43 protein-coding genes and 3 pseudogenes (2 of these 46 cut by a window edge) are annotated in these 57,671 nt (G+C 59.5%); 24 read left to right on the plus strand and 22 right to left on the minus strand.

Going from position 1 to position 57,671, the window contains the following annotated elements; genetic code table 11:
• From CYG48_RS17690 to CYG48_RS17730, 8 genes are all read left to right on the plus strand, one after another.
• Nucleotides 1–118 carry the final stretch of an amino acid ABC transporter substrate-binding protein gene (locus tag CYG48_RS17690; RefSeq protein ID WP_118851903.1) on the plus strand. The gene continues 1,085 nt to the left of window position 1, outside the view, so only the last 118 of its 1,203 coding nucleotides appear in the window; its start codon lies off the left edge, out of view; its stop codon occupies nucleotides 116–118.
• A 223-nt stretch (nucleotides 119–341) separates the two neighbouring features.
• Entirely contained in the window at nucleotides 342–1,208 is an 867-nt protein-coding gene (locus CYG48_RS17695; RefSeq protein ID WP_118851904.1) for a branched-chain amino acid ABC transporter permease, read from the plus strand.
• The gene (locus tag CYG48_RS17700) at nucleotides 1,205–2,146 is read left to right on the plus strand and encodes a branched-chain amino acid ABC transporter permease (protein WP_118851905.1); all 942 of its coding nucleotides are present in this window, start codon (nucleotides 1,205–1,207) and stop codon (nucleotides 2,144–2,146) included. The genes CYG48_RS17695 and CYG48_RS17700 overlap by 4 nt, the downstream gene beginning before the upstream one ends.
• Entirely contained in the window at nucleotides 2,143–2,871 is a 729-nt protein-coding gene (locus tag CYG48_RS17705) for an ABC transporter ATP-binding protein (RefSeq protein WP_118851906.1), read from the plus strand. Before CYG48_RS17700 ends, CYG48_RS17705 begins: the two co-directional genes overlap by 4 nt.
• Nucleotides 2,864–4,144: an ABC transporter ATP-binding protein gene (locus CYG48_RS17710; RefSeq protein ID WP_118851907.1), complete on the plus strand. Its 1,281-nt coding sequence runs from the start codon at nucleotides 2,864–2,866 to the stop codon at nucleotides 4,142–4,144. The genes CYG48_RS17705 and CYG48_RS17710 overlap by 8 nt, the downstream gene beginning before the upstream one ends.
• Before the next feature lie 12 nt (nucleotides 4,145–4,156).
• Complete coding sequence (locus tag CYG48_RS17715) at nucleotides 4,157–5,632, plus strand: aldehyde dehydrogenase family protein (protein WP_118851908.1); 1,476 nt, start codon at nucleotides 4,157–4,159, stop codon at nucleotides 5,630–5,632.
• Between the two features lie 24 nt (nucleotides 5,633–5,656).
• Nucleotides 5,657–7,207 (plus strand): flotillin family protein, encoded by a 1,551-nt coding sequence (locus CYG48_RS17720; protein ID WP_118851909.1) that lies wholly within the window; start codon nucleotides 5,657–5,659, stop codon nucleotides 7,205–7,207.
• Between the two features lie 437 nt (nucleotides 7,208–7,644).
• On the plus strand, nucleotides 7,645–9,210 hold the full coding sequence (locus CYG48_RS17730) for a D-aminopeptidase (protein WP_245450582.1): 1,566 nt from the start codon (nucleotides 7,645–7,647) through the stop codon (nucleotides 9,208–9,210).
• 82 nt (nucleotides 9,211–9,292) lie between these two features.
• Here CYG48_RS17730 and CYG48_RS17735 read toward each other — a convergent pair whose 3' ends face one another.
• The 5 genes from CYG48_RS17735 to CYG48_RS17755 are packed head-to-tail and all read right to left on the minus strand — an operon-like array spanning nucleotide 9,293 to nucleotide 15,244.
• Nucleotides 9,293–10,807: an ABC transporter substrate-binding protein gene (locus tag CYG48_RS17735; protein WP_118851911.1), complete on the minus strand. Its 1,515-nt coding sequence runs from the start codon at nucleotides 10,805–10,807 to the stop codon at nucleotides 9,293–9,295.
• Between the two features lie 32 nt (nucleotides 10,808–10,839).
• Complete coding sequence (locus CYG48_RS17740) at nucleotides 10,840–12,516, minus strand: dipeptide ABC transporter ATP-binding protein (RefSeq protein ID WP_118851912.1); 1,677 nt, start codon at nucleotides 12,514–12,516, stop codon at nucleotides 10,840–10,842.
• A complete protein-coding gene (locus tag CYG48_RS17745; RefSeq protein ID WP_118851913.1) occupies nucleotides 12,513–13,367 on the minus strand; it encodes an ABC transporter permease in 855 nt (284 codons plus the stop codon). The genes CYG48_RS17740 and CYG48_RS17745 overlap by 4 nt, the downstream gene beginning before the upstream one ends.
• Nucleotides 13,364–14,302 carry an ABC transporter permease gene (locus CYG48_RS17750; RefSeq protein ID WP_118851914.1) on the minus strand — a complete coding sequence of 313 codons (939 nt, stop codon included), beginning with the start codon at nucleotides 14,300–14,302 and terminating at the stop codon, nucleotides 13,364–13,366. The genes CYG48_RS17745 and CYG48_RS17750 overlap by 4 nt, the downstream gene beginning before the upstream one ends.
• A 51-nt stretch (nucleotides 14,303–14,353) precedes the next feature.
• Nucleotides 14,354–15,244, minus strand: a complete 891-nt coding sequence (locus tag CYG48_RS17755; protein ID WP_118851915.1) for a proline iminopeptidase-family hydrolase — start codon at nucleotides 15,242–15,244, stop codon at nucleotides 14,354–14,356.
• 125 nt (nucleotides 15,245–15,369) lie between these two features.
• Between CYG48_RS17755 and CYG48_RS17760 the strand changes: the two genes are divergently transcribed.
• Both CYG48_RS17760 and CYG48_RS17765 read left to right on the plus strand, forming a co-directional pair.
• The gene (locus CYG48_RS17760) at nucleotides 15,370–16,149 is read left to right on the plus strand and encodes a helix-turn-helix transcriptional regulator (protein ID WP_118851916.1); all 780 of its coding nucleotides are present in this window, start codon (nucleotides 15,370–15,372) and stop codon (nucleotides 16,147–16,149) included.
• Between the two features lie 28 nt (nucleotides 16,150–16,177).
• Entirely contained in the window at nucleotides 16,178–17,122 is a 945-nt protein-coding gene (locus CYG48_RS17765) for a proline iminopeptidase-family hydrolase (protein WP_445304361.1), read from the plus strand.
• Nucleotides 17,123–17,217: 95 nt separating this feature from the next.
• On the opposite strand, the gene CYG48_RS17770 is transcribed toward CYG48_RS17765, so the two are convergent.
• Both CYG48_RS17770 and CYG48_RS22925 read right to left on the minus strand, forming a co-directional pair.
• Nucleotides 17,218–19,005, minus strand: a complete 1,788-nt coding sequence (locus tag CYG48_RS17770; RefSeq protein WP_245450583.1) for a putative bifunctional diguanylate cyclase/phosphodiesterase — start codon at nucleotides 19,003–19,005, stop codon at nucleotides 17,218–17,220.
• A 264-nt stretch (nucleotides 19,006–19,269) separates the two neighbouring features.
• Nucleotides 19,270–19,653 (minus strand): annotated as a pseudogene (locus CYG48_RS22925) (LysR family substrate-binding domain-containing protein).
• 15 nt (nucleotides 19,654–19,668) lie between these two features.
• Here CYG48_RS22925 and CYG48_RS17785 point away from each other — a divergent pair.
• Nucleotides 19,669–19,989, plus strand: a complete 321-nt coding sequence (locus tag CYG48_RS17785; RefSeq protein ID WP_256371660.1) for an IclR family transcriptional regulator — start codon at nucleotides 19,669–19,671, stop codon at nucleotides 19,987–19,989.
• A 199-nt stretch (nucleotides 19,990–20,188) separates the two neighbouring features.
• Here the strand turns inward: CYG48_RS17785 and CYG48_RS17790 are convergent.
• The 5 genes and pseudogenes from CYG48_RS17790 to CYG48_RS17810 form a co-directional block, all read right to left on the minus strand.
• Nucleotides 20,189–21,113, minus strand: a pseudogene (locus CYG48_RS17790) (IS3 family transposase).
• A gap of 286 nt (nucleotides 21,114–21,399) precedes the next feature.
• Nucleotides 21,400–22,173 carry a response regulator transcription factor gene (locus CYG48_RS17795; RefSeq protein WP_118851921.1) on the minus strand — a complete coding sequence of 258 codons (774 nt, stop codon included), beginning with the start codon at nucleotides 22,171–22,173 and terminating at the stop codon, nucleotides 21,400–21,402.
• Between the two features lie 171 nt (nucleotides 22,174–22,344).
• Nucleotides 22,345–23,646, minus strand: coding sequence for a glycosyltransferase family 4 protein (locus tag CYG48_RS17800; protein ID WP_199925337.1), 1,302 nt, complete (start codon nucleotides 23,644–23,646; stop codon nucleotides 22,345–22,347).
• 349 nt (nucleotides 23,647–23,995) lie between these two features.
• Nucleotides 23,996–25,453 carry an oligosaccharide flippase family protein gene (locus CYG48_RS17805; protein WP_118851923.1) on the minus strand — a complete coding sequence of 486 codons (1,458 nt, stop codon included), beginning with the start codon at nucleotides 25,451–25,453 and terminating at the stop codon, nucleotides 23,996–23,998.
• A gap of 43 nt (nucleotides 25,454–25,496) precedes the next feature.
• Nucleotides 25,497–32,051, minus strand: a complete 6,555-nt coding sequence (locus CYG48_RS17810; RefSeq protein ID WP_245450586.1) for a type I polyketide synthase — start codon at nucleotides 32,049–32,051, stop codon at nucleotides 25,497–25,499.
• Nucleotides 32,052–32,339: 288 nt separating this feature from the next.
• Between CYG48_RS17810 and CYG48_RS17815 the strand changes: the two genes are divergently transcribed.
• Both CYG48_RS17815 and CYG48_RS17820 read left to right on the plus strand, forming a co-directional pair.
• Complete coding sequence (locus CYG48_RS17815) at nucleotides 32,340–36,950, plus strand: MupA/Atu3671 family FMN-dependent luciferase-like monooxygenase (protein ID WP_118851924.1); 4,611 nt, start codon at nucleotides 32,340–32,342, stop codon at nucleotides 36,948–36,950.
• The gene (locus CYG48_RS17820) at nucleotides 36,947–37,606 is read left to right on the plus strand and encodes a 4'-phosphopantetheinyl transferase family protein (RefSeq protein WP_118851925.1); all 660 of its coding nucleotides are present in this window, start codon (nucleotides 36,947–36,949) and stop codon (nucleotides 37,604–37,606) included. Before CYG48_RS17815 ends, CYG48_RS17820 begins: the two co-directional genes overlap by 4 nt.
• 4 nt (nucleotides 37,607–37,610) lie before the next feature.
• Here the strand turns inward: CYG48_RS17820 and CYG48_RS17825 are convergent, their stop codons facing one another.
• Nucleotides 37,611–38,414, minus strand: a complete 804-nt coding sequence (locus tag CYG48_RS17825; protein WP_118851926.1) for a WecB/TagA/CpsF family glycosyltransferase — start codon at nucleotides 38,412–38,414, stop codon at nucleotides 37,611–37,613.
• Between the two features lie 280 nt (nucleotides 38,415–38,694).
• Between CYG48_RS17825 and CYG48_RS17830 the strand changes: the two genes are divergently transcribed.
• Nucleotides 38,695–39,894: a glycosyltransferase family 2 protein gene (locus tag CYG48_RS17830; protein ID WP_118851927.1), complete on the plus strand. Its 1,200-nt coding sequence runs from the start codon at nucleotides 38,695–38,697 to the stop codon at nucleotides 39,892–39,894.
• A 10-nt stretch (nucleotides 39,895–39,904) separates the two neighbouring features.
• Here CYG48_RS17830 and CYG48_RS17835 read toward each other — a convergent pair whose 3' ends face one another.
• Entirely contained in the window at nucleotides 39,905–41,461 is a 1,557-nt protein-coding gene (locus CYG48_RS17835) for a GMC oxidoreductase (protein ID WP_118851928.1), read from the minus strand.
• Nucleotides 41,462–41,729: 268 nt separating this feature from the next.
• Here CYG48_RS17835 and CYG48_RS17840 point away from each other — a divergent pair, with 268 nt between their 5' ends.
• On the plus strand, nucleotides 41,730–43,169 hold the full coding sequence (locus CYG48_RS17840; protein WP_118851929.1) for an exopolysaccharide biosynthesis polyprenyl glycosylphosphotransferase: 1,440 nt from the start codon (nucleotides 41,730–41,732) through the stop codon (nucleotides 43,167–43,169).
• Here CYG48_RS17840 and CYG48_RS17845 read toward each other — a convergent pair.
• The 6 genes from CYG48_RS17845 to epsE form a co-directional block, all read right to left on the minus strand.
• Complete coding sequence (locus tag CYG48_RS17845; protein ID WP_118851930.1) at nucleotides 43,163–44,428, minus strand: type III PLP-dependent enzyme; 1,266 nt, start codon at nucleotides 44,426–44,428, stop codon at nucleotides 43,163–43,165. The genes CYG48_RS17840 and CYG48_RS17845 overlap by 7 nt on opposite strands.
• Nucleotides 44,428–44,661, minus strand: coding sequence for a phosphopantetheine-binding protein (locus CYG48_RS17850; protein ID WP_118851931.1), 234 nt, complete (start codon nucleotides 44,659–44,661; stop codon nucleotides 44,428–44,430). Before CYG48_RS17850 ends, CYG48_RS17845 begins: the two co-directional genes overlap by 1 nt.
• Entirely contained in the window at nucleotides 44,658–46,286 is a 1,629-nt protein-coding gene (locus CYG48_RS17855; protein WP_118851932.1) for an AMP-binding protein, read from the minus strand. Before CYG48_RS17855 ends, CYG48_RS17850 begins: the two co-directional genes overlap by 4 nt.
• A gap of 32 nt (nucleotides 46,287–46,318) precedes the next feature.
• Nucleotides 46,319–46,741, minus strand: coding sequence for a serine acetyltransferase (locus CYG48_RS17860; protein ID WP_340162653.1), 423 nt, complete (start codon nucleotides 46,739–46,741; stop codon nucleotides 46,319–46,321).
• Between the two features lie 194 nt (nucleotides 46,742–46,935).
• Entirely contained in the window at nucleotides 46,936–47,982 is a 1,047-nt protein-coding gene (locus CYG48_RS17865; protein WP_245450587.1) for a glycosyltransferase family 61 protein, read from the minus strand.
• A 120-nt stretch (nucleotides 47,983–48,102) separates the two neighbouring features.
• Nucleotides 48,103–49,359: an exopolysaccharide biosynthesis GT4 family glycosyltransferase EpsE gene (gene epsE / locus CYG48_RS17870; RefSeq protein ID WP_118852830.1), complete on the minus strand. Its 1,257-nt coding sequence runs from the start codon at nucleotides 49,357–49,359 to the stop codon at nucleotides 48,103–48,105.
• A gap of 297 nt (nucleotides 49,360–49,656) precedes the next feature.
• Between epsE and CYG48_RS17875 the strand changes: the two genes are divergently transcribed.
• The 4 genes from CYG48_RS17875 (at nucleotide 49,657) to CYG48_RS17890 (ending at nucleotide 54,263) form a co-directional block, all read left to right on the plus strand.
• Nucleotides 49,657–50,898 (plus strand): polysaccharide biosynthesis/export family protein, encoded by a 1,242-nt coding sequence (locus tag CYG48_RS17875; protein WP_199925338.1) that lies wholly within the window; start codon nucleotides 49,657–49,659, stop codon nucleotides 50,896–50,898.
• Nucleotides 50,899–50,951: 53 nt separating this feature from the next.
• A complete protein-coding gene (locus CYG48_RS17880) occupies nucleotides 50,952–52,424 on the plus strand; it encodes a GumC family protein (RefSeq protein WP_118851936.1) in 1,473 nt (490 codons plus the stop codon).
• Between the two features lie 61 nt (nucleotides 52,425–52,485).
• On the plus strand, nucleotides 52,486–53,268 hold the full coding sequence (locus CYG48_RS17885; RefSeq protein ID WP_118851937.1) for a hypothetical protein: 783 nt from the start codon (nucleotides 52,486–52,488) through the stop codon (nucleotides 53,266–53,268).
• Nucleotides 53,265–54,263: a glycosyltransferase family 2 protein gene (locus CYG48_RS17890; protein ID WP_118851938.1), complete on the plus strand. Its 999-nt coding sequence runs from the start codon at nucleotides 53,265–53,267 to the stop codon at nucleotides 54,261–54,263. The genes CYG48_RS17885 and CYG48_RS17890 overlap by 4 nt, the downstream gene beginning before the upstream one ends.
• A gap of 19 nt (nucleotides 54,264–54,282) precedes the next feature.
• Here CYG48_RS17890 and CYG48_RS17895 read toward each other — a convergent pair whose 3' ends face one another.
• Nucleotides 54,283–55,182: a zinc-binding dehydrogenase gene (locus tag CYG48_RS17895; protein ID WP_445304362.1), complete on the minus strand. Its 900-nt coding sequence runs from the start codon at nucleotides 55,180–55,182 to the stop codon at nucleotides 54,283–54,285.
• 17 nt (nucleotides 55,183–55,199) lie between these two features.
• On the opposite strand from CYG48_RS17895, the gene CYG48_RS22835 reads away from it, so the two are divergent.
• From CYG48_RS22835 to CYG48_RS17915, 5 genes and pseudogenes are all read left to right on the plus strand, one after another.
• Nucleotides 55,200–55,496 (plus strand): ATP-binding cassette domain-containing protein, encoded by a 297-nt coding sequence (locus tag CYG48_RS22835; RefSeq protein WP_199925339.1) that lies wholly within the window; start codon nucleotides 55,200–55,202, stop codon nucleotides 55,494–55,496.
• A 45-nt stretch (nucleotides 55,497–55,541) separates the two neighbouring features.
• Nucleotides 55,542–55,688: pseudogene (locus CYG48_RS22840) on the plus strand (ATP-binding cassette domain-containing protein); the annotation flags it as partial.
• A gap of 144 nt (nucleotides 55,689–55,832) precedes the next feature.
• Complete coding sequence (locus CYG48_RS22790) at nucleotides 55,833–55,964, plus strand: ABC transporter ATP-binding protein (protein WP_256371661.1); 132 nt, start codon at nucleotides 55,833–55,835, stop codon at nucleotides 55,962–55,964.
• A gap of 130 nt (nucleotides 55,965–56,094) precedes the next feature.
• The gene (locus CYG48_RS17910) at nucleotides 56,095–56,499 is read left to right on the plus strand and encodes an ATP-binding cassette domain-containing protein (protein ID WP_118851941.1); all 405 of its coding nucleotides are present in this window, start codon (nucleotides 56,095–56,097) and stop codon (nucleotides 56,497–56,499) included.
• Nucleotides 56,500–56,566: 67 nt separating this feature from the next.
• Nucleotides 56,567–56,764, plus strand: coding sequence for a hypothetical protein (locus tag CYG48_RS17915; RefSeq protein WP_118851942.1), 198 nt, complete (start codon nucleotides 56,567–56,569; stop codon nucleotides 56,762–56,764).
• Between the two features lie 26 nt (nucleotides 56,765–56,790).
• Here the strand turns inward: CYG48_RS17915 and CYG48_RS17920 are convergent, their stop codons facing one another.
• On the minus strand, nucleotides 56,791–57,671 hold the 3' portion of the coding sequence (locus tag CYG48_RS17920; protein WP_245450589.1) for a glycosyltransferase. Its footprint extends 553 nt past the window's final position; the window shows 881 of its 1,434 coding nt (coding positions 554–1,434); the start codon falls outside the window, past its right edge; the stop codon is at nucleotides 56,791–56,793.

Here is a 57,671-nt window from a genome sequence, read left to right on the forward strand (position 1 = left end):
CAACAACAACGCTGCGTTCTGGACCGTCGGCCAGTGGCAGGATGGCGTGTTCAAGGGTGTTGCCTCCACCGGGCGCGATGGCGCGGTGGAAGTGAAGAAGAAGGGCGCCTGGCAGTAAGCCAGAGCGTAAAATTCCTCTGGGTTCCACGTTGGATGCGTGAAACGTAGCCTCCTCATCCGCCTGCCGGCACTTTCTTCCCAGTGGGGAGAAATGACCATGCTGTAACTTCCGACCACCCTCTCCCTTCGGGAGAGAGGGCGAAGCGGAAGCCGGATGAGGGGGCTGCACCACCGTCTGACAGCACCGAAAACCCGAGGATCTGAGACTGCCGGGGAAAAGAATGGATGTCTTGATAACAGGGCTGCTGCTGGGTGGAACCTACGCGTTGATCGCGATGGGGCTCAACCTGCAATATGGCATGGCCCGCATCATGAACCTCGCCAATGGCGAAATGCTCGTCACCGGTGGGTTCGTCGCCTTCTGGTTCTGGACCGGCAGCCAGATCAGCCCATTGCTGACGGTGTTTCTCGTGGCACCGGCGGCGTTCGCGCTCAACTGGCTGATCTACGTGATCTTCCTGGGTCCCCTCGTGAAACGAGCCAGATCCCGCGGCCAGCTGGAAGTCGACGCGATCCTGACCACGTTCGGCCTTTCGTTTGTCGCGGTCGGACTGATGCTCGCGTTTTTCGGTGGCGACTATTTCAGTTATTCTTATCTTTCGACGCCCATCCATATTTTCGGCGATACCTACGGCGCCAACCGTGTCGCGGCCTTCCTCTCGGCGGTCTTGATCTGCGGAGCGCTGTGGCTGTGGCTCGCCCGAAGCCGCGCCGGCATGACGATCCGCGCCATTTCTGTCGCACCGGACAGCGCGCGCCTCGTCGGCATCGACGTGCGGCGCACGGCAGCCCTCGCCTTTGCACTCGGTGGGGCGGTCACCGCCACCGGTGGGGCGCTGATCTCCACCTTTCTCACACTTGATGCCTCGACCGGCGTGATCTTCACCTTGAAGGCGCTCGTGATCGTCATCATGGGCGGCGTCGGTGATGTCCGCGGCACCATCGTCGCGGCACTATTGCTCGGCCTGCTCGAAACCTTCGTCGCCCGGATGATCGATCCCGGCCTGACACTGGCCGCCGCCTACCTGCTGTTCGTCGTCATCCTGCTGTTTCGCCCGCAGGGCCTGTTCGGGAGGCCTACGACATGACGGCCTTGTCACCCCGCGACTGGGGCAATCTCGCTCTCTGCGCCATCGCCCTTATCATCGCCGCCTGCCTGCCGTTGAGCTCGGGCGCGTACAATCTGACGATCGGCGTAACGATCGCCATGTACACGGTGCTTGCCACCAGCTGGGCGCTGTTTTCCGGTCCGACGCATTATATCTCGCTGGCGACAGCCGCCTTTTTCGGTGTCGGCGCCTACGTCACCGGCATCGGAATCCAGCACCTGCCCTACTGGACCCTGTTGCCGATCGCCGGTGTCATCGGCGCGGTCATGGCAGCGCTCGTCGGTCTCGCGACGCTCCGGCTTTCCGGCGTCTACTTCGTCATTTTCACACTGGGACTCGCGGAATTTGTTCGGCAAGCCATCACCTGGATCCAGAACATTTCCGGCACCAAGGGCATCTATGTTCTGACACAGATAACCGAGGCGCACATCTACTGGCAGTTGCTCGGCCTTGCGGCGCTCGTATGGCTGCTGGGTTGGTTGATCGGCCGCTCGCGCCTGGGCTTTGCGCTGCGCATCATCGGTGACGATGAACAGGTGGCGCGCGATTCTGGCATCAACACCGCACGGGCAAAGATCCTGCTGTTCATGGTGCCGGGCGCGGTGGCGGCAATCACCGGCGCTATCCTTGCGCCGCGTTACGTCTATCTGGAGCCGGCACTTGCATTCACCCCGATGTTGTCCTTCCAGGTGGTGATCATGGCGCTGCTCGGTGGCACCGGTCGGCTGTGGGGGCCGCTGGTGGGCGTCATCCCCTTCACCTTCCTGTGGGAGGGAATTTCAGCCTCCTTCCCCAACCAGACGACGCTGCTGCTCGGAGTCTGCTTCCTCGTCATTGTCTACCTGCTGCCAAAGGGTTTTGTCGGCCTGATCGACGCCGCCAGGCGACGGATGCGGAACTCGGAGGGCTTCGCATGACGGCGTTGCTTTCGCTGCGTGGTGTGACGAAGCGTTTCGGCGGCCTCGTCGCCGTCAACCGCATGGATTTCGACGTCACCGAACATCAGATCCTCGGCCTGATCGGCCCGAACGGCTCCGGCAAATCAACAACACTGAACCTGATTTCCGGCGCCTTTCCGCTATCGGCCGGTTCGATCAGCCTGCGTGGACAGCCGATCACCCATCTTCAGGCGCAGGATATCGCCCGTCGCGGCATTGCCCGCACCTTCCAGCTGGTGCGGTTGTTGCCATCCATGACGGTCATGGAAAACGTCAAGGCTGGCGCTGTCTTCGGCCACCGCCGCCACTGGGGTCACGAGGCCGAAGCCGTGGCAGAGGCAATGCTGGAAAAGGTCGGCATGGGTGGTCGTGGCCACATGACGGTGGGCCAGCTTACCTACATCGATACCAAGCGTGTCGAGCTTGCCCGCGTGCTGGCGGGAGAACCGCGCGTCGTGCTGCTCGACGAATGGCTGGCGGGCCTTAACCCGACCGAACTGGAAGAAGGCATTCACCTGATCCGCAGCCTGCGCGACGAAGGCCGCACCGTCATTCTGGTTGAGCACGTGATGGATGCGATCCGCTCGCTGTGTGACCGTTGCGTGGTGATGGCAGCCGGCACCAAGATTGCAGAGGGTACGCCGACCGAGGTGCTGTCAGATCCAGCCGTTATCCGCGCTTATCTGGGGGACGACGATGCTTGAGGTACAAGGTCTTTCGGTGTCCTACGGCCAACATCGCGCGCTTGAAAACGCGTCACTGAAGATTGGCCGCGGCGAAATCGTCGTCATCCTGGGGGCCAACGGCGCTGGTAAATCCACCCTGCTCAAGGCCATATCCGGCATCTGTGAGGGGCGCGCCAGCGGCACCATCACCATGCAGGGCAAGGACATTCTTGGACTGACGCCGAATCGCATTGTCGATGAAGGTATCGCGCTGGTGCCGGAAGGACGCGGTGTCTTCGGCGATCTCACCGTGGCGGAAAACCTGCGGCTGGGTGCACATGCACCCCGCGCCCGCGACGAAGAAAGCGGCAACCTGGAACGTGTTCTCAGGCTGTTTCCGAAGCTCCACGAGCGTCGCCGGCAGGTGGTGCGGACCATGTCAGGCGGCGAACAGCAGATGGTCGCAATTGGCCGGGCGATGATGTCCAATCCGGTGCTGCTGACCCTCGATGAACCTTCGCTCGGCCTTTCTCCCCTGCTCTGCAAGGAGTTGTTCCAGGCGCTGAAGACTGTGCGGGATACCGGCATCGGCATATTGTTGGTGGAGCAGAACGCCAGGCAGAGCCTCGCTATTGCCGATCGCGGCTACCTCCTGGAAAACAGCCGTATCATCCACGAGGGCAAGGCTGAAGATCTACGCAAGGACCCGGCGGTGCAGGCGGCCTATCTCGGTGGCGGCGGTCGCACCGGCGCATCCAGCCACCGTTCGGCAGCGCAACCCGCGATATCCGCTCCGGTACCGGCGTCGAGCTACACGCCGCCGCGCATAACGGGCTCTTCGCCTGACGATATCGCTGCTGCAGCGCTGGCCGGCTTGTCGGCTGCCGCTCCCGTTCGCCAGGAGGCAGCTCCTCCCTCGGCCTCCGTTACGCTGGGCCCGCCAATCCCCGCAAGCCGGGAGACGGGATACCCCGAAGTCGCAAGAAACTTCAGGCAGGTGGATGAGGCGCCGATCAGACCAGCCCCGTCCTCGCCGCCCGCACCTGCTATGCGCGGCAAAGCCGACGCCTTGTTGAACGGCCTTTCGATCGGCGAGCTCGTTAGCGAGGCGAGCCAATCCAGCCGCGAGCGCTACGGCAACACCCTGCCCGCCGCTCCACCTCGTTCACTAGTTTTCACGGCACCTACCATGCCGAACATTCCTTCCACTGGTCCGGGCAACAGCCAGGATCGCCTGCAATCCATCCTGAAAGAGATCGAGGAGGCGGCGATCCGCGCCCGGACAGCACCTCGCGATCCGCGCCGAAGCTGAGGAGATTAGCCCATGCTTGACGTCGTCAAACCCACGCCCGTGGTCAAGGGGCTCTACATCGGCGGGCAGTGGGTTCCTGCCGCTCGCACCTTCGAGGATCTCAACCCCTCGGACAACACGGTCTATGCCCGCATCCCGGATGGATCGGCCGCCGACATGCGCCGCGCCATTGATGCGGCACAGGCGGCATTCGGTGAATGGTCGGCCCGCGCCTTCCACGAGCGCGCTCATATGCTGCTGAAGATCGCCGACGTATGGGAAAGGCGCAAGGACGACTTCTGTGCGGCTGCCATGGCAGAAGGCGGCGGCTGGAAGGGCAAAGGCCTGTTTGAGGCAGGTTACGTGGCAGAGGTGTTCCGCTCCGCTTCCGCTCTCTGCTACCAGTCGATCGGCGAGGTGCTGCCCTCCGAGCACCACAAGTTCATGATGGCGACGCGCTTTCCGCTCGGCGTCGTCGGTGTCATCAGTCCGTGGAACATGCCAGGCATCCTCACGTCGCGCGGGTTTGCGGCAGCACTCGCCGTCGGCAATACGGTAGTGCTGAAACCATCGGAGGACACGCCTTATTCCGGCGGCCTCTACTTCGCCGAAATCCTCGAGGAAGCAGGCATCCCGCCCGGCGTGTTCAACGTCGTCACCTGCTCGCGCGAGAGCGTTGGCGCCGTGGGCGATGAAATGATCTCCAACCCGCGGATCAAAGCCATCAGCTTTACTGGCTCGACCGCCGTCGGCCGCCAGATCGCTGCCAAATGCGGCGCCTATCTCAAGAAGGTCTGCGTCGAACTCGGCGGCAAGGACTCGATGATCCTGCTGGAAGATGCCGATCTCGACGCCGCTGCCCGCGCCGCCAATTTCGGCTCGTTCATGCACCAGGGGCAGGTGTGCATGTCCACCGAGAAGCTGCTGGTGCACGAGAAGGTCTTTGACCCCTTCATGGACAAATTCCTCGCTCGTGCCCGCAAACTGAAGACGGGCCACACCAACGACCCCTCCAACATCATCGGCCCGTTGGTCAACAACCGTCAGGCGCTACGCGTCAAGGCGCTGATCGACGACGCCGTAGCCAAGGGCGCGCGGGTGGAACTCGGCGGCCGCGCCTGGGACAATTTCGTTGAGCCGACGGTGCTGACCAATGTCAACAGCTCCATGAACATCTGGCACGATGAGACCTTTGGACCGGTCGTGGTTGTCTGCCCGTTCCGCGATGAAAACGAGGCAGTGGCGTTGAACAACGATACCGAATACGGGCTCACCGCCGCCGTCTGGTCACGAGACGAGGCTCGCGCCCTGCGTGTTGCCGAACGGCTGGAAACCGGCATCTGCCACGTGAACTGCCAGAATATCAATGATGAACCGCATGTTCCGTTCGGCGGCACCAAGGCGAGCGGCGTTGGCCGTTATGGCGGCCGCTGGTCGCTGGATGCCTTTACCGAACTACGCTGGATCACGCTCGATCGCGGCGGCCGCCACTTCCCGCCGCAGTTCTGATCGACAAGGGATAAGGAAAAGACCATGGGCATTCTGGGCTGGATCATTCTCCTCCTCGCCATCGCGGCAGCCATCATCGTACTGGCGGCATGGTTCTACGAACGCGCCACCAACGAGGTAAGCCTCATCCGCACCGGGATCGGCGGACGCAAGGTAGTGATCGATGGCGGCACGCTGGCAATTCCCTATTTCCACGAGGTCAGCCGCGTGAACATGCAGACGATCCGCATGGATGTCGCCCGCACCGGCGACCACGCGCTGATCACCAAGGATCGCATGCGCATCGATGTCGGTGCGGAGTTCTACATCTCCGTTGTGCCCGAAGAGGCAGCCGTCGTGCGCGCCTCGCAGACACTCGGGCGCCGCACCTTTCAGCCGGACCAGCTTAAATCACTGATCGACGGCATGATGGTCGATGCGTTGCGCGCCGTCGCCGCGCAGATGACCATGGACGAACTGCATGAAAACCGCGGCGAGTTTGTTCGCCAGGTGCACGATTCGCTCGCCGGCACGCTGTCGAAATACGGCTTGCAGCTTGATAGCGTTTCGTTGACCTCGCTCGACCAGACACCGTTTTCGGCGCTCGACGAGAACAACGCCTTCAACGCCGTGGGCATGCGCAAGCTGGCCGAAGTCATCGCCAAGTCCAAGAAGGAACGCGCCGAGATCGAGGGTGAAAGCCAAGTCAGCGTCCGCCGTGCGGAGGTGGACTCCAACCGTCGTAAGCTGGAGATCGAGCTTGAACAGCGCCGGGCCGAGATCCAGCAGACACAGGAGATCGAGCTCTTGCTCGCACAACAGCTGGCGGAGGTCGCCCGCCGCAAGGCTGAGGCCGAGGCCGCCGCAGCCGAAGCGCGCATCGAAATGGAGCGGACGATCCAGACCGCGGCGCTGGCACGTGAACAGGTGATACGCGAGGCGGAGATCCTGCAGGCGCGTGCGCTTGAAATTGCCGAGCAGGACCGGGCAATCCAGATCGCTGCCAAGAGCCGCGAGGAAAGCCAGGCAAAGGCTGAGGCCACCGAGGCCAGGGCGGCCATCATCAAGGCCGAGGAGGAACTTTCGACGCTGAGGCAACTCGCAGAAGCGGAACGCCGCAAGCAGCTGGCGCTGCTGGCCGCCCAGCAGGAGGCGGAAGCCCAGGCAACTCGCGTAAAGATTACGTCGGAGAGCGATCAGTTTGCAGCCAAGACCCGTGGCCTCGTCAAGCGCGAGGAGGCCGAAACGCTACGGATTCTCAAACACGCTGAAGCAGACGGCGAGGCCGCGCGCATAAAGGCGGAAAATAGCCGCTCACCGGAACTCGCAGCCATGGAGCTTGAAAAGGCGCGGCTCGCGGCCCTTCCCGCAATCATTGGCGAAATGGTCAAGCCGGCAGAGAAGATCAAAGGCATTTCGATCAACCACATCACTGGGCTTGGTCGCGCCGCGGACGGTGGGGAGCGTCCAGCCTCACCAGTCGATCACACCGTCAACGCCATTCTCGACATGGCCGTAACGCTGCCGACCATGAAGAAACTCGGCGATGCAGTCGGGCTCAACCTCGAAAAATTTATCCCCGAGGATCCTCGATGATCGGGGGTAGTACGGGAACTGAGCAAGGCCGGCAGCAGGTCCGGCAGCCCCGCAAGCCGACTCCGGTTTCCGTCTGGAGCGAAGCTCAAAGCGAGTGAATGAACGCGCGTAGCTTCTCCTCTGTGAAGACGATGATCTTGTGGTCGACGAGAAGACCGTCGACCACCGCGTCATTGGTGAGGGGATGACGATTCCTGGGCAGACAAAAACCTGCGCGAGCATCCCGTTGACGATATACTTCAGGTGCGCCTGGGCGCGCACGCCAGCGAGTGCCCCATCCCCGGAAACCCTGATGATGAAGCAAGGTTTGTGCTTAAATCCCGAACTCAGGGCCGGACGTGACGCCCAGTCGATTGGGTTCTTCAGCGGGTTTCGCTTGACCAAGGTGCCTGTTAGAGGTTGAAACGCAACATCCTCCCCAGCACAAGAAAATCCTCATGACGACATCGATCGATATCAAAAGCGTGATGCGTGAAGCATACCAGCTTGCTGAAAAGACACACGGTCCGGGCGGCGCAATCGGCATCGTCAAAGACGGCGAAATCGTCCTCCAACATACTTGGGGATACGCTGACCTCAAAAAGCATCTGCCGGTGACGGCGCAAACCCGCTTTCCGATTTGCTCAATCAGCAAACAGTTCACCTGTGGCGTCCTGCTGGATCTCGGCGAACAACTGGAGCACTTCGACGCGGCGCTGCAAACATACCTGCCGAACCTCGAGACGACACGGCCGAGCATCCGCCATCTCTGCAACAACCAGTCTGGCCTCAGAGACTACTGGGCATTGACGGTGCTGCATGGCGCCGATGCCGAGGACGTGTTCCGAAGGGAGGACGCCAAGCCGCTCTTTGCGCGCATGCGCACCACGCAATTTGCTCCGGCAAGCCGATATTCCTACTCAAACGGCAACTTCCGCATCCTCTCCGACGTGATCGAGGATCATACGGGACGTTCTCTCGGAAAGCTTTACCGCGAGCGAATCTTTGACGTCGCAGGAATGGAAACGGCCGAACTTCTTCCGGATACAACCACGCCCGCTGACGGCGTCGTCGGCCACGAAGGGAACGACACGACCGGCTTCTTCCCCGCGACGAACAGGATCTACTGGACCGGAGACGCCGGCATATCCGCGTCGCTGGACGACATGCTCGCGTGGGAGCGTTTCATCGATCGGACGCGTGAGGACGAGACCGGACTCTACCGACGGCTTTCAAGCCCACAGGTCTTTTCGGACGGCAACGAGGCACCCTACGGCAACGGTCTTGCCCATGACATGGTGGGGGAGACGCCGACGACTGGACATGGCGGGGCCTTGCGTGGCTTCCGCTGCCACCGGATCCATGCTGCGTCCGAGCGATTGTCCGTCGTCGTTCTGTTTAACCACGAAGGCGATGCCCAGGCAGCAGCGCGGCACCTCATGAAGGCTGCGCTTGGGCTTCCGCGGGAGACGCCGGGTGAAGCGCCAGCCGATCCCGCCTGGAAAGGACGTTATCTCGACCCTGGCACCGGCCTGTTGATGACGCTCGCCCCCGGCCACAGCGGCCTTAAGGCAACATTTGCGGGATCGCCGGAGCGCCTAACGATTGGGGACGATAACACCGCCCGCTCACCCGCCATGACGTTAGCCCGACGCGGCGACGAGATGGAGTTCGAGCGCTGGCGGGAGAACCTGCGCGGCACCGCGAAAAAGGTTTCAGGTGAGCCCGTGCGGGACATTGCTGGGCGGTACCACGCCCGCGAGCTTGATGCATTTCTCGAGATCGTGGAAACGAACGGGGTGTTCTACGGCTTCTTCGAAGGCTTCCTTGGCAAAGGCGAAATGACACCTCTTTATCCCGCGGCCCAAGATATCTGGACACTGCCCTGCCGACGTTCGATGGATGCGCCAGCACCGGGAGACTGGACGGTCCAGGTCCACAGGAGCGGCAACGGACCCGTCAGTGGATTGACGATCGGTTGCTGGCTCGCCCGAAACATCGGATATCGTCCCGTAGGACGCTGAAGAGCACCAGAGCCATCAAAGGCCCGTCCGACATCGCCGGACGGGCCTTTCTACGTTAACCAGTCGGAAGGAAGGCTGACAATCAGTTCTTTACGGTGTCTTCCAAGAAGAAGCGGCCGAGAGGATTCTGGTGGAAGTTCTCGATGTTCTTTCGGGTGACGTTGATGAAGGGGCTGTAGTAAAGGTCGATCCAGTGGACGTCATCCTTGGACATCTTCTGGATGTCGACGTACATCTGCTCGCGTTTTGCCGGATCCATTTCAAGACGGGCAGCAGCAACAAGTTCCTTGACCTTCTCGTTGTTGTAACGGGTCATGTAGTTCATGTTGGTGTCATGGCCTACGACGAAGGTCGTTTTCTGGTCGGGGTCGAGAATGTCATTCGTCCAGTACATGACCGACAGGTCATAATCACCGGCGACGAGCGTATCCCAGGTCTGGCTGGGATCCATCTTCTGCAGGTTGACCGTGATTCCAGCCGCCTGCAACTGCTGCTGGAGAAGGACCGCGATCTGTTCGTCAACCTCGTTGCCGGCGTTCACGATGTAGTTGAGCGTAAGGCCACTGACGCCTGCAGCGGCCAGAAGCTCCTTTGCCTTCTCAGGGTCATGAGGCCGCTGAAGGTTGTCAGCATAGTGATAAAGAGCGCCTTTTGGTACGAAGGAATAGGCTACTTCTCCGAAACCAAAGGTGACGGTGTCAACGATCGCCTTCTTGTTGATCGCATAGTCGATCGCCTCACGGACTTCCTTCTTCGCCAGATCGCCATGCTCGTGGTTGATGAGCAGGTGGTCTTCGCGTGTGGAGGTGTTGAGATGGACGGTCAGGTTTGCGTCCTTCTGAAGTTCCGCAACGCGCGAGAACGGCACGAAGATCGCAGCGTCCAGCTGACCCGCCTGCACGTTCAACATGCGGGTATTGTCGTCGGGTACAGAGATCCATTCGACGCCATCGAGGGAGACGCGTTCTGCCTCCCAGAAATTCGGGTTCTTCTCGAGGATGACACGGTCACCGCGGCGCCATTCCTTCACAATGAAGGCACCGGAGGCTACAGGCATCTCAGCGTAGGCGTCCTCACCCACCGATTCCATCCCCGCCTTCGAGATGATCGAGGCGCCAGGCATGGCGAGCGTGGACAGGAACGGGGCCGAGGGACCAGTGAGCGTGATCACGAGGGTCTTGGGGTCCGTCGCTTCAGCCGTCTTGATCACGCTGTAGGAGTCGCTCCAGAGCGAACCTTCGTTGTCGCGGATACGCAGCAGGCTGAACGCAGCATCTTCAGCTGTGATCGCGCTGCCATCCGAGAACTTGGCCTCGCGCATCTTGAAGGTATAGGTCAGACCGTCGTCCGAGATTGTCCAGCTCTCCGCGAGGCCAGGCTGCAGCTTGGTGCCGGTCTTGTCGACGCGCACGAGGACATCATAGACGTTCGAGAACACCCAGAAATCGATGTTCTGCGCAGTCTTGATCGGATCGAATGTGGAGGAGTCTTCGCGACGGCCGATCGTAAGGACGCCAGCCGCCTCGGCGAGCCCCGCCCCGACGGAAAGCGACGTCATGACGGTCACGAGGCCGATTTTCATCCATTTTTTCAACATCTGATATTCCCCTTCGTTGATCTTGTCTGTGGTCAGGCGGCAGTCGGCGCCGCAATCTTTGGCGCCAGGAGCTTTTTGTCCGGATCGATATCCGGCACGGCATGGATAAGGGCCGCCGTGTAAGCCTTTTGCGGGCGAGCGAAGACGTCGGCTGATCGCCCCTCCTCCACGACTTCACCGTGATACATGACCACAACCCGCTCACAGAGGTTGCGAACGATCGCCAGATCGTGCGCGATGAAGAGCAGCGTTAGGTTCATCCGTTCCTTCAGTTCGGCAAAGAGATCGACGATCTGCTTCTGGATGGTCACATCGAGCGCGGCGACGCACTCGTCGGCTATGATTAGGCGCGGGTTGACCGCAAGTGCCCTCGCAATGCCGACGCGCTGGCACTGCCCGCCGCTCATGCTCCGCGGACGGCGGTCCGCAAATTCCCGCCCGAGATGCACGAGATCAAGCAATTCGTTGATGCGGCCCGGTATATCAGCCGACGGCGTCCCGTGGAATCGAAGCACCTCGCCCAGCGTTTCGCCGACTGTCATGCGTGGATTGAGCGCATTGAGCGGATCCTGGAACACCATCGCGGTCTCGCGGCGGAGTTTGGCAACTGCCTGTCTCGGCTGCTGCGCCAGATCAACACCGTCGAAGGTCACGTGGCCCGAGGAAAGCGGCGTCAGGCCCAGTATGGCACGCGCGAGTGTACTCTTGCCGCTGCCCGACTCCCCAACAATACCGATGGTGTTCCCTGGCATGACCTGCAGGCTTACACCCTTGACGGCATGAACGACCTTGCTGCCGCCGTTGAAGAAGGAGCCGCCGACATCAAACCGCACGTGGAGATCATCGATCTCAAGCAAGGGTTTCGTCTTGTGGCAGTTGGTCATCTCCTCGGCGGCAGGCGTGGTCATCTCTTCAGCCGGCAATGATGGGTGGCTGCCAATCAGCATCTGTGTGTAATCATGCTTCGGAGCAGCGAGGATCTGCCGCTTCTCGCCCTGCTCCACCAATCGACCGTGGCGCATGACCGCAATCCGGTCGCAGGTTTGCGCGACGATGCCAAGATCGTGTGTAATCATAATGACCGACAGGCCAAGCCTCTCCCGGAGATCAAGAATGAGTTCCAGGATCTGGGCCTGGATCGTCACGTCAAGTGCGGTCGTCGGTTCGTCGGCGATCAGGATCTTCGGCCGGCACGACAAAGCAGCTGCGATCATTGCCCGCTGTCGCATTCCACCAGAAAATTCATGCGGATAGTTGTTGAACTGGCGTTTCGGATCGGGAAAACCGACCTGTGCCAGCATCGCGATGGCCGCTTCGCGCGCCTCACTGGCCGTCGCTCCTTGATGGAAACGGATGCCTTCTGCGATCTGTTGACCGATTTTCATGACCGGATCGAGGTGACTGCTCGGGTTCTGGAAGATCATGCCGATCTCGCGCCCCCGAACGGCGAGCATTTCGGCTGAACTCGCCTTCACCAGATCGCGACCCGAAAGTTCGACCGAGCCCTCGTCGATTGACAGCTTGGTCGACGGCAAGAGGCCCATGACCGCGCGGCAGAGCAAACTCTTGCCCGAGCCGCTTTCTCCCACCAGTCCAAGGATTTCACCCTCGGCCAGATCAACGGAAACATGATCGATCAGGGTTCGCGGCGAGACGTCGTCATGGAAGTTCACGACGAGGTCGCGGATCGACAGAAGCGGAGCAGTCATTCGTGGACCCCCAGCATGTCGCCCAGCGCATCGCCGAGCAGGCTGAATGCGAACGCGAGAAAGACGATGGAAAGGCCGGGGAAGAGCGGGATCCACCACCCGGTGGTGATGAAGGGCTGGCCCTCGGCGACCATGATGCCCCATTCCGCAGTCGGCGGTTGAACGCCGAGACCGAGATAGCTGATCGCCGCACCGTTCAGCAGCACGAGCACGGCATCCGACATCACGAATACCAAAGAACCAGCGACTGCGTTCGGCAGGAGGTGACGGAACATGATGCGCGTCCGGCTGAAGCCGAGACTGACGGCGGCAACCGCGTAGTCGCTGTTCTTCAGCACCAGTATCTGTGCCCGCACGAGGCGGGCATAGGATACCCAGCCGACGAGCGCCATGGCGATATAGAAGCTGGTGAGACCCGGACCGAGGATGGCGATGATGGACAGCATCAGCACAAGGAACGGGAAGGCAAGGATGACGTCGATGATGCGCATGAACACCGCATCCACGAAGCCACCAAAGAACCCGGCAATCGTCCCAAGCAGCGTTCCGATCACGAACGGAAAGATCACCCCGATAAAGGCAATCTGGAGGTCGATCCGCGCACCCCAGATGACCCGCGAGAGGATATCGCGACCAAAGTTATCCGTCCCGAACGGGTGGCTGAGCGAAGGCGGCTGCAGGCGTACCTCCGCTGTCTGCATCACCGGATCATACGGAGCAATAAGAGGCGCAGCCAATGCGACGACAATGAAGAACGCCAGGAGGCCAAGGCCGAGCGCCAGCGTCAGATGACGGCCGAGCCAACGGCTGAAACCGATCGAAAGAGGAAGACGTGCGGTCGACACACTCATAGCTTGACCCTCGGATCGACCGTGACGGTGACGACATCGGCGAGGAAATTAACAAGGACCGTCGCGCAGGCGAAGACCATGGCGACGCCCTGCACGACCATGTAGTCGCGCGAGAAGATTGCCCGAACCAGCAACTGGCCCATTCCCGGCAATGCGAATACGGTTTCGATCACCACGCTGCCGCCGATCAGCCAGCCAATATTCACGGCGAGCAGGTTGATCGTCGGAACAAGCGAATTCGGCAGAACGTGCCGCCAGAATACAATGCGTTCCGGCATGCCCCTCGCCCGCGCAGCAGTTGCGATGTCGGACCTCAGAGACTGGATCATTGCCGCACGAAGGCTTCGCGTGATCACCGCAGAAAGCGACAATGCAATCGTCAAGCTCGGCAAAGCCAGGTGCCAGAGCTTGTCAACAAAGGTGTCGCCGTATCCGGAAACCGGGAAGAGATCGAGCTGCACGCTGAAGAAGATGATCAGCATCAAGGCAAGCCAGAATGGCGGGAAACCGATCCCCATGGTGGAAATCACACGGACGGCATGATCCGGCAACCGACCCTGGCGCCGTGCCGCTATGGCAGACATTGGAAGTGCGATGAGGATCGATAGAACGACGCTCGTGAGCACCAGCATCAGCGTCGGCTCGATGCGCGTGGCGATCAGGCGGAGCACGTCGATCTTGTACAGGATGGATTTACCCATTTCACCGCGCGCCAGGTTCTCGATGAAGTACACGTATTGAAGCCAGATCGGCTCATCCAGACCGTATTGCTCGCGAATCCGCGCCAGCGCAGTCGGCGTTGCGCGCGTGCCCAGAAGGACACGTGCCGGATCACCCGGGATGAGACGTACGAGCACGAACGTGATGATGCTGATCCCGAACAGGACGGGCAGCAGTTGCAGCGGTCGGTAAAGAACGAATCGATATCGATGCATGGGCTCAACCGTCACCCTTGATGCGAAGGGCGCAAACGCGAGTTGATGTCATCAAGAAGCCTTGTGCCTGGAGAGGAAGTCCGTGAGCACACCATAGTATGCTTCGGGGTTCTCGTAGAACGGCATGTGGCTAGAATTGCGTAGCACACACAACTCGGAATTGGGCAGGGCGTCCCTCATGCGCATGGCACAGGCCGGCGTGAGTTCATCGTGCTCCCCGACCGTGATCAGCACCGGAAGGTCAAGTCCCGGCAGGTCCGGAATCCGGTTCCAGTCCTTGAGATTGCCGGTATAGAGAAACTCGTTAGGTCCCTGCATCGTCACGTAGGGTCCCATGTTCCAGTCATCGAGCGAACGGCGGACCGGAGCCGGCCACTCGGGCAGGCGGCAGACGTGCCGATAGTTCAGGATCGTGATCGCCGCGAGATATTCCGGGTGGTCGAGCGTGCCCTGCGCCTCGTGCTTCTGCATCATGCAGACCGTTTCCGACCCGAGCGCATTTCGCAGCCGACCCAGTTCGGAGACCAGATGCGGCATGTCCCCCACGGTATCTTCAAGGATCAGCGTCTTCAGATTGTCCTTGTACTTCAAGGCATAGTCGATCGCGAGCCAGCCACCCCATGAATGGCCGAGCATGTGGACTTTGCCGAGATTGAGCGTCCGGCGGATCGTTTCGGTTTCCTCGACATATCTCTCGATCTTCCACAAAGATTTGTCGGTTGGCCGATCGGAGGCACCGGTACCGAGTTGATCGAACGCAACGACGCGGTAGCCCTCGTCGATAAGGCAGGAATGCGCCTCCCGCAGGTAGTCACAGGGAAGCCCAGGTCCACCGTTCAGGCAGAAGACAGTCTCGTCACCGGATCCGAAAACATAAGTGACGACTTTGTAGCCGTCGACCTCTACCTCAACCCGATCGTGGGGAGCGATTTCACGCCACATGCTAACCCTGCCCTTCGATTTATCTTGACCAAATTTTGAGCAAGTCTAATTTTATCGCAGCGCACCATGAGCGCCAGCTATCAGAAGTGATAGGGGGTGGGGGAGCGCTCTAGTGGAGTTGGGGAATGCTTGAAATCAGTATCATCAGCGATCGCCTGTCGCGCAGGGAAACCTTGGACGATCGGATCGATGAGGCCTTCAGCGCGATGCGCTCAATGGGTTTCGAAGCCCTGATCTATGACTACACGCCAACCCCTTGCCGCCCCGATGGCAAGGTAGAGATCCCCACGCTGCTCAAGCTTCGGAATGTCGCCGACGACATGTACGACTACTGGTGCAATCGCGAATATTTCCGCATCGATCCGGTGCAGCGGTTGGCCGTGCGAACCTCGGTGCCATTCTTCTGGAACTACGACCCGGACGTGGAAACGCGCATCAGCCGATTTCTCACCGATGAAACAAAGCCGGTCTGCGATTTCCTACGCGAACACGACATGCTGGCGGGCGTCACTGTGCCAATCCATATGCCACGTGGCGACTACGCCACCATTACTGGCGTTCACTATGGCAGGCGGACCGAATTCTGTCGTGAAGCAACGCGCCTGCTGGCGGACTTCAGCTTACTCGCCCAAATATTTCATGAGGCTGCCTACGAACTCTTCGATGAAAAGGTGCTGAATATCGCTGGCATACGCCTGACCGAGCGCGAACGGGAATGCCTGGCGCATTCTGCCCGCGGCCTCTCGGCAAAGGAAATTTCGCGTATCATCGACCGCTCGGTTCCGACGGTCGTCATGCACCTCAAGTCGGCAACGCGCAAGCTCGGCGCCAAGAACCGGACCCAGGCTGTCGTCCGCGCCACGCAGTACCGCCTTCTGGAGGCATTTCCTCCCTATAAGTTGTGATAGCTGCCACCGGGCAAGTTGGCTCGCTATGGTCTGCTTTCCACAACTGACCAGGAGAACAAGCGTGACCGAGATACCCTCGCGTGAAGGATACGTGGAGTTTGGCGACTATCGCACATGGTATCGCGTCACTGGCGAGATTACCCCGGAGCGGCTTCCGTTGGTGGTCGCCCATGGCGGCCCCGGCTGCACGCACGACTATGTCGATTCATTCAAGGATATCGCTGCTCTCGATGGCCGCGCAGTCATTCACTACGACCAGCTCGGCAATGGGAATTCTACCCGCCTGCCGGAAAAGGGACAGGACTTCTGGACGGTGCAGCTCTTTCTTGATGAGCTCGACCGCTTGTTGAGGCACCTGGGGATCCAGGACCGTTACGCCTTCCTCGGTCAGTCTTGGGGCGGGATGCTCGGTTCCGAACATGCCGTGCAACGGCCTGCCGGGTTGAAGGCGTTCATCATCGCAAATTCTCCTGCCAATATGAGAACCTGGGTGGCGGAGGCCAACCGCCTCAGGCAAGAACTCCCGGCAGAGATCCAGGCGACACTGCTTCGCCACGAGGAAGCCGGCACCCTGACCGACCCCGAATACATCGCCGCATCGAAGGCTTTCTATGATCGCCATGTTTGTCGCGTCGTACCGTGGCCCGAGGAAGTCGCACGCACTTTCGCAATCATGGACGAAGACAACACTGTCTATCGCAACATGAATGGTCCGACGGAGTTCCACGTCATCGGCACACTGAAGGACTGGACCATCGAAGACCGCCTGCACTCCATTGTCGCACCGACGCTCTTGATCTCAGGTCGCTACGATGAAGCGACCCCTCTCGTGGTCGAGCCATACGTCGAGAACGTGCCGGGTTGCCGCTGGGTGGTCTTCGAGAACTCTAGTCACATGCCGCATGTCGAGGAAAAGGACCTGTGCCTCAAGACAGTTTCCGACTTCCTCCGCGAGCTTGATCAAAGCTAGGTTTTCTTTTCGCCGGGACGCCGGATCAGATGGCCTGAGGAAGCGCACTCAAGAAACTCGTCAGGCGCTCCCTTCCCAGTTGTGCGACCTTAGCTTTAAGGAGGTGAACCCTCTGATCTGATGGAAGGGAGTTCCGACCAGTCCCGCTTCAAGACCGGCAGGTTATCAATGACATCCGGAATCGCGTCCAGCGGCGTCGCCTTGGCGAAGAACCATCCCTGCAAGTAGTCGCACCCGAACGCCGCTAGGCACTGCGCTTGTTCGAGCGTCTCTACGCCCTCGGCGACCACCTTTTTGCCGGTGGAATGGGCTATGTCGATGATGCCGCGGACAATCGCCGCATCAGCTTGGCTCGCCATCATGTTCGCGACAAAGCTCTGGTCAATCTTGATCTTATCAACGGGCATCGTGCGCAAGTGTGTCAGCGAGGCAAACCCTGTACCGAAATCGTCGAGCGCGATCTCCACGCCGCTCTCGTGGAGCGTTTGTAGGAGTTGGTCCACATGCTGATAGTCGCGACCAAGGAAAACGCCTTCGGTGACTTCGATGCAGAAGCGGTTAGGAGCGATGCCATAGATGGCCGAGAGCTCGAAAAAGCGCTCGACGAACGCACACGAGCGAAAATCGGCATTGGTGACATTGATCGCGATCCGGCTGATCGGCAGGTTCTGCTCGATAAGCCATTTCATATCCTTGAAGGCATGTTCAACGACGAAGAGGCCGAGCGCCGCCAGAAGGCCGGGATCGCTCATGTCTGCAAGGAACGAAGCCGGAGAAATAAGACCAAGCTCAGGGTGCTGCCAGCGGATGAGGCCCTCCAGCGATATTGCAGGCGCCGAATTGAGGGAGACTATGGGCTGATAATCAAGACGAAACTGGCCGTCATCGAGGCCAGCTTCAACCGCTTGGCGCAACTCGCTTTTGCGCTCGACAGCTTCCCGCAATGCGGGCTCGAAGCGTTTGATCTGGTCCCGGCCGAGCGACTTTGCACGGTAAAGCGCAAGATCAGCCGCCTTGAACAGCGCGTCGGGGGTATGACCATCATCGGGATAGGAGGCAATACCGATGCTGGCCGAGCAGCTACGCCAGGATGAGGAAAGCTGAAAGGGCACGCGAAGGTCTGCCAGCACCTCATCCGCGATGGCCATCGCTTCCGATTTGCACATACCTGAGAGGATGATACCAAATTCGTCGCCACCAAGCCGCGCAACGAAGACATCCGCGCATGAACGCGCCATCAGACGCTGGCCCGCGTCCTTCAAGAGCACGTCGCCAATATCGTGGCCGAACGTGTCGTTGATCTCCTTGAACGTGTCGATATCGAGGAGCGCAAGGTGCACTGACCCACAATCACCCGCTGATGTGAGCAGTTCCTCCAGTCGCTCCTGGAAACAACGCCGGTTTGGTATGCCGGTCAGCGCGTCAGTCAGCACAATGCTGCGCAGCTTCGCTTTTGCCTCATGACGTGCGGTGATGTCGAAGCGGATCGAGGTGTAGCTGTCGACCTTGCCGCTTTCATTGACATGCGGCACGATGGTCGTGTCGACCCAATATTTGCTCCCATCCTTACGACGGTTGCAAATCTCCCCGTGCCAGACACGGCCATTGGCGATCTCGCGATACATGGCGCGAAAGAAACCGGCGTCATGCGTGCCGGAATGCAACATACGATGATTTTGGCCGAGTAGTTCATCGCGCGAGTAGCCGCTGATCTCGCAGAATTTCTTGTTGACGAAGGTGATCGTCCCACGCACGTCTGTCATGGCAACAATCGCTGCGCTGTCGAGCGCGTAGCGAATGAAGTCCATCTCTGTCGCGTAGGACGCGGAAACGTTGTCGGGCTCGCCTGCGAAGGCGAGGTTGCTGTTGTGGTGTCGGTACAATTCAACTGCTCCAGGAGCTGGGAAGCGCTGGGCCGCCCAAAATTGCTGCAGGGCAGCAAACTCGCTGTAACTAGCTCCCGAACCTTAACCGTTCACTGCCGGGCATACGCGCTTTTGAGGCAATGTCATGAAAACCCAATGGATGCTTTGTTGGGAGCTCACAACGACGACCGACAAGCACCTCTAGTCCTGCAGGGCAAGGCCACGGCAAACGTCACGCGAACGAACGATGCCCCCTAAGCCTCCCCATATGCCGAACATAGGCTAGGTTTCAGCCCGGCCGAAGAGTGAAAGGACAGAGGTGACGCTAGCGGAGTGGTTCTCAGGACGCCAGGCAAGCGCAATCCTGAGTTCGAGATGCTCAGTTTTATCGGCCATGGTCTTGTAGACAACATCGGGATGAGAGGTGCTGCGAACCTGGGCAGGCAGCAAGGCGATCCCCATGCCGGCAGCGACCAGACTTACCATGCCCGCCATCTGTCAAGCTTCAAGGGTGGTCTTGGGGCTAAAGCCCGCTTCGTCGCAGGCCATCAGGAACTTCGCGTGAAGACCTGGAATCTTGTCGGCCGGGAACTTCATGAATGTTTCCCCGGCAAGGTCGCGCAGGCGGATCGACCGCGCGCGGGCGAGACGATGGTGCCGTGGCAGGCCTAGCTGTCCGGCCTGACAGACGACCGGTTAGAGGAAATCATCAAGGGGCTGGAGTTGACGCGACACACCGCCAATACGCTAACGAGCGCCGAAGCGCTGCGTGAGGAATTGAAGCGTATCCGGGAGCAGGGATTTGCGTTTGATGACGAGGAGAACGAGCCGGATATCCGCTGTCTCGGCAGCCCGATCTTCAACCGCCAGTGGGAGCCAGTCGGAGCGATAAGCGTCAGCATGCCTGTGTACCGGCACGACGCGCGACGTCACGAACTCTGCGCCCGACTGGTACGTGAAACGGCAACACGCATCACAGCCGAACTATCGAGAATCCCATAGGCCATCTCAGCATCGTTGCGGCAGGACGTCTGGACACTTCCTTGAAAGCAATTTGAGAGACGACCGTTTGGAGATGGCCCCGTTTCGATTCCAGCCTATGCTTGCTTCCTGTCGCGAGTTGGCGCGGAGCCTGACCAAGCCGAGCCAGGAAGTCGATATAGCGTTCGTTGGAGTGCCCCCGTTTCGCCGGACATGTCGGCTAGTTTGATTTAGCTCTGATGAACTGCCGTGGGGAAGCCATCTTGAGCGCGGGTGGGGATGGATCTCGTTGTAGTCCTCGATCCATCCGTCGATGAACCGGAGCGCTGTTTTGGCGTCCGGTAGAGCTGATATGCGGATATAATCCCGCTTCAGGGTTTTGACGAAAGCGTCGGACATTCCGTTGGACTGCGGATGGCCACCGGCGTGAAACAAGGTGTCAGATTGAACGCTTGGGCAAACGGCCTCGTATCTCTCGCGGTGTAAGCAGAACCATTGTCCGAGAGATGCTCGACGGCATGTGGGGCTTTGGTTGCGCTGAAGCGTTTCTCGACCGCCTCCAGCATCATGTCGCGCACGTCGGAGCCGGAGATGCCCGCATTGGCGACAGCCGTCCAGGCAATGATCTCGCGGTCGAAGGCATCGATGATGAAGGCGAGACGGATGACCTCGCCGTTCCAGCAGGTGAACTCCAGACCGTCCGAACACCAGCGCAGGTTGGAGCGGGATACGCCCAGCGTGTCAGCGACGGTTTTCATCGGAACCGTCCTTCGGAAGCAAGAGCGGCTGCGATATCCGTTTTTTTAAGTCCGCTTTGGAGAGGGCTTTACGGAGGATTTCGACCTCCATCGTCTTGCGGCCGAGCATGCGCTCCAGCTCGCGGACACGATCCTCCAGCTTCTTCACTTCCGAATTGCCGACAACCGGCTCGTTAGAATCCACGGCTGCAGCACCTCCCTCGTTCAAGAGCCTGCGCCACCGGTAAAGCAGATTGGGCGCAACGCCATGGCGCGGCGAGCGACCGAAGACACCGTCTCGCCTGGTTCGAAACTCTGCTCGATAATTGTCAGCTTCTGCTCCGTTGTCCACGGCCTCCGGCGAACATCGCCCGTCAGCAATTCAACGTGTCGGTGCTCATTAGACATAAGCTTGTCCTCAAGCCTGTGCTTGAGCCTTTGTGCTTATGCCGACTGTCCGATCGAAATGGGGGGCAGTTCAAACAGATTGACGTCAAACCGAGGATATTCAAAGGGAAGCAGGTCACCCGGCGCGAACCGGGTGGTCCCATAGCTTATTCTCCATTCAATCTTCCCCGTTCGTTCTGGGCAGCGCGCCTATCCCTAACGGACAGAGGTCGCTCCCGGAGATTTCCCGCTGACACATCGCGATCCTCCGCCGCCGCAACAGTCCGTCACAGCGCCCGCGATACGGTCAGTTCATCGGGAACATATCATTCAGCTTGTAAGCGACCTCTGTACGATTGGTAGCCTTAAGCTTCTTCATAATGTTCCGGATGTGAACTTTCACCGTGCTTTCCCTTAGCTTCAGCTCATAGGCGATGATCTTGTTCGCCTTGCCCCTGCGGAGCGCTTCAACCACCGCTTCCTGACGCGCGGTGAACATACCCGAGAGGTTCCGCGCTTCGGCAGATGAAGAGGTTGCCAGCAGGTGGCGCATAGCAAGCACGCTGCTGGCAGGAACGAATACACCGCCGGCCACGGCAAGCTCGATGGCGCCCACGCATACGGAAACACCGACACACGACGGTATGAAGCCCCTCACTCCATACTCGAGCATCTTCACGATCTGCGCCAGGTCTTCATTGTCGGAAAGCACGATCACCGGAGACGACTTGAACTCATTCCGCAGCTTCGTGATCTCATTTGCGAAGCCGGCATCTTCTGCCTTCCGGTTTCCGATATTGAAGAGCACGGCCTGCACCGGCGGGAACTGAACCTGCTCCCGCCTCCACTCTTCGACGGAACCGACAGCAGAGACTTCCATGCAGAGACCACGATCGCCGAGCGCTTTCGCGAGGCACTCCCGATCCAGCGCCCTTTGGTCTATCAGAACAAGCGAACCTTCGAAGCGTTGCTTCCGCTCCCCACGGGCCTCTCTCTCAGAAGCCTTTGCCAATTCGCTCACGAAACGAAAACTGTCCACCGCCACGGGCGTGCGGCCAGCACCATCTACAGTCAGACTCATATTACCCCCTACCCCGAAGCTTGATCACCTGCCCCAGGAATTATGATGATGAGTATCAAACAGCCTGCAGAGTTTTCTTGTTTCCACCTTGGCAGCGTACTACCAAGTGCAACTTTCGTCTATAAGCATATAAGAAAATTACGACAGTATGTGAAAGCCTACTGGGCATAGTTACTGGTTGGCATTAGTGACCTTACCGAAAGACAATGTGGTTGATCGAGATGCAGAAGCGCCTCCGAGCACCCATGCATATATGTCGACAATTTCTCTCGCCTTTTTATTCCAGGTATACTTCTGGCGCACTCGGGCGCCAGCGCCCGCACTCAGTGCAGCGATCCGTTCCGGATGACGCTCCAGCGTTTCGAACACCTTTGCGAATCCATCGATCAAAGTTTCCCTGTCCTTGAACGGTACGGCTATCCCGGACGTCGCATCTATGAGTTCCGCGGGCCCGCCGTAGTCGGCCACGATCGGCACAAGTCCCAGGCACATCGCCTCCAGAACAGCGCCGCCGCCAAACTCCCGAACGCTCGAGGACGCCAGGACTTGGCACTCCGATACTGCTGCGGCCAAGTCCTTCTGCTCGACCCAGCCGGCGAAACGGACCTTTCCCTGAAGGCCCCTCGCTTGAACCTGCCGTTCAAGCTCCTCCCGCTGCGGCCCGTCTCCGATGATCAAGACGTCGATCTTCAACGGCCCCATGTATCGAGCCACTGCTTCAATGAGCATGTCCGCTCCTTTGTAGGGAACGAGACGCCCGACGAATGCGACGGAAAGGTTCCTTCCGTCGAAGTCTCTCTGTTGAAACGGGAAGCGGTCAGGATCCGCGGCATTCTCCGGAATGAGGAATGCGCGATCCTCACATTCTCGAGGAAACTCGCTCATGGTGAACCGGGAACCGGCGATCAATGCTGCGGCATGCCGTCTTGTAGCGCTATAATAGGGCATGAGAGAAAACGCGCCACGAAACATTGAAAGGCAATCTTTCTCCTTGCCCCGCACCTCCAGAAAATTTTCCGGCCACGGCAAACCACCGTTCAATGGACCAAGCACGAAGGGAATTCCGTAGCGCTTTAGCCTGGGGGCCAGCCAACTTTGGCTCGTCGGGCTAAGCGGCGTTATGCGATGAACAAGATCGAACTCGCCATCAATCAGCCGTTCCCTCAGTAACCTCCAGACCTCCCACTCGAAGCTATAGTAGGCGAGAGACGCCAACGCCGTAACGGCCGTCCACCCCTTGTTTGTGCCGCCGCGTACGAACTCACTTAGCCGGTGAAGAGTTCCTGCAACGCGCTCATTGTCAACGATCAAGAAGTCCCGATCAGGAACAAGGCCAGCTCTCAGGAAGGCGCCCCGATTACGTGCCTGGGTGACAATCAACGCGTTCGTCCTGGAACTGATTGCGCGCGCGAGGTTCCATCCGACAAGCGGTACGCTCGTCCATTCGGGATTTGCAGCCTCGACGATCAGCAAGGGCCTCAGGCTCTTGCCCCAAAACTCGCGCGACCGAGCAGCAGTAACGCCGCATCTGGAGATAGAGCCACTGCTTATGTCCGGAACGAGGTCTAGCTCCCCCGGGATCGATCTTTTGACGCTGTATCCTTTGCTGCCCATGGGGACCCGTACCTCGCTTGGGTAAAACACCTTATCTGTCGATCGCGGAAGCCTATTCGGCTCCGCCGCAGTGACATCCTGAGTACATACCTAAACGGCTAGTGTTGATTGATCGGACTATTTGCCAACGATAGCACTGCCGCGAATGCAGCCAATTCGTCGAAACGATGCAGGCGGTACACCTTTCGGATTACCGCGACCTCTTGATCTAAAGGTCGATTTTGAAAGCGTAGTAGATCAGGTTGGCAAGATGGCCGGCAGCGTATCCAGCTGGCCAGGCAGCAAGCACAGAAAACTCATACAGCAGATTGTTTAGGCCGTGGCGCCCGTTGAAATACAAGCTGACGAACACGCCCGGTAGTCCATAAAGAGCGATCGCCCACAAGGCGCCGTTGAAGCCGAGAAGGTGGTAGGCAAGCGGCACGAAAGTGAAGATCGAGACGGCCCGTACTAAATTTAGGACCGTCTGGTTTCGCGGCTCGTTCACCACAAGATAGATTGCCGACAACGTCCCATAGCGGGCGGTTAACAACCCGAAGGACAGCACCTGGATCATCGGGCCGGCATCCCGGTAACGGTCGTCGTAAAGCAGATCCGTGAGCATCTGGCCGGCAGAGAAGACGGCGCCCGCACTCGCAACGAACACAAGGTCGAACGGCAGCCGCACTTTGAGGAACATGGCTCGAAGGCGTTCAGGCTGCTCGCGCGCGACCTTGCTCAGTGCCGGCATCGCAACGCTCGAAAACAATCGTCCTCCGGCACCTTCGAGCATTGCGACTAGATTGAACGCAAGGACATAAAGCCCGAGCGTAAAAGGCCCGACCCAACCGGCGAGGAAGAAGCGGTCGCCGCTAGCAGCGACGACGGTCAGCATCGAGGACAAAATGATCCAACGGCCGAAGCGGATCAAATCGACGACGGCATCTTTGTGCCAGCGGAAACCGTTTGTCCGGCCTTGCAACCAGGCATGGCTGAGGCCGGTCGTGACCAGCGCAGCCACCAATGTCGAGATAACGAAGGACCATATCGAGCCGGTCGACCAGGCCAACGCGATGGCCATCAGCAGGCTGATCACTTGAGCCGCAATCTCTATCGCGGTCAGGCGCTTCAGGTCGAGGTGGCGGTATGCGCTGACGACCTTCATCGACTGAAGTCCTGCGATCACGCAGCTGAAAGACGTTGCCATCAGGATTCCGGGAAGCTCCGGAACGGCGTAGACAGAGCTGGCCGGAAGCATCCGTCCTTCGGCCGCGGCATCGATCGCCAGTGCAGCCAGGACGCAGAGGAGCCAGATCAGGCAACCATGGATGAACTGAACCGTCCAGGCCGTATCGAGGTAGGTCGGGTCATCGCCCATCCGGCTTTGGATGGCTGCCGGGCGCAGTCCGAGATCGGACAGCATGGCAACGGAAACCTGTATGGTGGTCGCAACGGCCATGACGCCGAACATTTCCGGCATCAGGAGCCGCGTCAGAATGAGACTGCTCGAAATGCGCAGGATTTGCAGGGTCATGTAGCCGATGATCGACCAACCGGCAGCTTGCATGATGAGGCTGCGGAAACTCGCTTTCCGACCACCCTCGCCCGGTTTCGACTCCGCCGAGGCACAACCTTCTCTGGCGGCGGGCGTGCCGAAATGTTCATGGGCGGCCCCAGCATCGGTCATAGCTGCATACCTTGAGCCGAGGGTCCGCGACGATGCCCCAGCATCAGACAGCCTCTAGCGTTGAGCGAGACGGGTAGAGCCGGTCATTGCAGGCGAGCTGCAGGGCTTCGTGCTCATCGCGACCATGAGATGGCGCCAGGGCTTCGGCGACCAGCGCGCGTATTTTCTCGGCAAGCCCCCTAGCATAAGGATCGAGTACCATGCTGTCATGGTCACCGGGTACCTCAAGGACTTTAAGCTTTACCACGTGTTCGTTCCAGCCGTTGTCGGGGAGCAGGATATCCCGGTTTTCCTTCAAGCTCCGCCCCCGCGGTAACCGGTAGAAAGGTTCGCCCTGCGGCTTGAACAGCGTCACCGGTCCGCCATAAGGTCGCACCTGATAGCGCTGAGCAGCGTGCCGGAAGGCAAACTCAATCTTGTCGTTGTTCAACCTGTCAGTCGCGCCACCGCTCTTTGCTGCCTCTTCCCGTGCCTTGTTGCCTGCTTCATGACGAGACCTGTCCCGGAGATACTTCAGCAGATATCGGGCCTTGTGGCGCCGTATGTCCTGAAGCTTGATCAGCAGCTTGTCCTCGTATGAGAGCTTTGGCTGCCGCGGAAGCGGTGTATCAAGCATCACGATGTGGGCGACCTGGTCGCCCGACGCTTCCAACTGCCTGGCAATTTCGTAGGCTGTTATTCCCCCGCCGGAATATCCCGCGAGGACATAGGGTCCGTGTGGCTGTACGGTCTTCAACTCTTTGATACAGTCCGCGGCCATCTCTTCGAACGAGAGGTGGGGCTCCAGGTCACCATAGAGCCCTCGGGCCTGAAGCCCGTAGACAGGGCGGTCGGCGCCGACCGTGAGCGCCAGGTGGCGAAGATTGAGGACATTGCCGAACATGCCGGCGCAAATGAAAAGAGGCGTTGCCTGCGTGTTGCCGCCCGAGTTCATCAAGACGAGATGAAGTCGCCTCGCCGTAGGAGGCGTGGCCACACCAGTTCTAGGCTCACCGACGCCCGCAGCGTCAGGCAGTTCCGCCATCAATCGCTCTGCACATTGGGCGATCGTCGGTGCCTCGAACAATGTCGAGATCGGCAGATCGAGCCCGTATTGCTTCTTGATCATGCGGAAAAGGCGGACCGCGATCAAAGAGTGGCCGCCGATGTCGAAGAAGCTGTCATGGACGCCTATCTTGGTGACGCCGAGGAGTTCCCGCCAGTATCCGGCAAGTATTTCTTCAACCGCATTGCGAGGCGCGACGAATTCATTATCCAGATCCGGTCGCTCGAACCCGTCGCTGGGATATGCAAGGGCCTCGGCATTGGCTGAAACCCATTCTTTCAGCAGGTCGAGGTCCATCGAGCTGATGATTGGCTGAGACACCGCGGCTGCCATTGCTCTCATAAGGACCTCAAAGCCCTCGCTCGGGAGGATGCCGTTGCGAACTTGCACGCCAAGTTTGGCCATCGTGGGAGATGCGACAACGGCGTTCCTGGGAGGCCTCGGGCCTGCATTGTAATCAGCGGGTGCTTCCAAGATCATGTTGTCGTCCAGACGGCGCACGACGAACCTTTGCGCCTCAAACAGGAGGTCCCCCTCCCGGTCGGCAATGACGACATCGAATGCGGCATAACCGTCGCCGAGTTCGCTGCTGTCGGCGAGGCGAACATAGCTCACGACTTCGGCGGGCAGGTGGTTGTGGAGGATGATCCGCCCGTAAGTCGCCGGTGCCCAAAGCGCAGCTTCGGGATCGTAGCCGGGCACGAGTTCCATGGCAAAGCCAGTCGCAATATCGAGGAGCGCGGGATGCAGTATTACGCCTGTATCCAGGTCTTCGGAGAAGGCCTGATCGAGAAGGAGTTCTGCCCGTGCAACGTCGGCTCCGATCACAACGGAACGTAGCACGGCCCACCGCGGGCCAAAACGCACATGCCGTTCCTGAGCCGACTTCAGCGTTCCTCCTGCGGCAATCGAATGTTTAAACGACGGATCGGGGCGCTCGCGTTTGATATCATTGATCGGGTCCCGGCGAGTCGGCATTGGCCTCCAGTGCGCCTCAACGTGTTTGATGAACGCATCGGCGCTTCCCCCGGGAGCTGCGGCTGCGATGGTGACACGATAGCCACCTTCTTCAGCCTGCAGTCTCAGGCGCAGAACCCGATCTTCGCCATCTTTGACGGCGAGAGGCTTCAGGAAAACCAGATCGCTGATGTCTGCTTTGAATTGCAGACCGTATTCCGCAGCCGCCTGTGCGATCAGCTCGATATAGCCTGTACCGGGCATGACCGCCTGACCTGAGACAAGCCTGTGTTCGTTGAGTATCCAGTCGCGATTTGGATTGACGACCGCTTCGAGCCAGGACAGGCCGTGCTCGTCCTCCACCCACCGTTGGAAGAATGGGCCTTTCGCCGGCTCCGGCAGAAGGTGTGCATCATCGTGATCTGCTACGTACCCGAGCGCCCTCGCCGCCAGACCGGTTTGTCCCCAGACGCCCCAATGCACCGCCATCGTGGTGCGGTCCGCCCGGTTGGAATGGCTTTGGGCATAGGAATTGAGATAGGCGTTGGCGGCCACATAATCCGCTTGCCCTGCGCGAACGACATCCGTGCTTGTCGATGAGAACAGCACAAGAAAATCGAGCGTGACGGTCTCTAGAACGGCATCCAGTACGGCTGTGCCTAATACCTTCGGCGCCAGCACCCGGTCCATCGCCTCGCGCGTCTTCGACAGGATGAGACCGTCATCGACGATGCCTGCAGCATGGAAGACGCCATTGATCTCACCGAAGCGTGTGATCGTCGCGTCTATCGCAAGCCTCATCTGCTCCGGATTCGTGACGTCCGCCTGCAGATAGAGAACATTCGCTCCATCCGCTTCAAGCCTCCGGATGGCTGTGATCGCTCTTCGAACGCGATCGTTTCCATGAGTGCGCCGATAGAAATCCCATTCCTCACGTGCCGGTAGTTGCGTCCGGCCTACAAGCGCGATCCGAGCCTGGAAGCGGCGAGCGATCTCTCCTGCGAGTGCAAGCGCGATCTCGCTTAATCCGCCGGAAAAGAGGTAGACGCCGCCCTGTTTCAGCTTGTTGTTTACGGCTTCAACCTCGCCTAACGCCAGCCGCTGGTGTATCTGTGTCCAGCGCCGCCCTTTCCGCAGAGCAACCACTTCGGACTTGGGCTTGACTTGCAATTCCTCCCAAACCTGCTCGACGAGAGCGCCGAACTCGATACCACTGCGCGATTTCCGAAACAGGTCCAGGCTGGCAATGGCCGACAATCCGCCCGAACGGGGCGAAGGCGGCAGATCGATGTCTATGACGCCTACTGAAACGCCGGGAAGCTCCCTGGGCATGACCAGCGCAGGTCCGAGCACCATCGCTTTCTCCGGATTGGGCAACGGCTCATCTTTCACCTGTTGCATGCCGTTGGTGATCACGCTGACATGGGTTTCGCTACGGGTACCGGCCTCGCCCAAAGCCTGCGCCAGATACACCAGGCTGTCGAAGCCGCACTCCTGGTTTCGGTGGAAGAAATTCGATCCAGCCCGGAATGTCTCCTGCTGCGTCAGGAGCCACATGTGCACTATCCGCGAAGGCACACATTCGTCTGCGGCCAGTCCCGCAAGCAAGCCATCATAGCCAATGCGGCCCAGCTCCGGGCACAACGTATATTCGTGGGCGCCGCAGCGGACGAAGGCGTCACCGACCGAGACCGTAACAACCTGGTGGCCCAGCGAGCGCAAGCGGTCCACCAGCTTCATGCCGAGCCCGGCGCTGTCGACAAAGAACAGCCATGTCCGCGGCTCTTTTTGCGCCCCGGGCTCAAGGTCCGCGAGCGACTGCTTCCAGGCCGGCTGATAACCCCAGCGGGAGATATTCGGCTGCTTCACGAGAAGTGGAGCGGAGGTGGCCGTTTTGTCCCCCGCGGCAGGATCGATGAAAAAACGTTTGTGTTGGAACGGGTAGGTCGGCAAGTCCACACGGCGTGGCGAGCGCCCCTTCCAGAGGCGATCGACATCCACGTCGAGACCGGCAGCCCAGGCGCGTCCAACGCCGGTCAGGAAGTGCAGCCGGTCGTCACCCGCCTCGTCGGGATGAGGCAGGCTGTTTATGACCTGATTTGCTGGAATGGAACCTTGAGCTTTGGCAAGCGAGGACAACATGCGGCCCGGCCCGACTTCGATGTAGATATTGCCGCGATCTGCAGCAAGAGCCGCCATTCCATCTGAAAACTGCACCGGCGAACGAAGGTGACCGACCCAGTAGAGCGGATCGGTCGCCTCTTCGTCGCCCAGTGGCAACCCCGTACGGTTCGATAGGATCGGGATGGCCGGGGCGCGAAGACAAATACCACGAAGAAACTCCTCGAACTCGCCGAGGATAGGATCAAGCAACCTCGAATGTGCGGCAATGTTGATCGGGATACGCGAGGCCTCTACACCCTCGTCTGCAAGATGGTTTTGAAACGCCCGCAGATCTTCATCGAGGCCGGAAACCACGCACAGCGATGGCGCGTTGACGGAAGCGATATCCAGGCAGGATGGAAGAAGGTTCGACAGCGCCCTCGGGTCAAGCTGAATGCTCAGCATGCCGCTGAGGGGCACGCGTTCGAACAGGCGGCCGCGCAGGTGAACGAGATTGACCCCATCCTTGAAGCTCATGACGCCCGCAAAGCAGGCGGCGGCATTTTCCCCCATCGAGTGGCCGATCAGTGCCTTCGGGACAACACCCCAGCTCTTCCACATTCGCGCTACTGCGATCTCAGCTATAAGGATCGCAGGAAGCTGAAGAGACGGGCTCAGGAACGCTTCCTTGCTGGCGGCTGTGCGCTCGGCAAACCATGCCCTTCGAACATCACGCGCACCATCATCGGGAAGGTATGAAAGCCCCTCCTCGACGGTCGAACGAAACTCCTGGTCCTCCTCGTAGAGACACCGGGCCATCCCGATATACTGCGAACCGCCGCCGGGAAACAGGAAGACGGCACCGGAGACGTTCTCTACCGGTTGCTGGACGAGACCACGTCGAGACGAATCCGAGAGGGCCGCGATGGCATCCTCCCTTCCCCGAACAGCCATGACTAATCGGTGCTCCAGATGCTTTCGGCCGCGCAGCAACGTAAAGCCTATGTCCTCGAGCGCCAGCGTCGGACGTTGGTCGATCGCTTCCGCCAAGCGGCCGGCCGCCATATCGAGAACGTTGCGCTGCTTGCCGGACAGGAAAAGAAGCATGGGATCATCATGCGTTTGAGCTTCGAGGCCGTCGCGCTCCGGCATGTAACGAGACGGTGCTTGCTCTATGACGACGTGGGCATTGGTTCCTCCGACGCCGAGTGAGTTCACTGCAGCGCGTCGTGGGCCAGCAACCTCTGGCCACCTCATCAGCTTGTTGTTCACCTTGAAGGGACTGGCCTCGAAGTTGATCGCGGGGTTCGGCTTCTCAAAGCCCAAAGTCGGCGGTATGCGCCCTTCACGAACTGCTAGGGCGGCCTTGATCAGGCCCACGACGCCGGCGGCCGTGTCCAGATGGCCTATATTCGACTTCACGGAGCCGACATGGCAGAAGCCCGTGCGGGCGGTGCCCTGCCGGAAAGCGGATGTCAGGGCTTCGATTTCTATCGGATCGCCAATGGGTGTTCCTGTTCCGTGGCATTCGACATATTGGATCGAAGCCGCTTCAACGCCCGCTAGTCCCTGAGCTTCCAGAATCGCTGCCGCCTGTCCGCTGACACTTGGTGCAAGATATCCGGCTTTGCTGCTTCCGTCGTTGTTGACGGCCGTTCCCTTGATGACGGCATGAATCACGTCGCCGTCCCGCAACGCGTCCGACAATCGGCGAAGCGCGACGACCCCGACGCCGCTGCCGAACACCGTACCTGCCGAGCGGTGGTCGAAGGCGCGGCAATGACCGTCGGGCGAAAGGATCTCGCCTTCCTGGAAAAGGTAGCCGCGACGATGAGGAAACTCGATCGTGACACCGCCAGCGAGTGCCATGTCGCATTCGCCGGAAATTAGACTCTGACATGCATAATGGACGGCGACCAACGAGGTGGAACATGCGGACTGGACGTTGACGCTCGGACCTCGCAGATCGAATGTAAACGAGGCGCGGGTAGAGAGGAAATCCTTGTCATTGCCCGTGTGCCGAAGCAGGAACATACCGACCTGATCGACCAGATTCCGGTTACTGCATACGTTAAAGTAGAAATAGCTCCCCATCCCGCAGCCGGCGAAGACCCCCACGGGCCCCGTTTCGCTATCGGGTGGCGCCGATCTGCCCGCATCCTCCATGGCTTCCCAGGCACATTCCAGGAATTGACGATGCTGGGGGTCCATAATCGCCGCCTCCCTGGGATTGAGGCCGAAGAACTCTGCATCGAACATTTCCATGTCCGGAAGATCTGCACCGCGCGGAACATAGTTTGGGTGATGAATGCGTTCCGGCTCCTCCCCGGCAGCCAGCAACTCCTCAACAGAGAATGTGCGGATCGATTCCACGCCGTCGCAAAGGTTTTTCCAGAACTCCGTAACGTTTCGCGCCCCGGGCACGCGAAGTGCCATGCCGACGATAGCAACATCGCTGGCGCATAGTTGGTTTGCCCCTTCGAGCATCGGCATCGCCTTCCGCTAAAAACCGCCCACAGGGTAGTTCAACGTCCCGTGTTCGGGTCTCATGTCCCTCTAAATGGTCGCGAGCACGGCCCGCAGCTTTCAGTGTGCTGCGGCCTGAAGCGCGCTCGCAACTAGTCTGTTGGCAGTGGCGGTCATCCATAGGGTGGAGAGGTCATCCCACCTCCTATTTCAGGCGTACGGGCGTTCATCCAATTGGGTAGGGCTGCATATGTTGAAAATCCTCCCATGCGCCGGTTCTATCGAAGGAGTTCGAATCCAGACGGGGGATGTTCAATGGGTACGATCAACTGCGTTCTTGTCGGCGGTGGAACGCTGCTCATCCAGTGCGCCGATGTCTTGGCAGCGCGCGGCCATCAGATTGTTGCCGTCGTGACCTCGAACCCACAAGTGCAGAGATGGTCATCCGAGAGCGGCATTTCCGTCCTAAACGCAGACGATGATTATGCGCATGCCTTGTCGAATTTAACGTATGACTGGCTCTTCAGCATTGCAAACCTGCGTCTGCTGCCGGAGGCGGTTTGGAGAAACGCCCGACTAGGTGCCGCCAATTTTCATGATGGTCCATTGCCCCAGATGGCCGGCCTGAATACACCCGCCTGGGCAATCATTGAAGGGCACAAAGATCATGGTGTCACCTGGCATGCCATCGCCCAGGGCATCGACGAGGGGGACATCTATGCCCAAACCCTTCTCGCGATCAACGATGACGAAACTGCGCTGACGCTGAACACCAAGTGCCTGGATGCAGGGATATCCACCTTCGCAACGCTTCTGGATCACATCGAGCATGATGACCTGAAGCCGCGCCGACAGGATTTCTCCACCCGGGTCTATTACGAAAAGCAGAAGCGCCCGACTGCCGCCGCAACGCTCAATTTCGCCAAGCCGGCCAAGGAACTGTCGCAGCTGGTTCGTGGGCTTGATTTCGGCGATGCTTATGAAAACCCTCTCGCCAAGCCCAAGCTTCGCTTCGGCTCCAGCGTCTACACAATCTCTCATTTCCGGATACTCGATGCCGAGATAGAGGCCGAGCCGGGGCTGGTGTTGTCGGTCGGCGCTCATGGCGTGACGGTCGGAACGGCAGACAAGCCCGTACTCCTCGAGGCCGAGCAGAAGAACGCATCGATCCAGACCAAGCTTTCCTCAGTCGTATATCCGGGAGATCGCCTTCCGCTTCTCAATGAGAGCGAGACGCCTGCTCTCGACGATGCAGTCGCTCGTTGTGCACGGCATGAAGGCGTCTTTCGACGAGCGTTAGAAGGGCGCATCGACGTTCAACTACCCATTGGAGAATTGGCATCCGAACAACGACCCGATGTTCGTGCCATACCGCTGAACATCCCGGATCACATTGCCAAACAAGATCGCGCCGCTCTTGTCGCCGCGCTCCTGCTCCGCCAGACCGGCCAGCGCTCGTTCGACATTGCTTATGCGGACGACGGGTTGGACGATCTTTGCCAACGTCATCCGGGCTATTTCGCCGAAGCTCTTCCGCTGCGGATGGACCTGGGCACGCTGCAGAATGCCGATGAGCTTGTGGCTCACGTCAATCAAACCATGGTGCGGCTTCGCACGTGCCAAGCCTACTGCAGCGATCTTGTCGATCGAATCCCTGGCCTCCAGAAGTCGCCGCTGGCAGTCGGCATCCGCGAAATGCGGAATGAGGTGAGCAAGGATATGATCGAAGGCTGCGCATTGACATTTGCATTCGGCGAAAACGGCTCAGATCTCATGTTTGACCGGAAACGCATCGATGAGGCGCAGGCGCGAAGCCTGGCCTCGGCCTTCAACGTCCTTGCATCTGCATTCGCAACGACCTGCAACCTGCTTGAGGACCTTCCTCTCATGTCCGCAACAGACGAGAACACGGTTCTATACGGATGGAACGACACCGGCCGGAGCTACGACAAGACGACCTGCATCCACACGCTGATCGAGGCACAGGTCGATCGCACACCCGATGCGGAGGCAGTTGCGTTTCGTGGTCGCAGCCTGACTTATCGTCAGCTCGACGAACAGGCGAACTGCCTGGCTAAGGCGCTGGTTGCGGAAGGCGTCGGCCCGGATGTGACTGTCGGTCTTTATCTTCCGCGCTCGCTCGAGCTCGTCGTGGGCGCTCTGGCAATCATGAAGGCGGGCGGCGCCTATATTCCTCTTGATCCGAGTTTTCCTGCCGACCGGCTCGCTTTTATGATCAAGGATAGCCGCGCAAAGCTCGTGCTTACAGCAGGAGGCCTAAGAACCTCGTCCCTTCTTTCAGGTGTCCGCTTTCTCTGCGTCAACGACATCCTGCGGAATCCGAAGGGTACCGGCCGGCTTGCCGGAAATGTCAAGCCGAAGAACCTCGCCTATGTCATCTACACGTCCGGCTCCACCGGCCTGCCCAAGGGAGTGATGATCGAACATCGCAACGTCGTCAATTTCTTCGTCGGGATGGACGAACGTGTCGGAAAGATGGAAGATACGCAAAACGTATGGCTGGCGGTCACAAGCCTGTCCTTCGACATCTCCGTCCTTGAACTCTTCTGGACCTTGGCCCGCGGCTTCAAGGTCGTCATCCACGCCTCCGAAGTTCTGGAAGCGAAGACTGCCGGCAAACGCGGTGCGAGACCGACTGATCTTGGTTTCGGGCTGTTTTACTGGGGCAATGACGGCGCGGCTGGACCGGAAAAGTACCGGTTGTTGCTTGAGGGGGCGAAGTTTGCCGACGCAAACGGTTTCGACGCGCTATGGACGCCGGAGCGTCATTTCCACGCTTTCGGTGGTCCTTATCCCAATCCTGCCGTCACCGGAGCTGCCGTCGCCGCAGTCACGTCGAACCTTTCGATCCGCGCCGGCAGTTGCGTCCTGCCGCTTCACCATCCCGCACGCGTTGCGGAGGAATGGGCCGTCATCGACAACCTGAGCAACGGCAGGGTTGCACTCGCTTTCGCGTCCGGCTGGATGCCTGAGGACTTTGTGCTTCGCCCAGAAAATGCCCCGCCCAGGAACAAGGCAAGCCTCATGCGTGACATTGAGGTTGTTCGCAGCCTCTGGCGTGGCGAAAGCGTCGAATTCGACTCGGGTGCCGGCACCGTCCCCGTGGTAACACAGCCGCGGCCCGTCCAGAGCGAACTTCCGGTCTGGTTGACTACCGCAGGCAATCCGGAGAGCTATCGTGAGGCCGCACGGCATGGCGCCAACGTGCTCACCCATCTGCTGGGCCAATCAATAGCTGAACTGAGCGAGAAGATCCGCGTCTACCGGGAGACGCTGAAGGAGACAGGCCGCGACCCCGGGGACTACAAGGTCACCTTGATGCTCCACACGCTGCTGGGCGAAAATCGCGATGCGGTCCGGGACTTGGCGCGTGCGCCCATGAAGGAATACCTCCGCAGCGCGGCTGCTCTTATCAAGCAATATGCATGGGCCTTCCCTGCCTTCAAGAAGCCACACGGTGTCTCGAACCCGATGGAGATCGACCTCCAGTCACTGGATGCCGAGGAGCTAGAAGCTATCCTCGAATTTGCGTTTCTTCGCTATTTTGAGGACAGCGGTCTCTTCGGAACCGTTGAAGACGCGCTCGAGCGGCTCGAAGAGGTGAAGGCTGCGGGGGTTGACGAGATTGCCTGCCTTATCGATTTCGGCCTGGCTGATGATGTGGTGATGGCGCGCCTGCCGTTTCTGGCGGAGGTCGTGGCCGCGAGCAAGAGCTCGGCACCCGAGGAGCCGGCCCGAAGCTTCGCCGACGAGGTCCACAAGCATAAGGTCACGCACCTGCAATGCACGCCCTCCATGGCGCACATGTTCATGATGTCGGATGCCGATCGTGCCGCGTTGCGTGAGATCAGGCAACTCTTCCTCGGCGGTGAAGCCCTTCAGGGTTCGCTTCTGGCTGCGCTGCGCGGTGCAACTGATGCCGCGATCGAGAATATGTATGGGCCGACGGAAACGACCATCTGGTCGTCGACGTTCACCGCCAATACCCCGAAGCCTGTCGTACCGATCGGCCGCCCGATCGCCAATACCCAGATGTACGTCCTGGACGCAGGCTTGCGGCCGGTGCCCCCAGGCAATATCGGCGAACTGTTCATTGGCGGGGATGGCGTCGCGCGCGGTTACTTCGACCGCGAACAACTCACAAGAGAACGCTTTGTCGCGAACCCGTTCGAGGCGGGTCGAATGTATCGAACCGGCGACCTGGCGCGCTTCGATGAAGAGGGCGTTCTCCATTTCCTGGGACGGACGGACCACCAGATCAAGATCCGCGGCCACCGGATCGAGCTCGGCGAGATCGAAGCACGCATCAGCGCTTTTGCGGGCGTGCGCGAGACGGTCGTCGTGCCTCGCAAAGACGGCCCCGGAAATTTGAGCTTGGTCGCCTACCTCAGGACGGACGGTGCGCCAATCAGCGACAAAGACTTGCGGCGCCACATCCTGGAAACGCTCCCCGATGTTATGGTTCCATCGCATTTCGTCACGATGGACGCTTTTCCACTGACGCCGAATGCCAAGGTGGATCGCAACCGGCTACCGGCGCCATCGGAGAAGAAACCGACCCCGATGGTCAGTTTCATCGAGCCCTCCAATAACCTGCAGCGCGAGATCAGCACGTTGTTTGCCAGCGCGCTCGGGCTTGAGAAGATCGGCATCTTCGACAACTTCTTCGCACTCGGCGGGCATTCGCTGCTGGCAGTGCAGCTTCATCGCGAATTGAAGGCGAAGCTCTCTCCTGACCTGACGATCACCGACCTGTTCCGCTTCCCGACGGCGGCGTCGCTTGCCGATCACGTCTCCGATAGAGGCAAGACCGATATCCAGCTGACGCGCGCCGCGGAACGGGCCGCGCTTCGACGGAGCGCAATCGAACGGCGTCCGACGCTCCGCCTGGAGACGGAGGTTTGATCGGGCTCTTCCACGGCATGTTCAACGGCGCCGCATCCGTCGCGGAGACGGCCCTGGCCGCTCGGTTCGCCCCGCTTTTTCCCGAAGAGCAGGCCGCGATGTCGCGCGCCATGAAGCGCCGGCAAAGAGAATTCGTCGCCGGTCGCACCTGCGCGCGCCGGGCCATGAGCAGCCTGGGTATCGCGAGCCAGCCGATCCCGGTGGGCGCAGATCGCGCACCGGTCTGGCCGCAAGGCATGGCGGGCAGTATCAGCCACTCCAAGACCCGCTGCGCGGCTGTCGTCGGTCGGCATTCCGATGGCATCTTCGCGCTTGGTATCGATGTGGAGGAGGCCACGCCGCTTGACGTTTATCTGAGCGAGGAGATTTGCAGCCCGGCTGAACGCCTGTGGCTCGAAACGCAGCCGGCAGATCAGCGAGGGCTTTTGCTGACGGCCTTCTTCAGCGCCAAGGAATGCACGTATAAGTGCCAGTATTCCATGAGCCACACCTTCTTCGGCTTCCACGCCATCCGCGTCGAATTCGATCTTGCCGAAGAACGATTCTACTCGATTTTCGAGACGGATATTCCGCCATTCAGGCTCCGCGACCGCCTGGACGGTCGTCTGGCCTTCCGCGAAGGCTATATCGTCTCGAGCATGACGATCGGAAAATAGGTACTCACGGCGACTTTGGTTTCGGACGGCTGGCGAGCTCTTCAAGAAAAAGGCTGGCCAGCGGTAGAACAGCGTATGCGTAGCGCCGCCAAAGCCTGCGCGGGTCGCTCGCCATCCGGTGCACCCACTCAAGTCCGGCACGCTGCATCCACAACGGAGCACGCTTCTTCACACCGACGAGAAACTCCAAGGATGCGCCAATGCAGAGACCGATGCCGCGCGCATCCGGGTGGCGCGACAACTCGTACGCGATTTTCTCCGACTGAGGGGAGCCGACGGCGATGAAGACGAAGCGAGCCTCAGCACGCGCCACGAAATCAATACAGGCTTGCATGGCTTCCGGATTGTCCCAGATACCTTGTGGCGGAAGATAGGCCCGGAACCGCACATTCGGGTAACGCTCCCGTAGATCGTGAACGACAGCCTCCTGGGAGGCGATGAGCGTAATGAGGTCACCGTCTCGGATCACCGATTTGAACAGGCTCACGGTAAGGTCGGAGCCCGTGACGACAGGCAGCTTCAAGAATACCAGTCGCGCCAGCATGGCAATCGGACGGCTGTCACAAACGGAAAACCAAGCCTGGCGATAGAACCGCTTGATGTCAATGTTTCGGCCCATCCTCACGACATGATCCACATTGGGCGTGACAATGTAGCGGAAGCCCATCGCGGCGGCTGCCGGGTTCGCGAGGAGACCCAGGACCCTTTCCGCCGGGACGGGATCGAAGGGAGATCCGAGGAAGTATTTGCGCTGACTTGGCCCGCCGACATGATCCGACCGAACCGCTGACGTTTCAATGATTGCCATAGCCACTGCCCCCATACCTACGGCACCACCGGAATACTATCCGGTTGGCACGCCTGTTCCGTTAAACAATTGATTACGCTGCGTTAATGGTACAGGTATCCAGGCCTGCCGCTCAATCGTGCGCGTTGCATCATAAGTGATGATGTTGGCTTAACGCGCGTTTCCTGCTCTAGGAAAAGGGATGATCCAGCACGCCGTCGAACGGTGTAGAGCAGGTGGATTCGGCGCGTTCGCCTTTCGGCTATGATGCTCGCAAGACAATGTCGGGAGGCCGATTATCATGGTGCAGTTTCTGCTGGATTCCGTCGCGTTGTTCCTCGCGATTCCTCTATTGCTCCCCGTGATCGTCTTGGCGGCCGAGTGTTTCGCCGGGAGTTTCGGCACCAGAAAAGATCCAGATTTCGACGCTCAGCGACCGGCAATCGCCGTCCTAGTTCCCGCTCACGACGAAGAGATGCAAATCACTGCCACCATCCGAAACATCCTGAGCCAGCTGCAGAGCGGCGATCGGCTTGTCGTCGTGGCCGACAACTGCAGCGATGACACCGCTCTGCTGGCGAGAGAGGCCGGGGCAGAGGTCGTGCAACGTCGTAACCAGATGCTTCGGGGCAAGGGATACGCGATTGATGCCGGCGTTCGATATCTCGCGTCTGATCCACGGGAAATCGTTGTGGTTGTCGACGCCGACTGCGTGCTCGAAGCAGGCGCGATCGACACGCTCGCCCGCATGACGGAAACTTGGCAAAGGCCGGTGCAGTCGCGTTATCTCATGGTCGCGCCGCCGAATACCGGCGTAGGGCTGGCAGTTTCCGAATTTGCTTTCCTGTTGAAGAACCGGATCCGGTGCCTAGGGCTGACAAAGCTTGGGTTTCCCGTCCAGCTGACCGGATCCGGCATGGCCTTTCCTTGGCCGTTGCTTCAAGAAATGGATCTTGCCACCGGCCACCTCGTTGAAGACATGAAGCTCGGACTTGATCTCGCAGAGGCGGGTTATGCTCCGCAGTTTTGCGATGCGGCTGTCGTACGGAGCACTTTCCCGTACTCACAGAAGGCGTTGAAGGTTCAGGCGTCTCGATGGGATGACGGGCGCGCCGGGATGACGTCGTCGCTACTGCGAGTTCTGCTCAAGCCCAAGACGTTTCAGAACAGGGAGTATCTCGCCTTGGTCGTGGATGCATTGGTGCCACCGCTTTCTCTTCTTGCTGCCATGCTTGTCGCTGTCCTTGCCGCGACGGGACTGATAGCAAGTTTGGGCGGAAATCTGATCCCGCACGCGATTGCCGTTTTCGCCGCCGTCCTGTTTTTCGGTTCCGTCACGGCAGCGTGGTACCAGCATGGACGCCAGATTCTCCCGGTAAGATCTCTCCGCGAAATTCCGGCATACGCTGCATGGAAAGTCGCGCGTGTCCCTCTTCGGGTTCTGCGCCCTGGCGGATCGGTCTGGATAAGGACCGATCGCGCTGGACCGGCAGACGTCTGATAGCTGCATCTCACGCAAGTTGAGAGAGTGCGTTTAGCTCAGTCGCCATATAGGCACCGACCCTCAGAGCATTGGCTGCAATGGTGAGGCTCGGGTTCGCACCACCGCTCGTCGGGAAGAATGACCCGTCGACGACGTAAAGGTTGGGAACGTCATGGGCGCGGTTGTTGCTGTCCAACACCGCGGTTGATCGATCGTAACCAAAACGGCAGGTTCCGCAGGCGTGTCCATAATTGAGACTGATATCGGACCCGAGCAGCATCATTCGGTGGCGCTTGAAGGCCGAGCGGTAGAGATCACGAAACCGCTGAACCCTTTCGCGAAGCTCGTCGTGGATCGTATACTCGAAGTAGATCGTATCCGGCTCATCCGGGTGGGGTTTCACCCTGTTTTCCGGATAGGGGCGATCCTCGATGATCGATGCAAAGATGGTTGCTTTGCCATAGAGGAACACCCCGATGCCCGCCGGAACGCGCATCAGCGGCTTGAATGGCTTCAACCAGTTGATCCCTTTTCGATCGATAAGCGACTTCAGAAAGTGCAGCGCATTGCCCGCAGTCGCAGCCAGACCGGTCGATTGTATGACGCCAAGCTTCACGCCGCGATGCACGTAGAAGTCGCGAAACGCGATCGACTTCCCAGGCGAGGAGACGCGGGTGCGGCCACGGGGCCAAACGGCGAAGAAGTCCGAGGCGTGGAACATGAGATTGCGACCGACGAGATCCGAGGAATTCGCCAGACCGTTCGGCCAGTGATCGTTCCTTGACTTCAAAAGAAGGAGCGGAGTGGAGAGCGCGCCCGCAGCCAGAACATATAATTTGGCAGTGACCTTGATCGCTTCGCCATTCCTCGTGCAATGCAGTTCCTTGATCCCGTTACGGTCCGCATTCAGTCGCTCAACAACGCACTGATCGACAAGCGTTACCCGACCTGTCGCCAGCGCCGGTTCGATGAACGCTCTGCGTGCGTCCTGCTTGCAGGACTTGTGGCATATGGACCCGCCGCATGGCCCGCAGCCCTTGATGTACTTGCAGGCGGTGTGCACCCGATATGGGTGCATGCCGTTGGACCGAGTGGAGCTGAAGAAGTGACGGTCGCATTCGGTCATTTCCGGAGGGTCGTTTACCTCCGCATCCGGCTGCAGCGGATCCTGGGTGCCGCTGACGTGCAGCAGGCGCTCCGCCATCTGGTAAAAAGGCTCCAGCTGATTGTAGCTGATTGGCCAAGCCGCGCTGCCGTCCTTATCGACAGCTTGAAAATCCTGCGGTGAAAGCCGCTCCAAAGCAGCTGCATAAAGGAGCGTAGACCCACCGGCACCGCAGCCGAGCGCTGGAAAGAACCGAACCAATTTGGCGTTGACCTTTCCGCAGATCTGCTCGGGCCAGCGCCCGTTTCTCAGCCTTTGGCTTTGATCGAGGCTGTCTGGATCGTCCGGTTCGCTTTCCACGAACTCGGCAAGCCCTTTTTCCAGAAAAATGGTGCGGTAGCCCGCCTTGGCCAGCATGTAGCCAACCGCTGCTCCACCCATACCGGCGCCGATGATGGCGACGTCAGACTCGAACTCCATAACATCACCATGAGACTGAGGGACGAATGCGCTCCGTCCAGATCGGCATCACCGATTCTTCACGGGCGCGTGACGATACTGCATGGCCGTAATAGGCAGATCAATTAGCCTGCCTCACCCTTAAGTTCAGCGAACCGTTAAATTTTGCTATCTATCTTTCGAACTAGGTTCGAGGATGCGAACCTACTCCAGCCATAAGACGTAAGACGACAACGTTGCTGCCGGATGCCCGCAATATTACTCTTCCTGATGGGCAAGGGTCGTCGTCATGATAACACCAATCCAGACGGAAATTGAAGACCATCCGATCAGTTATGAGGACATCGGGCGAACGCGCGGTCTCGAATACCGCAACATTGCCTATGTCGCGGCCTGCATGGATTTTATAGCTCTGCTGCTGGCGAGCCTGGCCGGCTACAGCGGCTACGAATACCTTGCCTTTCGCTCTGCCGCCGATCCGTCCCCCGTGCTTGGCATCGGGCTCGTTCTGTCAACGATCTTCGTTCTCGCTATGCACAGCGTTCAGGCATACAAGCCGGAGAACATCCAGCTTATTCGGCAGCAGATACGTCTTACCTGCGTCCTCATTGCGAGCACGCTCGCGTTCTTGCTGACCGTAATCTTCTTCCTGAAGATTGGCGACGCCTATTCTCGCGGCGGCACCTTGATGACGGCCGCTCTTTCCGTCTGCAGTCTCGTTGCCCTCCGCGTTTTCTGGAATTGGTACCTCCCGTCGGCTGCAGCATCCGCATCCTTCAAGAGGAAGCGGGTCCTGCTCTTGTGCGGTCAGGACTTCTCCATTGAGCAATGGCGACACTTGGCCGCCGCAAGCGGGATGACGTTGGCGCAGACCATCCGCCTTTCAGAGGATGGGTCGCTTCCACCGAGCGCCATGGAGCGCTTGAGGCAAAGCCAGGCGGAGCGGTTTGATGAGGTATTCATCATCTGGCAAGGCGCCAACGTGGCCAACCTGGAACTTCATCTTGCAGAACTGAGACGCTCGGCGCTTCCGGTCAACGTCATCTTCGACGGCGTCCTCGGCAGGCTCACAAATACGCCAAGCGGCAAGATTGGCGGCATGACGGCATTTCAGACACAGCGCCCACCGCTCAACGCCTATGAGCGCGGCATTAAACGGGCCTTCGACATCGCGTTCTCCCTTGCGGCGCTCCTGTCTCTTTTTCCGCTGCTTCTGGTCATTGCTGTCGCTATCAAACTCGACTCTCCCGGACCAATCCTCTTCAAGCAGACTCGAAGGGGTTATGGTGGGCGCAGCTTCCGCATCCTTAAATTTCGAAGCATGAGCGTCATGGAAGATGGAGACGACATCCGCCAGGCGACACGGAATGATCGGCGGGTCACACGTGTGGGCGCAATTATCCGAGCCGCGAGCATAGACGAGCTGCCGCAGTTCTGGAACGTCCTGCGGGGCGACATGTCGACAGTGGGACCACGGCCGCACGCGCTGGCCCATGACGAGCTCTACGACGCCCAGATCGTCAAATATGCCTACCGCAGGCATGTGAAGCCGGGTTTGACGGGTTGGGCACAGATCAACAACTGCCGTGGAGAGACGCCAGACATCGAGAAGATGGAGCAGCGCATCTTCCATGACCTCTGGTACATCAACAACTGGTCGTTTTGGCTGGATTTGAAGATCGTCTTCCGCACTGCGCTTCAGATCTGCGATTTCGGCAAGGTCTATTGATCTGCCGGGCGCGCCGTCACCGGCAGGTCCCTGATGAAGGTAACGTCCCGGATGCCAGATGCCTCCACCAGAATTTCCCTTGGCGGCGCGTGGCTGATGAAGTGAATAGGACTGGCGGTGAGCCCATAGGCACCGCTGTTGTTTATCGCGATGACATCCCCCTCCTCAAGGCTCGGGAGCGCGACGCCGACTGCGAGCTTGTCGATAGATGTGCAGAGGGGGCCGACCAGGTTCACCGTCTCGACATCACCAGGACGTGCTCCCGCGCTCACCTTATGCATCCGGTAGTTGCGGTGCATCACCATACCGAAGTGGCCTGACGCCGGCAGATGATTGTTCATGCCACCATCGCAGATGCCGATCTTCGTGCCCCGTGATGTCTTGATGGAAACGATCTTCGTCAAAAAGTAACCGGCTTCTCCCACGAGATATCGTCCGAGTTCAAGTACAAGCTGAGTGCCGGCGAATTGTGGAAGTGAGCAGAAGCTGTCGATTTCTGCGGAAATACCGGAGGCAACGGCTTCCAGATCCAGCGGAACATCCTGATCGTGATAGGGAATACCAAGTCCGGAACCCAAGACGAGCTTCTCCGGCTTCGGGAGCGTGCCGGCATAGATCTCCCTGAAGATAGTCAGGAAGCCGCGGTAGTTTTCACAGAGCGCATCCGGCTTCAGGCACTGCGTACCGGAATAGATATGAATCCCGACGACGTGAAGGTTCTTGAGAGCCGCGATCACCCGTATGTCCCGAGGGCTATCTTCCCAATCGATGCCGAAGGCCGAAGGGCGGCCGGCCATCTGATCTCCGAAACCTTTGGGCACACTCGTAGGAGCTACTCGGATGAGGACGCGCTGCACTCGCCCAAGTTCCGCTGCGAATTTATCCGCCAGGACCGCCTCTCGGACGGACTCGAGGATGAGCTCTCCTATCCCGACCTCGACTGCTTCGCGAATTTCGGCATCGCGCTTACCCGGTCCGGTGAAGCTGATCCGTAACGGCTGCCAGCCCGCCGAGACGGCGCTTCGCAACTCCCCGATCGAGGATACGTCGAGGTATTCGACGTGGTCCTTCATGAAGGCCAGGATTGCGGGATTGGGATTGGACTTTGCAGCGAAGCTCAAGGCAAAGCGCCGTCCGAAGGCGCGCCTCAACTGAGACACGCGGTTCTCGATAAGCGGCATAAAATAGACGTAGGACGGCGTGCCGAATGACGCCGCGGCGCTTTCTAACCACATATCGACGGAGGACGGAATCTCCATCAGGTGGACGCTTCGGCGAAGCGCAAAATTCTGGATGGCGTATCGAAATTCTCGAGCGTCACGTCCTCCGCCCGGATAGCCATGCCTGTCGACTGCTCGATGAATGCGAGAAGGTTCACCATGGACACCGAATCCAGGAGACCGGAAGAAAAGAGCTCGCTATCGCTGTCTGCTTGGTTGAGGTTCAACGTATCCCGCAGATAGTCCATCAATTTGCCTTGCGTGAGTATCATGCGGTTGCCTCGCGTGTTTCGCCGGTTTCTGTTCTGGAAGCCGTTTGACGGGGAACATCCCCAAGATGCATCCAAGCTCGCGTAGCCCTAACGACCTCCGGCCGCGCAATCTTCCCGCTTGAGGTGCGTGGCATCGTTTCTCGCCAGACATGGAATTTCCGAGGGACCATGTAGGACGGCATCGTTTGCCGGCAGTACCGAAGGAGCGCCTCCTCATCGATCGTCCCGACACCGGTGACCGCGACATGTATCGACTGACCGAGGTCATCGTCATCCACGCCGAAAGCAACCGCCTCGGCGACGACTCCGCTTCGGCAGACAAGGTCCTCGACCTCATCGGGGCTTACGCGAAAGCCGCTGGTCTTGATAAGCGCGTCGTTGCGCCCGACAAACCACAGATCGCCGTCGTCATCGATGCGGACGATATCCCCGCTATAGACGACGGGTTCATCACCAATGAGATGCCACAGCTCAGGGCATGGCCGGATCTTCTGCTCCGTCGCGTCCGGCTTTCCCCAATAGCCGAGGCTCACCAGCGGGCCACGATGTACAAGTTCTCCCTGTTCGCCGGCCCGAGCCACCCCTTCTCCATGCTTGATCACATAGACTTCGTTTCCAGGAATGGCGCGACCGATGCAGCCCATCTTGCGAACGAACTTCTCGGGAGGAAGATAAGTTGATCGAAAGGCCTCTGTGAGACCGTACATAAGGAAAACTTCCGCTTCGGGAAACACTTGGGGCAACTGCTGCAGGATGTTAAGCGGGATCTTCCCGCCGGAATTTGTGATACGCCGCAGGCTTGGAAAATCGACACGGGTTTCCCTCAACTGCCGCACGATCTGGCCCCACAAGGGCGGTACGGCCGCCAAGCCTGTGACCCTGTATTTGCGCATCGCCATGATAATCTCGGCCGCCAAGGGAACCGCCTGATGCACGATTGTTCCACCCATCAGCATCATCGTCGTCAACTGGTTCAGCCCATAATCGAAGCTGTAAGGCAAAACACTCAGAAGGCGGTCGTCCTCCCGTAAGCCAAGATATCGAGAGACGGAACGGGCACCCGAAACGATATTACGATGGGTCAGCATCACACCCTTCGGCATGCCGGTGGAACCCGAGGTATAGATGATCATCGCAAGATCGGTTTCCAGGCGGAAAACTTCGTCGCCGTCGAGGTGGGAAGGCACGTCTTCCCAGCGGTCGAACTGAGGAATGCCTGGGATGCTGCCTCTCACCAGAACACTCTCCACGCCCGAAGGCAGCTTGCGCGCGGCCAGCGCCTCTGCAGCGCGAGGCTCAACGATCATCAGCCTTGCACCGCAGTCTTCAGCGACATAGGCGAGCTGATCGACGGTCCATTGCGTGCTCACATTGACGATCACGCCGCCGATTTTTGCAACCGCGAACATGGCAGCAACTTCGGAGATGCTTTTCCGAAGATGCACCAGGACGCGGTCTCCCGGCCGAATACTCCGGTCCTGAAGGTAACCCGCAAGGCGATCGACTTGGTTCGAAAGCGACGCGTAGCTTGTGACTCGAGGCCCATCGATAATGGCTGGCTTGCCGGGTCTCAGGCCAAGGTTGTCAGCGAGTAGCTGATAGAAATTGGTGGTCTGCGCGTTCATCGTCTCGCTCCAGAAGTGCCCTTGGCTTTGGCTCAAGCATCATCAAGACTTCGCTCCCGGAGAAACGGCCCGAGACGCGGATAGATCTTTGCCGGGGAGCCGACGACGATTGAGTCCGACGGTACATCCGTCGTCACTGCCGTATTCGCCCCGATGCGGACCCGGTCGCCGATGCGGATGTCGCCCAGGATGCAGGAATTCACCCCGATGAAGACGTCGTCACCGATCTTTGGCGCTCCGGCGGTCATGTTCGTGCCGATGGTAACGTTGTGCATGATGCCGCACCGTTTCCCGATCACGACGGCCGGATGGATGGAGATCGAGCCTTCCACATGGATAATGTGGAAACCCTCTCCCAGCGTGGCCTCGGACGGTATCCAGACGCGGTGCAGGGTCGAGATGATGACGTGGATCAGGCCATAAGCCCGTCGCGTGGCAATTCTGGATAAGGGCATCCGCCGCTCGTCAGCCCACCGCCCGAAGCGGTAGATGAATAGGGCCATGAAGCCCGCATTGAAAACCCTGCTCCCATGCCGACGGTAGTCCCCGCGGACACAGGCCCAGAAGGAAGCCTGGACGGCACGCCCACCGACGTCCTCGTGCGGTCGCACTCTCGTCGCCTGGGGATTGAGGAAGCGAAGTCGAGTCGTCATGAAAACACCATGTCTAGGGTTCGCTCGATGTCCACCCAGGCGACCTGGAAATTGTCGCTGGTTCCTTCGCCTATGACAAAGGCATAGGTTTGACCCTGCCGATCCGTGAGAACCTTGAGGAAGGAAACCACCCGATCGGCGGGTTGCAAGACGAACAAGGTCGCGTCCTGAGGCATGACCGAAATACCATGAACAAGATGGCTCCCTTCGACACCGGCAACAATGCGCGCCCCAGCACAGGCTTGAACGATGTCATCGACCGAACAGGCCAACGGATCGATCATCCGAAAGCCGTATTGGCAAGCAAAGCGGTCGGCGATCTGCGTCTCGTTCGACAGAACCCTATGATCCCCCCTCGTCCCTCTCAGGATGAATACGCCAGGATGCCTGGGAGCGGTCGGGCTGGAAGCGATCAGCTTCTCGCGAACAGCATCAGCCCGTTTTTTCTTGCTGGGATTGTGCCCCCTGTCCCTGAAAACGATCAGTTCTTCGAAATGGACATCTCGAACATAGACCGGTTTCAGTTCTAGCTTGCGGGCATATTGAGGCTCGTGGCCACGGGTGATCGGTCGCGTGGTGATGGGGGTCCCGTACTCATCGGCCAGGGAATAGGTCAGGCAGTCGTCCGCGAGCCAGTTGCCGAACCATCGATTACCGACCCAGCTTTCAAATAAGGCACCTTTCGCTGACGCCTGTGGGCGAAAGTAGATCGGCAGCCTGCGCCGCCGGGGCTTCAGGCTACGCGATGACTTCTCGCCGTAAAGTACACCGTCGATCAGGTCGACATTCTTCAACCTGTAGCCGACCGTCGCTTCCTGCGTCGTCTCGTAATTCCCGCGAAAGCCTTTCAGTATCTCTGGAACGGAGCCGAACTCTGTGCCCTTGATCCTGTCGAGGTGGTGCGGAAGGAATTTCGCAGGGCGGATGAACCGTTTCGTTGCCGGAGCAATGGTCCAGTCCTCAGTAGCCGCCGCCTCTATATCAAGTGAAGGCATTCCAGCAGCTTTACGGAACGAATGAACGATTGGCGAAAAAGACAGCACCCCAGTCTCCCCAAGAGTCTCCGGCTCTCGGAGAGCGTCTTGCGTTCTCGTCGAGCCGAACCCAGGAGCAGATCATCGCATAGTCGTCCGCGGTTTCGCCGTAGCCTTTGAGTTATGGCGCTACCCCTTTCGATGTAGATGAGCCGCTGGCTGACATCGGGTCAACAGCGATGCCAGTGCCTGGGCGCTGATCCGGTGATGAAACCTGGCAGAGATCTTTGCGCGTGAAGCAGCACGCAGCCGCTCAGCAAGTTCACGGTTGTAAAGGACGTCCTCTATGGCATCGGCCATCTCGTTCGGGCGCTCGGGTCTCACCAGGATCGCGTCCATCCTGTGGTGAATTAGTTCGTTGTTTCCGCCTACATCGGTGACGACGACCGGCATCTCCATCGCCATGGCTTCCATGATGGCGACGGATATTCCCTCGTTAAGACTTGCGAGCGCGAACACATGCGCCTCTTCCAGCGCTTGCCGCACCCGTGTCTCCGAGACGGCGCCCAAGAGCTCGACGCTCTCACCCAGTCCTTTCACAGCGATGAGTTCTTCCAGATCTTTTCGGTACCCGCTCCCACCTTGCTCGTCTTCGCCGGCGATTTGCAGGCGGGTGTCAATCCCTCGCTTGCGGAGAATGTCGACGGTCTGGAGAAGTATGTCGTGCCCCTTGACGGGATTGAGCCGACCACAGGTGAAGATCCGGCATGGCTGTCCGGGTTTCCAAGGAGTGTAGGGATGGTTTCGCTGGATTTGGGATAGATCAACGCCCATCGGCGCAACTGAAATTTCTTTGGGAACAGAACCCCTAAGCCTCATCGCCACATCGCTGTAGAGCCGGCCGGAAATCACTGTGGCGAAGGCCGCGTGTTTCCACTTCAACGGCTGGTTCGGGCCGTAACCTTCCAAAGTAGGTCCATGAAGCGTGAGGCTGTAGGGAATATCCGAAAGAAGGGAACCGAACATGGCAACATTGGCGGCATCCCCACAGGAATGAACGTGGATGTGAGACCACTTGTGCCGCCGCGCCAGGCGGATCAGTTTCCCCGCGACCAGAAGTATCCCGAGCATCCTTAGATGGCCCAACGGAAACCGGGCTTCTGCCCCAACTACCGCAGTCAGAGCCTTGACAAGTCTGGCCGGCCCGGCCAGTGCGATGTCCCAGAGAGCCAGAAATGCGTCCGAGACGTTGATCGGGAGGAGATAGGCCGTCGCGTTTCGCGCTTCATCGGCCCATGCATGCGAGGATATCGCAGTCGGAGGCCGGGATGTAGAAACGAACTCCGCCTCGACATCCAGTTCGCGCAGAGCGTTGTGCTCCCGCCACAGGAAAATGTGCGTCTGACCTGGAAACTCAGGAATGAGAAAGCCGATGCGCTTGGGCATGATGTAAGTATCCATCGATCTCGATGCGCCAGCCTTCGATCCACGTCGGGTGGTGTGTCATCGTCCTGCACGTCGCTCACTAGACCGCCGTCATGTTTGGCGGGGCCACAAGTTTCCCATTGGTGCATTGGCATCATCCGAAGGACGGCGATGCCCCCGGTATCACCCCTTTGGGCTACTCCCCGACACGCTCCGCTACCTCTTTGTGGTTCGTTCGCAGGACACGCGGGCAGCTGTAGGATGATCCCGCTCCTGCCCGAGATATGGGTGGGGATCGGATGTTACAGGGGGATGAATATGCGTGGGATGGCGAGTCTCGCGGGGCTCTTGATGTGCCTGCCGCTGGGCGGTGCAGCAGCTCAGACGACTTACAAGCTGAAGCCCGGCGATACGATGCAGCTTTGGATCGCGCAGGAGCCCGATCTTACGCGTGACATAGTCATTGCACCGGACGGCTGGCTTTCGGTTCCGCTTGCAGGACACCTGAAGGGTGAAGGCCTGTCTCTTCAGGAGCTCGAGGCCCAGTTGCTGGATCGGCTGAAAGTCTACTTCAACGACAAGCCGAATCTCACTTTGATGCTCCGCCCGAACTCTCCGCACCAGCCTCTCATCTACGTCACAGGGGAAGTCGTAACGCCGGGTGAGTACCCCTATCGACCCAATATGACGGTTCTCCACTGCATCAGCGTCGCGGGAGGCATCTACCGGACCGCCCTGCTGCCGGCAGATCAGGACCGGTCGATCCTGGTTGGCCGGCAGGTCGAACAATCGCAAGCCCGTCTCGACGACCTGAGAGCCCGCATCGTCAGGCTTGAGGCGGAGATACGGGGCGAGCGGTCGCTGGCGAAGCCTGAAGCTCTTGCCGCATCGCCGGCTCTGCAACGCGAACAGACCATGCTCAACTCACGCATGGAAGCACTTGATCTTGCCGAGCGGGCCCAAACCGAGGCGAATGACCTGCTGGAGCGAACGGCGGCGGCGCTGCGCGAACAGACCGAGAGTTTGTCCAAGCGCGTGGAGCTTGCGCGGCGGAGGCTGCAGAGCATTGCCAATTTGGTCGCGAAGGGCGGCGCAGAAAACTCGCAGCAGTGGGTTCAGGAGGGCGTTGTCGCCGAGCTTGAAGGCCAGATCAGCCGCCTTCAATCCGAGATGAGTATGGCCGAACGGGACAGGATCGCCGAAGTCGCACGCTACGAAAGCATCCGCCAGGAGCGCCGTACGCAGTTGCTGGTGGAGCTCAATGCGGCGCGCCTTGAACAGGACGATGTTGCCGCTCAACTCGCGGATGGGACACGGATCATGAGCGTCTACGGCCAGAACGCAGCGTTGGTGCAGCAAAGGCAAACGCGCGTTCTCCATTACAACATCGTGCGCTTTGTCGAGGGTGAAACGCAGGAAATTCCGGCTTTCGAGACGACGCCAGTTCTCGCAGGTGACCTCCTGAGGGTGGTTTACGGGGACAGCCTGCGCGAGCCTGTGATGCCTGCAGGACCGTCCGAGCCCTCCCCTGTCGCACGCCTGTTCGAGATGGGCCAGTGAGAGGAGCGATAAGATGACAAACACCTCGGCACTTCGCGGACTTGAGGCTCACCATGATCAATGAGGTTCTCCGCAACATCGTCTACTACCTCGAGATCGCCCTCGCGAAGCCATTGGTCGCGATCGTACCCATCGTTCTGACTGTCTTGGTCGGCGGTTACTTCGTTCTCTCGATGCCCAAGGTTTACCAGTCGGAAGCACTGATGCGGATGCAGTTCCAGCAGATACCGATAAATCTGGCGTCGCCGACGGTTGCCAATGATCGGCTTGAATTTGTGGAGCAACGCGTCCTGTCAAGAAAGAACCTTCTGGATCTCGAAGAACGCTTCAACCTCTTTCCTCAATTGCGAGGTGGCTTCACCAAGAGCCAACTCGCCGGACTGGTCCGGAACCAGATCGCGCTGAACATCCAGTTTGCGGAAAACTCCGATCTAGCGGGTAATTCCGGATCGATCCGCATCGGGTACAAGCACACGGATCCTGTTATTGCCGCCCGGGTGGTCTCGCATCTCGTCTCGGAGATCTTGGAAGAAAGTCGGCGGATGCGAGTTGCGCGTGCCTCCGAAACGACGCGCTTCTTCGAGCGTGAGTACCAGACGGCAGTGGCCAAGTACAAAGAACGTGAAGCCGTCTGGAACCGGTATGCCGAGGAAAACAGTGACGCTCATCCTGCTCGTATCCCTGCTCTCCTGGTTGAGCTGCAGTCAAAGGAGCAGGAAATAAGCCTCATCGATCGAGAGATCGCCACGCTCAATGAGGAGCTTCGTCTACATGAGGCACAGCTTCGGATGGGCGCGGAGCGCAACGGCGAAGGGACGCGGCTGAACACCCAGCTCAATCAGATCGAGGTCGACCTCGCAGCCAAGACGCTTATCTATTCTCCATCGCATCCGCAAGTCCGCGCATTGAGTCAGCGGCTTGATGACATGAAGGCGCTGATTGCGTCGCGCCAGCAGACCCGCGCGGAGGCTTCCAGTCCGGGAGAGCATATGGTCCTTTCACCGGAGTTGATGCTTATCGCCGAAAGAATTGCCGAGTCAAAGCCGAGGCGAGAGCAATCGATGAACTACCGCAGCGGCCTTGCCCAGCGGATCACTGAGCTGCGGATGGTCATCGCACGTTCGCCCGAGGTAGAGGCGCAGACCCATGCGCACGACGCCGAGAAGGCGTCTCTGCAGCGTACGATGGACGACATCAAGGGCAAACTGGACGTTGCGCTTCTCGGTGAGCGCCTAGAAGTCGGTGATGCCGCCCTTCAAATCGAGCTTGTCGAAGAGCCTGAAGTTCCAAGATATCCGGCAGGTCCGAGAAAGATCCATATGGCTCTTGCCGTGTTATCGGCCGCAGCGGCGGCTGGCGGAACCGCGGTCTTCGCGGCCCATCTGTTAGATCGCACGATCCGAGGAACGTTTGATCTTTCGTACACGCTGTCGGGGCACACGTTGGTGGTCATCCCGCGCTGGTCCCCGAAGCGACGCAAGCGGAGGGAATTTAGGGACGGCCTCGGATCGGCCGCGCCGCCCTGACAAAGGATCCAGTGCCATACGCGTCGTTGCTTGGGTGCTTTATTGGGGTGGGCAGGATTTCATGGAGATCATCAAGAACATAGCGCTTCGTGGGAAGCTGGCGGATCGGCTGGATGTCGAGGGACTTCCGATGTTGAGCAGCCTGAGGGTGGGCAATTTCAATTGCGCCGACGCCCCGGTCTCGCTCCATTCGGATCCATTGTCCCCGACTTTCCTCTACGGAAATCGCATCATCGCCTTCGATAGCACCAGCCCAATTACGCATGCCTATGACGTCTTGCGCAACCATTTGATCGCCGGCCGGAAAGAACTCGACGCTCGCGTCATCTCCGTCAGTGCGCCGACCAATGGATGCGGTACGACCGTTACGGCGGTCAACCTGGCGCTCAGCCTCGCTCGAGTGCCAGGTGCGAACGTTCTGCTTGTTGACGCCAACGCCAGAGATCCGGGTGTCGGGCGCGTGCTCGGCTTAGCACCTGAGCCGTCATATGAAGATCCCCTGCACGGGTGGATAACCAGGATAGACATCCGCGGCGTACAATTGATGTTTCTGCGGGCGGCTTGGGGCGGCGGACGGCAGCCGCTTCCCGACGACCTGATCCGAATGACCTCTCAGGTAATAGCGAACCGCCAGTCGCTCAAGCCCACTTATGTCGTTTTCGACCTGCCGCCGATGCTGAATTCCGATGAGGTCATTCCCTTCCTGGACATGTCGGACACGACGGTGCTTGTCGTGGCAGTGGGAAAATCCAGGCTATCTGAGCTAGAAACGGCCCGAACCTACGTGAATTCCGATAAGTTGATGCAGGTGGTGTTGAACAACACGCGGAGGCATGGGCTGTGACCAACCAGCGCAATGACGGGACAAACAACCGGTGGAGACTGGCGATCATCATCGTCAACTACCGCACTGCGGACTTGACCGTCGACTGCCTTGCATCCCTTGCCGCGCCGGCCACCGTACCTGACGGTACCTGCGTGATCGTCGTTGACGGAGGCTCGGGCGACGGATCTGCGCAGCGTATTGCCTCTGCCATCGACGAAAACGGTTGGTCGAACATGGCCTGCCTGGCGCTCCAGGAGAACGGCGGCTTCGCCTATGGCAACAACCGGGGCATCGAATACGCCGCAGAGCGTTTTGGGGATCCCGACTATGTCCTTCTGCTCAATCCGGATACTGTCGCCCGCCCGATGAGCATCATCATGCTCGTCGGTTTCATGGATAACGAGCCGAGAGCCGGAATTGCCGGAAGCAGCCTTGAACACCCGGACGGGCGCAAGCAAGCATGCGCATTCCGCTTTCCATCCATCTCCAACGAATTCGAGGGTGAGGCGAAGCTTGGTCCCATCACTCGCCTCCTCGACCGCTGGCGGGTGGTGCCGGAGATGCCGCAGAAGCCCTCGCGCATCGACTGGGTCTCCGGGGCATGCATGATCATGCGTTCCGACCTTCTACATGATGTCGGGCTTCTGGACGATCGCTTTTTCCTCTATTTTGAGGAAACCGATTTCTGTCTTCGCGCTGCCCGCGCCGGCTGGTCGTGCTGGCATGTGCCGCAGAGCCGGGTGGTTCACCTTGTGGGTCAGGCTACCGGTGTCACTCGGTACACGCGTCCGGCACGGCGCCCGCCCTACTGGTTCCAGTCTCGCAACCTTTACTTCCTGAAGAACCATGGTTTGCTCTACGCGAGCCTTGCAAATCTGGCGTGGCTATGCGGCCACCTTGTTTTCCGCTTGAGGGTGGTCATCGAACGCCGCCAGAGCGGCCTTCCGCCACACCTCCTGCTGGATTTCCTGCGTCATGTCGGCCTTGGCAGCAGGCGTGGGCTTTCGCCGTGACGCCCACATTACCCGATGCCTATAAGCTGGTCACGACGGCAATAGCTAGCGTCTCCGCCTTGTCGAGGTTCACCAACTCGGAAACAGCTGCCTCTAGGTTTATCCTCTTGGAAATGAGCTGCTGCGGTTTCATCTTGCCGGCGGTCAGCGTAGAAAGCATCGCGTCGTAGCGCCAAGCCTGCATGCCATGGCTGCCATAGATTTCAAGCTCGTGGCCAATCACCTGCGCCATCGGAATTTGCGGTGTGGCATGCTCTCCAAGCATCAGGCCAACCTGCACATGCCGGCCGCGGCGTCGCAGGTTCTTGATGGAATTGAAGCAGGTCGCGGGGTGACCGAGCGCGTCGATGAAAACGTGGGCACCGCCCTTGGTGATCTCTCTGACCGCCTCGACGACATCCGGCACGGAGTCCGCTTTGATTGGTTCCACTGCCCCGCACTGTCGTGCTAGGGCGATCTTATCTTCTGTCAGATTGATCCCGATGACGTTCGCACCGAGGGCGGTCGCGATCATGATTGCCGAAAGGCCGACGCCGCCGCAGCCATGAACTGTGACCAAGTCACCGGGGCCGGTACGGGCCTGGTCGGCGACGACGCGGAAGGAGGTGGCGAAGCGGCAGGTAAGGTTTGCAGCTGTGGCGTCGTCGATCTCTTCCGGAAGAGCCACAAGATCTGTATCGGCGGAATCGATCGCGACATATTCCGGCGAACGAACCCCAGTGGGTAAAGCCCGGCTGGAACTGGCTCGGGCAGACCTGCTGGTTGCCAGAATGACGGAGCAATGGCCGCAGCCGGAGACGAAAGGCACCGTGACGCGGTCGCCAACATTAAATCGCATCACGCCCTTGCCGGTCGCCACCACTTTGCCGGCCAGCTCGTGTCCCGGAACATGCGGCAGACGAATACCACGTCGGGACATTTGACGGGCCGGTGCATGTGCTGAAGGGCATCAACCTTTCCGTCAATCGCGGCGACACGCTCGGCATCGTCGGTGAAAGCGGCTCCGGCAAGACGGTTCTGGTGCGTTCAGTTCTCGGCATCGGCCCGAGTAATTGCGAGGTTGTCGAAGGATCCATCTCCTTCGATGGCCAGGACATCACAGCGCTGGCCCGAGAAGGACTGGACAAAGATCCGCGGGATCCACATCTTGATAATCTTCCAGGGCCCGATTACGTACCTGAACCCGCTTTCTTCGATCGGGCGGCAAATCTCGGACGTCATCTACGCACATGATAAGGCGGGCGGCAAAGGCGTTTCCTCGAAGACAGCACGCGGGCCCGAACCGAGGAGCTTCTCGATCAGGTCGGTCTGCCGAACCCCTCGATGCTGTTCTCCCAATATCCGCATCAGTTGTCGGGCGGCATCCACCAGCGCGTGCTGATCGCCATGGCGCTCGCGGGCAAACCCGACCTCCTGATCGCCGACGAACCGACGACTGCGCTTGATGTGACCGTGCAGGCGCAGGTGCTCGATCTCATCAATTCCCTCGTCGAGAAGCTGAACCTTAGCGTCATCATGATCAGCCACGACATCGGTGCGATTGCCACCGTGGCGAAGCTCTGCGCCGTTATGTACAAAGGCGAGATTGTCGAGCAAGGCTTGACGCAGGACATCCTGAAGCGGCCGCAGCACCAATACACAAAGCGCCTACTGGCGGCGATTCCGGACATCAACCTCACGCCTAAAGGCCTGTGGCTCTAGCAGCCGCTCCAGAACGGGCTGCTCCGACCCACCTTCTTGAAGCGCGCAACCTCAGGAAAATCTACCGCCGCCAGTCCGGTGCCGAGGTCGTGGCGATCAACTCCCTCGACCTTTCCGTAAGACCGGCGAGATCTTCGGCGTGGTCGGAGAAAGCGGCTCGGGCAAATCGACCCTGGCGCGGATGCTTCTGCGTCTCATCGAGCCGACTTCCGGAGACGTGATCTTCAACGGCACCGATATCACCGGCCTTGCCGGCGAACCGTTGCGACAGCATATGCAGTTCGTCTTCCAGAACCCGCATTCGGCGCTGAACGGTCGCCACACCATCGGCGATGCAATCGGCGAGCCGCTGTGCATCCAGACTAACATGAGCCGCCGAGATATCGCGGCACGCACGGAAGCACTTCTCGACATCGTGCAACTGCCGAAGTTGTTCAAGTACCGCTACCCGCGCGAGCTATCCGGTGGACAGAAGCAGCGCGTCTGCGTTGCACGCGCGATCGCACTGAACCCGCGGCTGTTGATCCTCGACTAGCCGACCTCCGCCCTGCACATCTCCGTTCAGGCACAGGTACTCGAGTTCCTGCAGCAATTGCGCCGAGTTGAACCTGACCTATGTCTTCATTTCGCATGACTCGGTTATCCGCCAGATCTGTCAACGCACGATCGTCATGAAGCGCGGCGAGATCATCGAGCAGGGCGACGCGGAACAAACCTTCCTCGCTCCTCGCGAGGGCTACACCAAGGCGCTGATCGAGAGTGGCCGAAAGACATCGCAGGCTGCTATGATGAGAGCCTGACAGAGGGTCTGAGCCATGCGACACTTTCAGGCTGGGTCCGCCTGCGCCATCAGCCTCTCGATCACGGCTGCCGAGTTCGAGACATTGTGCTTTTCGAGCGCGAGGCGGCGACCCGCATCCCCCTTCCTCAGCAGTTCCATGTCGCTGGCGAGAAGTGCCTCCCGCATCGCTCCGACCAAAGCCTCAACATCGCCTGCCGGCACCAGCCAGCCGTTATCCGGCCGAACGAGCTCCGGAATTCCCGCGATATAGGTAGCGATCACCGGTCGGCTCAGCGCGAGGCTCTCCATGAGGACAACCGGCAGGCCCTCTGCGAAGCTCGGCAGAACAAGCGCCTTCGCCTTCAGAATTTCAGCCCGCACATCGTCCTGAGAAAGCGTTCCCGTCAGTTTCACCGTATCGCTAAGTCCGAGATGTTTCACCTGCTCTTCGATTTCCAAACGCAGCGGCCCGTCGCCAACCAGAACAAGTTCAAAATCCAGGTTCTCCGCTTTCAGCTGTGCCGCCGCCTGCACCAGGAGCAGATGGCCTTTCTGCTCCGATAGTCGGGCAATGCATACGAGGCGTTTCCCCGTTGCCGAGGATACCGTCCGATCCCGAAGATACTGCTCATCGAGGCCACAGCGGACAACGCAGATCTTTTTCCAGTCCGCCGACTTGGCCCAGCGCATCAACTGACTGCGGCCATATGAGCTGACGGCCACGACAAACGAGGACACTCGGATCTTCTCGTAAAGGCTGAGCGCCTCGGGGCGATCGAACTCCTCCGGGCCGTGGACGGTGAAGCTGAAGCGCACGCCACAGATCTGATGTGCAAACACGGCGACCGTGGCGGGATTGGTGCCGAAGTGCACATGCAGATGCTCAATCTTCTCTCGCAGGCACCAGTCGGCAAGAATGGCAGCCT

The sequence above is a fragment of the Neorhizobium sp. SOG26 genome, assembly GCF_003491345.1.
Lineage (GTDB): Bacteria > Pseudomonadota > Alphaproteobacteria > Rhizobiales > Rhizobiaceae > Neorhizobium > Neorhizobium turbinariae.

Coding starts and splice junctions, on each gene's coding strand:
- CYG48_RS17760 (WP_118851916.1), top strand. CDS start 15,370: ATGCTTGAAATCAGTATCATCAGCGATCGCCTGTCGCGCAGGGAAACC.
- CYG48_RS17695 (WP_118851904.1), top strand. CDS start 342: ATGGATGTCTTGATAACAGGGCTGCTGCTGGGTGGAACCTACGCGTTG.
- CYG48_RS17850 (WP_118851931.1), bottom strand. CDS start 44,661: ATGATACTCACGCAAGGCAAATTGATGGACTATCTGCGGGATACGTTG.
- CYG48_RS17755 (WP_118851915.1), bottom strand. CDS start 15,244: ATGTGGCGTGAAATCGCTCCCCACGATCGGGTTGAGGTAGAGGTCGAC.
- CYG48_RS17895 (WP_445304362.1), bottom strand. CDS start 55,182: ATGTCCCGACGTGGTATTCGTCTGCCGCATGTTCCGGGACACGAGCTG.
- CYG48_RS17700 (WP_118851905.1), top strand. CDS start 1,205: ATGACGGCCTTGTCACCCCGCGACTGGGGCAATCTCGCTCTCTGCGCC.
- CYG48_RS17845 (WP_118851930.1), bottom strand. CDS start 44,428: ATGGAGATTCCGTCCTCCGTCGATATGTGGTTAGAAAGCGCCGCGGCG.
- CYG48_RS17715 (WP_118851908.1), top strand. CDS start 4,157: ATGCTTGACGTCGTCAAACCCACGCCCGTGGTCAAGGGGCTCTACATC.
- CYG48_RS17880 (WP_118851936.1), top strand. CDS start 50,952: ATGATCAATGAGGTTCTCCGCAACATCGTCTACTACCTCGAGATCGCC.
- CYG48_RS17805 (WP_118851923.1), bottom strand. CDS start 25,453: ATGACCGATGCTGGGGCCGCCCATGAACATTTCGGCACGCCCGCCGCC.
- CYG48_RS17735 (WP_118851911.1), bottom strand. CDS start 10,807: ATGTTGAAAAAATGGATGAAAATCGGCCTCGTGACCGTCATGACGTCG.
- epsE (WP_118852830.1), bottom strand. CDS start 49,359: ATGCCCAAGCGCATCGGCTTTCTCATTCCTGAGTTTCCAGGTCAGACG.
- CYG48_RS17740 (WP_118851912.1), bottom strand. CDS start 12,516: ATGACTGCTCCGCTTCTGTCGATCCGCGACCTCGTCGTGAACTTCCAT.
- CYG48_RS17795 (WP_118851921.1), bottom strand. CDS start 22,173: ATGAGTCTGACTGTAGATGGTGCTGGCCGCACGCCCGTGGCGGTGGAC.
- CYG48_RS17875 (WP_199925338.1), top strand. CDS start 49,657: ATGCGTGGGATGGCGAGTCTCGCGGGGCTCTTGATGTGCCTGCCGCTG.
- CYG48_RS17860 (WP_340162653.1), bottom strand. CDS start 46,741: ATGCCCTTATCCAGAATTGCCACGCGACGGGCTTATGGCCTGATCCAC.
- CYG48_RS17815 (WP_118851924.1), top strand. CDS start 32,340: ATGGGTACGATCAACTGCGTTCTTGTCGGCGGTGGAACGCTGCTCATC.
- CYG48_RS17825 (WP_118851926.1), bottom strand. CDS start 38,414: ATGGCAATCATTGAAACGTCAGCGGTTCGGTCGGATCATGTCGGCGGG.
- CYG48_RS17750 (WP_118851914.1), bottom strand. CDS start 14,302: ATGCATCGATATCGATTCGTTCTTTACCGACCGCTGCAACTGCTGCCC.
- CYG48_RS17705 (WP_118851906.1), top strand. CDS start 2,143: ATGACGGCGTTGCTTTCGCTGCGTGGTGTGACGAAGCGTTTCGGCGGC.
- CYG48_RS17855 (WP_118851932.1), bottom strand. CDS start 46,286: ATGAACGCGCAGACCACCAATTTCTATCAGCTACTCGCTGACAACCTT.
- CYG48_RS17830 (WP_118851927.1), top strand. CDS start 38,695: ATGGTGCAGTTTCTGCTGGATTCCGTCGCGTTGTTCCTCGCGATTCCT.
- CYG48_RS17840 (WP_118851929.1), top strand. CDS start 41,730: ATGATAACACCAATCCAGACGGAAATTGAAGACCATCCGATCAGTTAT.
- CYG48_RS22790 (WP_256371661.1), top strand. CDS start 55,833: ATGTACAAAGGCGAGATTGTCGAGCAAGGCTTGACGCAGGACATCCTG.
- CYG48_RS17835 (WP_118851928.1), bottom strand. CDS start 41,461: ATGGAGTTCGAGTCTGACGTCGCCATCATCGGCGCCGGTATGGGTGGA.
- CYG48_RS17810 (WP_245450586.1), bottom strand. CDS start 32,051: ATGCCGATGCTCGAAGGGGCAAACCAACTATGCGCCAGCGATGTTGCT.
- CYG48_RS17745 (WP_118851913.1), bottom strand. CDS start 13,367: ATGAGTGTGTCGACCGCACGTCTTCCTCTTTCGATCGGTTTCAGCCGT.
- CYG48_RS17885 (WP_118851937.1), top strand. CDS start 52,486: ATGGAGATCATCAAGAACATAGCGCTTCGTGGGAAGCTGGCGGATCGG.
- CYG48_RS17765 (WP_445304361.1), top strand. CDS start 16,178: ATGGTCTGCTTTCCACAACTGACCAGGAGAACAAGCGTGACCGAGATA.
- CYG48_RS17710 (WP_118851907.1), top strand. CDS start 2,864: ATGCTTGAGGTACAAGGTCTTTCGGTGTCCTACGGCCAACATCGCGCG.
- CYG48_RS17730 (WP_245450582.1), top strand. CDS start 7,645: ATGACGACATCGATCGATATCAAAAGCGTGATGCGTGAAGCATACCAG.
- CYG48_RS17720 (WP_118851909.1), top strand. CDS start 5,657: ATGGGCATTCTGGGCTGGATCATTCTCCTCCTCGCCATCGCGGCAGCC.